Source organism: Achromobacter sp. HZ01, from assembly GCF_003267925.1.
In the GTDB taxonomy this organism is placed as follows: domain Bacteria; phylum Pseudomonadota; class Gammaproteobacteria; order Burkholderiales; family Burkholderiaceae_B; genus Achromobacter; species Achromobacter pulmonis_A.
On sequence record NZ_LWKV01000003.1, the window covers coordinates 279,216 to 334,415 of the forward strand.

Sequence of the window (55,200 nt, forward strand, 5' to 3'; positions counted from 1 at the left end):
GATTTCCTCGACGCGGGCCGACGGGTCCAGCTCTTCGATGCTGGAGCGCGTGGTGCCGCGCGATTCGGCCTTGCTGACCAGGAACTGGTTGTTGGCGCAGGCCGCGACTTGCGGCAGGTGGGTCACGCATAGCACCTGGTGGCGTTCGCCGAGTTCGCGCAGCAGCTTGCCCACGACTTCGGCGACCGCGCCGCCCACGCCGCTGTCGACTTCGTCGAAGATCAGCGTGGGCACGCGCGCGGCGCGGCTGGCGATGACCGACAGCGCCAGCGAGATGCGCGACAGTTCGCCGCCTGAGGCCACCTTGGCCAGGGCGCGCGGGGTGGTGCCGGCATGGCCGGCCACCAGGAATTCGACCTGCTCGTTGCCGTGGGCGGAGGGCGCGGCGGGCGCCAGCGTGGGCTCGAACCGGCCGCCCTGCATGGCCAGCGTCTGCATGGCCTGGGTGACCAGCTTGCCGAGATCGCGGGCGGTCTTGCGGCGGGCCGTGGTGAGCTTGGCGGCGGCGGCGTCGTACTGGGCCTGGGCGGCCTGCGCTTGCGCCCGCAGCGCCTCGACGTCGCCGGCGGCCTGCAGGGCCGCGAGCTGGGCGTGCAGGCTTTCGCGCAGTTCGCACAGGGCGTCGGGCTCGGTGCGGAACTTGCGGGCGGTCTCGAACACCAGGCCCAGGCGGCTTTCCACGGCGCTAAGGCGTTGCGGATCGAGATCGACGCGGCTGACGTAGTTGTTCAGGTCGGAGACGGCCTCGCTGATCGCGATGCGCGCGGATTCGAGTTCGTCGTACACCCCTTGCAGCCCCGGGTCGTGGCGCAGCATCTGCTGGATGCGCTGGTTGGCCTGGGTGACCCGGTGGTGCGCCGAATCGCCTTCGCCGTCCAGGGCTTCGAGAATCTGGCTGGCGCCGTCGAGCAGCGATTGCGCGTGCGACAGGCGCGTGTGCTCGGTCTGCAGCGCGTCCCATTCGTCCGGGCCGAGGGCCAGCTGGTCGAGTTCGTCCACCTGCCATTGCAGGCGGTCGCGTTCGGTCGCCAGGCTGGCGGCGTCTTTTTCGGCGGATTCCAGCTGGCGCGCCAGCGCGCGCCATTGCTTCCAGGCCTGCGACACGGCCTGGCGCAGCTCGCCATGGCCGCCGTGGGCGTCGAGCAGGTCGCGCTGCGCGTCGGCGCGCATCAGGCTCTGGTGCGCGTGCTGGCCGTGGATGTCGACCAGGCTGTCGCCCAGTTCGCGCAACTGCGCGACGGTGGCGGGCGTGCCGTTGATGTAGGCGCGGCTGCGCCCCTGGGCGTCGATCACGCGGCGCAAGGCGAGTTCGTCGTCGGCGTCGATCTCGCGTTCTTCGAGCCAGGCGTGCAGCGTCTTGGGCGTGTCGAAGACGGCGGTGATGTCGGCGCGCGCCGCGCCTTCGCGCAGCATGCTGGCGTCGCCGCGCTCGCCCAGCGCCAGCGCCAGCGCGTCCACCAGGATGGACTTGCCTGCGCCGGTCTCGCCGGAGAAGACGGTGAAGCCGGGGCCGAAATGGATCTCGGTCTGTTCGACGATGACGAAGTCGCGGATATGCAGGGTGCGCAGCATGTCGGGGCGCTTACTACTCTACGTTGTCGGTGGCCTGGGGCATCAGGTTCCAGTGCAGCTTGCGGCGCAGCGTGGAGAAGAAGCTGTAGCCTTCCGGATGCACGAAGCGGATGACGTAAGGGGCGCGCTGCACGACGATGCGGTCGCCCGGCTGCAGGTCGGACCAGGTCTGCATGTCGAAATGCACGCTGGCGCCGACCTCCACGCGGCCCATGGCCGTGAGCGTCATGTTGAGCACGCCCGTGTCGGGAATCACGATGGGGCGGTTCGACAGCGTCTGCGGGGCCACGGGCACCAGCACCATGGCGTTCATGCCGGGGTGCAGGATGGGGCCGTTGGCCGACAGCGCGTAGGCGGTCGAGCCGGTAGGGGTGGCGATGATGAGGCCGTCGGCGCGCTGCGTGTACATGAAGGCGCCGTCGAGTTCGACCCGGACCTCGATCATGCCGCCGCGCCCGGCGCGGTTCAGGACCACGTCGTTCAGGGCGGTGGCGGAATACATCTGCTGGTCGCCGCGCCACACGCTGCCTTGCAGCAGCGTGCGTTCCTCGATCTGGAAGCTGCCTTCGAGCACGCGCGCCAGCGCGCCGTGCGCGTCCTGCAGCGCGATGTCGGTGATGAAGCCCAGGCGGCCGTGGTTGATGCCGATCAGCGGCACGCCGTAGGGCGCCAGGTGGCGGCCCGCGCCCAGCACGGTGCCGTCGCCGCCCATGACGACGGCCAGCGAGGCGGTCTGGCCGATTTCCTCGAGCGTGGCCACGGGGTATTCGGTCAGGCCGGTATTGCGCGCCGTGTCGGCGTCGATGAGCACATGCCGGCCGGCCTGCGCCAGCGCGTGGGCGAGGGCTCTCAGCGGTGTGTCCAGGCCGGTGTCCTGGTATCTGCCGATCAGGGCGACGGTAGGAAAGTGCATGGCTGCTTGCGTATCCAGAAAGGGCGGGCGCGGGCCGAAATCCGCCCGGAATGTGCTATTAAGCCGATTATATGGGGCCGCATATTGGCTTGCGGGACAAAAATCGCCTCAATCGGAAAAGTTTCCCTAAAATACCTGTTATGGATGACCGTGCACGCGCCCTACTGAAGGCGTTGATCGAACGCTATATCGCCGATGGGCAGCCAGTCGGCTCGCGGACGCTATCGAAAGTATTCGATCTGTCTCCGGCCACGATCCGCAACGTCATGGCGGACCTCGAAGAACTGGGCCTGATCCACAGCCCGCATACCTCCGCCGGCCGCGTGCCCACGCCGCGGGGCTATCGCATGTTCGTCGATTCGCTGCTGGCGGTGCAGTCCTACCAGCTCGAGCCCCACAACATGGGCGAGATGCTGGCGGCGGCCGAACCCACCCGCGCCGTCAACGCCGCGGCGGCGCTGCTGTCGAACCTCACCCAGTTCGCCGGGGTGGTGCTCACGCCCAAGCGCGCGCAGGTGTTCCGCCAGATCGAATTCATTCGCCTGTCCGACAAGCGCGTGCTGCTCATCATCGTCACGCCCGACGGCGACGTCCAGAACCGCATCCTGTTCGTCCAGCGCGATTACTCCGAGACGGAATTGCTGGAAGCCGGCAATTTCTTCAACATGCATTTCGCCGGCAAGTCCTTCAACGTGGTGCGCCAGACCCTGTCGACCGAGCTGGCCCAGCTGCGCGAAGACATTTCGCGCCTGATGCAGGCCGCCGTCGAGGCCAGCGCCGAGGCGGCCGAGGACGGCGACGCCATGGTGATCTCCGGCGAGCGCAAGCTGCTCGACGTGACCGACATCGCCTCCGACATGGACCGGCTGCGCAAGATGTTCTCGCTGTTCGAGAAAAAAACCGACCTGCTGCAGCTGCTGGACGTCTCCAGCCGCGCGCAGGGCGTGCAGATCTACATCGGCGGCGATTCGCAGCTGGTGCCCATGGAGGAAGTGTCCGTCATCACCGCGCCCTACGGGGTCGACGGCAAGGTGGTGGGCACGCTGGGCGTGATCGGCCCGACCCGCATGGCGTACGAGCGCGTCATTCCCATCGTGGACATCACGGCGCGCCTGTTGTCCAACGCCCTCAGCCACAACCAGTAGGCCCATTCAAAACGACATCCTCCTTGCGGAGGAAGGGGAGTGTTTGTGTTTCTTCGCCTGTTCAAATACTTGTGGCCTGAACGGTATCTGCCCGAGCCCGAGCAGGACGACCCCTTCGACGAAGATCCGCCGCCGCGCGGGGCCGGGCGGGTCGGCGTGCTGCTGGTAAACCTGGGCACGCCCGATACGCCGGGCAGGAAGGACATCCGCAAGTACCTGGGCGAATTCCTGTCCGATCCGCGCGTGATCGAGATTCCCCGCTACCTCTGGAAGCCGATACTGCACGGGCTGGTGCTGACCATGCGGCCCAAGAAGCTGGAGCCGCGCTACGCCGGCGTCTGGCTGCAGGAAGGTTCGCCGCTGATGGTGTACAGCCGGCGCCAGGCCGACGGCGTGCGCGCCGCCCTGCGGGCCGCGGGCGTCGACGCCGTGGTCGAGCTGGGCATGCGCTACGGCAATCCTTCCATCCCGGACGCCATCGCGCGCCTGCGTGCCCAGGGCTGCGAGCGCATCCTGACCGTTCCGCTCTATCCGCAATACGCGGCCAGCACCACGGCCACGGCGGTGGACGCGGTCACCCGGCATGCCGGCCGGCTGCGCGACCAGCCGGAGCTGCGCTTCATCAAGCGCTTCCACGAAGAGCCGGCCTACCTGGACGCGCTGGCCGGCCATATCGAACGCTATTGGCAGGAGCACGGCAAGCCCCAGAAGCTGGTCATGAGCTTTCACGGCCTGCCGCGCTATTCGATCGAGCTGGGCGACCCTTACTACCGCGACTGCATGGAAACCGCGCGCCTGCTGTGCCAGCGATTGTCGCTGCCGCGCGCCCAGATCGAGGTGACTTTCCAGAGCCGTTTCGGCTCGGCCCGCTGGCTCGAACCCTATACGGAACCGACCCTCAAGGCGCTGGCCGCCTCGGGTACGACGGAGGTCGATGTGGTGTGTCCGGGTTTTGTGGCAGACTGTCTGGAAACCCTGGAAGAGATCAGCCTGGAATGCCGCGACGCCTTCATGGCGGCGGGCGGCAAGCGCTTCCGCTACATTTCCGCGCTCAACGACGATCCGGCCTGGATCGCGGGGCTGGCCGGCCTGGTGGAACGGCACTTGCAGGGATGGCCCACGCAGTCCACCGACTTGAAGGAGAAGGCGCATGCACCATGATCCCAAGACTGGCAAGACGGTAAAAAAGGGGACGGTTAGCACTCCGGTAGACGAGGATCAGGTCGAGCACGAACTCGACGAGGCGCTTGCGGAGACCTTTCCGGCCAGCGATCCCATTGCGGTCAACCCCGAGCCCGACGATGAAGAGGAGCGCATGGACCGCGCGCTCAAGGAGAGTTTCCCGGCCAGCGATCCCGCCGCGCCGGCGCAGCCTCCCAAGAAATAGCGGGGAGGCGTCGGGGAATATTTCGCTTTCCCGGGCTTGAAATAGGGGTATTGGCCCCCATTCATGTCTGCGAAAGCCATTCTTTTTGGAGGATTCCCCATGACGGCACCCCACGAGCCTGCGGACCAGGCGCCCGAGATCGGCCAGAACGCCGACGCGGCTCCCGCCGGACAGGACGCCGCGCAGGCCGAGCTGAACGAGTTGCGCGCCCAGCTGGACGCCGCCCAGGCTACCGTCAATGAACAGCGCGACCAGGTGCTGCGCGCGCACGCCGAAGTCGAGAACATGCGCCGCCGCGCCCAGGAAGACGTGTCCAAGGCGCGCAAGTTCGGCATCGAGTCGTTCGCCGAAAGCCTGGTCCCGGTGAAAGACAGCCTGGAAGCCGCCCTGGCCCAGCCCGACCAGACGGTCGAGGCGCTGCGCGAAGGCGTGGAAGTCACCCTCAAGCAGCTGTCGGCCGCCTTCGAGCGCAACCTGCTCAAGGAAATCGCGCCGGCGCAGGGCGACAAGTTCGACCCGCACCTGCACCAGGCCATTTCATCCATTCCCAACGAGCAGCCCGCCAATACCGTGGTGCAGCTGCTGCAGAAAGGCTATTCCATCGCCGACCGGACGCTGCGCCCGGCGCTGGTGGTGGTGTCGGCCGGCCAGGGCTGAGGCATCCCATGAACGATCCCCGCTTCGACCCCGCCCAGGTATTCCAGGTGTTCGGCATGCGTCATGTCGACTCCGATGGATTCGACCGGGCGGTGATCGAGGCGCCGGGAACGGATTTGCGCTGCGTGTTCCTGTGGGGCCAGGATTGCTACAACTGCAACCTGTTCAAGCAGGCCGCGCTGCTGCACCGGGAGACCCTGCTGGGGCTGGGCCTGACGTGGTTCGAGGCCGACGTCTACGCCGACGAACCCCTGGGCCGGCGCTTTTCCATGCATGGCGTCCCCACTTTTGTGCTGTATCGCGCCGGCAAGCGGCTGGGGCGTATCACCGGCTGGCCCGGGCTGCCCCAGTTCACCGAGGCGATCCGGCGCCAGCAGGAAACGGCCGCGGAAAATTCTGGCCCGGCGTCTTGAAAAACCTTACGGGCAGCCCCAGTTATGTGGGGACAAGACGTTTCCCCCTATTTACACAGATTCAATCAAGGTAACCCACCATGAGCAAGATTATCGGCATTGACCTGGGCACGACCAACAGCTGCGTGGCTGTCATGGACGGCGGGCAGGTCAAAATCATCGAAAACGCGGAAGGCGCGCGCACCACCCCCTCCATCGTCGCCTACATGGACGACGGCGAAACGCTGGTCGGCGCCCCGGCCAAGCGCCAGGCGGTGACCAACCCCAAGAACACCCTGTACGCGGTGAAGCGCCTGATCGGCCGCAAGTTCGAAGAAAAGGCGGTGCAGAAGGACATCAACCTGATGCCCTACGCCATCGTCAAGGCCGACAACGGCGACGCCTGGGTGGAAGTGCGCGGCAAGAAGATGGCGCCTCCCCAAGTGTCGGCCGACGTGCTGCGCAAGATGAAGAAGACCGCCGAGGACTACCTGGGCGAAGAAGTGACCGAGGCCGTCATCACCGTGCCCGCGTACTTCAATGACAGCCAGCGCCAGGCCACCAAGGACGCCGGCCGCATCGCCGGCCTGGACGTCAAGCGCATCATCAACGAACCCACCGCTGCCGCGCTGGCGTTCGGCCTGGACAAGACCGAAAAGGGCGACCGCAAGATCGCCGTCTATGACCTGGGCGGCGGCACGTTCGACGTGTCCATCATCGAAATCGCCGACGTCGATGGCGAGAAGCAGTTCGAAGTGCTGTCGACCAACGGCGACACCTTCCTGGGCGGCGAAGACTTCGACCAGCGCATCATCGACTACATCATCGGCGAGTTCAAGAAGGAACAGGGCGTCGACCTGTCCAAGGACGTGCTGGCCCTGCAGCGCCTGAAGGAAGCCGCCGAAAAGGCCAAGATCGAGCTGTCCTCGGCCCAGCAGACCGAAATCAACCTGCCGTACATCACGGCCGACGCCTCGGGTCCGAAGCACCTGAACCTGAAGATCACGCGCGCCAAGCTGGAAGCGCTGGTCGAAGAACTGATCGAACGCACGATCGAGCCCTGCCGCGTGGCCATCAAGGACGCCGGCGTGAAGGTTTCCGACATCGACGACGTGATCCTGGTCGGCGGCATGACCCGCATGCCCAAGGTCCAGGAAAAGGTGAAGGAATTCTTCGGCAAGGATCCGCGCAAGGACGTGAACCCCGATGAAGCCGTCGCCGCCGGCGCCGCGATCCAGGGTTCCGTGCTGTCGGGCGACCGCAAGGACGTGCTGCTGCTGGACGTCACCCCCCTGTCCCTGGGCATCGAAACCCTGGGCGGCGTGATGACCAAGATGATCCAGAAGAACACGACGATCCCGACCCGGTTCTCGCAGACCTTCTCGACCGCCGACGACAACCAGCCGGCCGTGACGATCAAGGTGTTCCAGGGCGAGCGTGAAATCGCCGCGGGCAACAAGGCCCTGGGCGAGTTCAACCTCGAAGGAATCCCGCCGTCGCCTCGCGGCATGCCGCAGATCGAAGTCACGTTCGACATCGACGCCAACGGCATCCTGCACGTGTCGGCCAAGGACAAGGGCACCGGCAAGGAAAACAAGATCACCATCAAGGCCAACTCGGGTCTGTCGGAAGACGAGATCCAGCGCATGGTCAAGGATGCCGAGGCCAACGCCGAGGAAGATCACCGCGTCGCCGAACTGGCCCAGGCGCGCAACCAGGCCGACGCGCTGGTGCACGCCACCCGCAAGTCGCTGACCGAGTATGGCGATAAGCTCGAAGCCTCCGAAAAGGAAGGCATCGAAGCCGCCATCAAGGAACTGGAAGACACGCTGAAGGACGGCGACAAGGCCGCCATCGACGCCAAGGTGGAAGCCCTGTCCACGGCCTCGCAGAAGCTGGGCGAGAAGATGTACGCCGACATGCAGGCGCAGCAGGCTGCCGGCCAGCAACAGGCCGCTGACAACGCGAAGCCGGTGGACGACAACGTGGTCGACGCCGACTTCAAGGAAGTCAAGCGCGACCAATAATGGCCAGGCGCTGACCTGCCTCTGCCGCCCGGTAGCCGGAGAAATCCGGCTACCGGGCGCACTCATTCTGTAGCACTGAAAAGAAGGCTCGATTCGAGCCCACGGATCATGGCAAAACGTGACTATTACGACGTTCTGGGCGTGGCGAAGAACGCCTCGGACGACGAACTCAAGAAGGCCTATCGAAAGCTGGCCATGAAATACCATCCGGACCGCAATCCGGACAGCAAAGAAGCCGAAGAGAAGTTCAAGGAAGCCAAGGAAGCCTACGAGGTCCTGGGCGATGAACAAAAACGCGCCGCCTACGACCGCTACGGCCACGCGGGGGTGGACCCCAACGCCGCCGGCATGGGCGGGGGCATGGGCGGCGGTTTCGCCGACGCCTTCGGCGATATTTTCGGCGAGATCTTCGGCGGCGGCGGCGGCCGTCGCGGCGGCGGTCCGCAGGTCTATCGCGGCGCCGACCTCAAGTACGCGCTGGAGATCACGCTGGAGCAGGCCGCGGCCGGCTTCGACACCGAGATCCGCGTGCCCAGCTGGGAAAACTGCGACACCTGCCACGGCTCGGGCGCCAAGCCCGGCACCTCGCCCAAGACCTGCCGCACCTGCGGCGGCTCGGGCGCCGTGCGCATGCAGCAGGGCTTTTTCAGCGTCCAGCAGACCTGCCCGACCTGCCACGGCAACGGCAAGGAGATCACCGATCCCTGCCAGGCCTGCGACGGCGTCGGCCGCATCCGCCGCAACAAGACCCTGCAGGTCAAGATTCCGGCCGGCATCGACGACGGCATGCGCATCCGCTCCAGCGGCAATGGCGAACCCGGCATCAACGGCGGGCCTCCGGGCGACCTGTATGTGGAAATCCACATCAAGCAGCACAAGATCTTCCAGCGCGACGGCGACGACCTGCACTGCGAACTGACCATCCCGTTCACCACCGCGGCCCTGGGCGGAGAGCTCCAGGTCCCGACGCTGGGCGGCAAGGCCGAGATCTCCATCCCCGAAGGCACCCAGTCCGGCAAGACCTTCCGCCTGCGCGGCAAGGGCATCCGCGGCGTGCGCGGCAGCTACCCGGGCGACCTGTACTGCCATGTCGTGGTGGAAACGCCGGTGCGCCTGAGCGACGACCAGAAGAACATCCTGCGCCAGTTCGAGGCCTCGCTCAACGACGGCGGCGACCGCCATTCGCCGCAGAGCAAGTCCTGGACGGACCGCGTCAAGGAATTCTTCAGCTGAGGCCGCGCCCGAGGCGCCAGGAACGCAAAAAGCCGCGACAGCCGTCGCGGCTTTTTCTTTGCGCGCAAGAAAAAACCGCGGCTTGCGCCGCGGTTCGTACTGCTACTGCTACTGCTACTGCTACTTCAACTTCGACTTCGACTTCAACTTCTATTGCTGCTACTTCTACTGCTACTTCAAGCGCCGCTGTCGCCGAAAAATACCGGCCTCAAGCCATGATGCCGCCTGAGGCCGGTCGGGCCACAGCAAGCAGCTCACCGGGCGATCGGCGGGTATTCCAGCTCGCCGAACGTGTATTGGCCGTTGGCCTTGGCCTGGGCCAGCTCGGCCTGGACCTCGGCGCGCGTGAGGCCGGCGGCAGCGGGCTTCGCGGCGGGCGGGTATTCCAGTTCACCGAACGTGTACTGGCCGTTGAACTTGGCTTCCTGCAGCTCGGCCCGGACCTGATCCGAACTCAGGCTGGCGGCCTGCGGCCGGGCGGGCGGATAATCCAGTTCACCGAAGGTGTATTGGCCGTTGGCCTTGGCTTCCTGCAGTTCGGTCGCCACTTGGGCGCGGGTCTTGGCCTGCTCGATGCCGGCTGCCTGGGCGCCGACGCCGGCCAGGGCCAGGGAAAGCAGGAGAGTGGTGGCTAGGGTTTTCATGGTTGACCTCCAATTCGTTTTGGGTGGGGACCGAATCCGGCGGCCTTCCGTCGTGGTTCGTTGTCTGTTCCCGATGACTGAATTCTGCGCGTTATCCCACCTGGGATAAACCCTGATTAGCTGAAAACATCTTTTCAAATTCATGGCTAATCGGATTTTATTTATCGATTGCCCCCATGGGTGGCATGGTGGCCATGAATTCAGACGGCTCCAGCGCGGGCCGGCAATAAAAAACCCGCCGGCGGGCGGCGGGTTGGAAGCCGGGAGGCGGGGACGGATCAGGGGGCGGCGTTCTTCTTGAAGTCGCCGGCCACCGCCGTGCTGAAGCCGTCGGCGCGCAGGTACTTGCGCAGGGCGGCGTTGACCGCCTCGGGCGTGAGCGCGGAGATCTTCTGGTCCATTTCGGCCGACCAGGCGAACGTGCGGCCGCGCTGCAGGTAGTCCAGCCAGGTGCTGGCCAGGATGTCGTCCTGGGCGCGGGCCAGGTTGCGGTAGTTCAGCAGCGCGTGCTTGCCGTCGGCGATTTCCTTGTCGGTGAAGCCGTCTTTCAGGACCCGGGCCAGTTCTTCGCCGATCGCCTTTTCCAGGCGTTCGCGGTTCTGCGGCGCGTAGATGGCGTACATGGTCCAGCTGGCGGTGGGTTCGAACGACGAGACCGACAGCGAGCTGCGCACGTTGTAGGACAGGCCTTCGGTCTCGCGCACCCGGTTCCACAGGCGCGAGGTTTCCGAGGCGCCGAACAGGTAGTTGGCCAGGTACAGCGCGGCGTAGTCCGGGTCCGTGTCCTGCAGCTTCAGCGGCATGCGCGAGATGTAGAAGGCGTTGGCCTTGTCGGGCGTGGCGATCTCGAACTGCTTGGCGGCGATGTCGCGGTACGGATTGGGCACGCGGGTGTAGGCGGGCGCCTTCTTCCAGCCGGCCAGGCCGGTCTTGAGCGCCTTCTCGACGGCCGCGGGCTCGAAGTCGCCGACGGCCGCGTATTCGATGTCGCCGGCGCCGTAGAAGCGCGAATGGAACTTGACCAGGGCGTCGCGGGACAGGCCCTGCGCGCTGGCCAGCGCTTCATCGAAGGTCGGCACGTAGCGTACGTCGTCGACGGGCCAGGGGTTGTCCTGGCGCGCCAGGGCGCGTCCGGCCAGGGCCGAGGGCTCGGTCATGGCGTTGCGGATCGAGGTTTCGAGCTGGCGCTGGTATTCCTCGAGCTGCTCTTGGGGGAAATTGGCGTTGCGCACGATGTCCAGCGCGAGTTCGGTGAGCGCGGGCAGGTTCTCGCCCTTGGTCGACATGGCGACCTTGAGCGTGGTGCCGCTGCCGCTGAAGCCCAGCTCGGCCTGCAGCGCGTCCAGGCGGTCCTGGATGTCCTGGCGCGACAGCCTGGGCGTGCCGCGCATCAGCAGATCGGCCGTGGCGTCGGCGTTCACGCGCTGACCGCGCAGATCCTTTTCGTTGCCGAACTGGATCAGCATCTGCGCCTGCACCCGGCTGCCGCGCGTGGCCTTGGGCAGCAGCGCCAGCTGCACCGGGCCGTTGGGCAGATCGAGCTTGCGGCGCTGGGTCAGCTTGTCGATGTTCTCGGGCGAGGGATCGAAGGCCGAGGCGGCCTTGAAGTCCGGGTCGCCCTTGTAGTCCTTGAACACGGCCGTCAGGTCCACGCGCTGCGCCTGCGGGGCGCGCACGGGTTTTTCCGTGGGGATGTAGCGGCCTTCGATGCGGTTGCTCTGGACCAGGTAGGCGGTGGCGGCCTGCTGCACTTCGGTCAGCGTGGCCTTGCGGGCGCGGTCGCGCTGCAGGAAAAAGAGGCGCCAGTCGCCGGCGGCGATGGCTTCGGACAGCGCCACCCCGACCTGTTCGGGATCGCTGTACGTCTGCTCCCAGGCGGTCAGCCACTTGCTGCGGGCGCGGTCCAGCTCCTGCTGGGTGAAAGGCTTCTTGGCCAGCGATTCCAGCGTGCCGGTCAGCGCCTTCATCGCGGCGTCCATGTCCTTGCCCGGGGTCAGTTGGGCGGCGAACATCGCCAGGCCCGGGTCCAGGTTCTCCATGGTGAAGCCGAACACGCCCGAGGCCAGCTTGGTCGGGACCAGGGCGTGGTACAGGCGGCCCGAAGGCGTGTCGGCCAGGATGGTGGCGGCCAGGTCCAGCGGCACGTAGTCGGGGCTGCCGGCGGCGGGGATGTGGTACATGGCGGCCACCAGCGGCGTGCCGCCGGCGCGGCGCAGCGTCACCGCGCGTTCGCCGTCCTGCGCGGGCTCGACGGTGTATTCGGGCGGCAGCTTGCGATCGGGCTTGGGCAGCTTGCCCAGCGTGGCCTCGATGTCGGCCAGCGTGGTCTGCGGATCGAACTTGCCGGCCACGATCAGCACCGCGTTATCGGGCTGGTAGTACTCGTGGTAGAACGCGCGCAGCTGGCCGATGTCGACGTTTTCGACGTCGGAGCGCGCGCCGATAGTGGTCTTGCCGTAGCTGTGCCACTGGAACGCCGCCGACTGCATCTTCTGCATCAGGATGCGGAAAGGGCTGTTCTCGCCGCTTTCCATCTCGTTGCGGACCACGGTCATTTCCGAATCCAGGTCTTCCTTGGCGATCAGGGAATTGACCATGGCGTCGGCCTGCCAGCCCAGGTACCACTTGAGCGTGTCGGGGTTGGCGGCGAAGCTGGCGAAGTAATTGGTGCGGTCGCTGGAGGTCGAGCCGTTGGCCTGCAGGCCGCGGCGCGAGAACTCGCCCATCGCGTTGCGCGTGGTCGAGGTGCCTTTGAACAGCATGTGCTCCAGCAGGTGGGCCATGCCCGTCTGCCCATAGTTCTCGTTGCGCGAGCCCACCAGATAAGTCATGTTGACGGTGGTGGAGGGCTTGGATTCATCGGGTACCAGCAGCACCCGCAGGCCGTTGGCCAGGCGGTACTCGGTGATGCCTTCGATCGAGGCGGCCTCCGAGACGCCGGCCGGCAGGCTGGCGGCCCCGGCCTGAAAGGCCAGGAAGGAGGTGAACAGCAGCGCGCCCAGCGGACGCGGCAGCTTCGACAGGGAAAGGCGCATGGCAGATAATTCCTTAGGCATGGCAGAATCCGTTGGAGTGTATACGCTGGCATTGGTTCAGGCGCGCCCGGCCAGGGGCGCCCGGCCAGGGGCGCCGCTGGCCCCCAAGACTCAAGGAAACCCCGCATGTCCCTGTCCATCGACGTCGAAACGCCGCGCCTGCTGCTGCGGCAGTGGCTTGCGGCCGACCGCGAACCTTTCGCGGCGCTGAACGCGGACCCCGAGGTCACCCGATACCTGCTGCCGCTGGCCAGGCCCGAGAGCGACGCGCTGGCCGACCGCCTGGCCGCCGGCATCGACGAGCACGGCTGGGGTTTCTGGGCGGTCGAGGCGCCGGGCGTCGCGCCCTTCATCGGCTTCGTGGGCATCAAGCCGCTGGCTCCCGCGCTGCCGTTCGCGCCCGGCGTGGAGATCGGCTGGCGCCTGGCGCGGCCATACTGGGGCAGGGGCTACGCCTGCGAGGCGGCGCAGGCCGCGCTGAAGGTGGGGTTCGAGCAGGTGGGGCTGGACGAGATCGTGGCGTTCACGGCCACCGGCAACCTGCGCTCGCGCGCCGTGATGGAGCGCCTTGCGATGCGCGCGGACGCGGCGCCCTTCGATCATCCCGCCGTGCCGCCGGGCCATCCGCTGCGCGAGCACGTGCTCTACCGCATCGCCCGCCGGGACTGGCGCGCGCGGGAAAATGGTGACACGGACCCCGGCGACGCCCCGGTGGCGGCCGCCTGATTTGAGGCGTCCGGGCTTGCGGGTGTAAGATTTTCAGCACGTAGTAGCTGTCCGCCGACGGGATGCGCGATAGCCGCCTACAGGCTTCCCGTCCAACGCCAGGCGCCGCCCCTTGCGCGCGGCGCCGGCGCTTGTCGTTCGCGCCTTCGCTGCCGGCATTCTGCCGGCGCATCTTTCGGAGGAACGACCCATGCTGACCGAGATCGTCACGCGTGCGCTGTCCCAATTGACCGGAACCCCGCTGAGCGGCGACGGAATCAAAGGGCAGTTTCAGTACGCCTATGCCAGCGATGACGGCCAATTCGTGGCCATACTGACCCACGACATGACCACCTACGTGGTGGACTTGAACACGCAACGATATTTTGCCGAGTGCGGCGGTTCGCCCAGGGGGTTTGCCGGGCACGTACTCGAGATGGAAGGCACCGCGGCGCGCAGCCACCCCTGGCCCGCGGCCAACGACCTGTTCGACCTGGACATGGACGCCGACGAGCTGTCGTGGCGCAAGTGCCCGGGCCTGCGGCGCACGCCGCCGGCCGACCGATCAGTGGAGAGCCGCGCCGCCTGAGAGTGGCCAGAAGCGGCAACAAAGTTCATTGAACCGGCGCTTGCGCCGGTTTTTTTGTCGCCGGCGTGCGCAGTATGGGGGCATCTCCTATCGGTGCGGCCGGCTCGCTAAAATCAGCGCCATGACTACGCCCGCCCCAACCCGCGCGCCCGAAGGCGCCATCCTGGTCGATTGCACGCACGAGCGCCATGCCGACCAGATCCTCGCCATTTTCAACGAGGCCATCGCCACCTCCACTGCGCTGTACGACTACAAGCCGCGGCCGCGCGAGGCGATGGCGGGCTGGTTCCAGGCCAAGCGGCAGGGCGGCTTTCCGGTGGTGGGCTACGAAAACGCCGAAGGCGAGTTGATGGCGTTCGCCAGCTATGGCACGTTCCGCGCCTGGCCGGCCTACAAGTATTCGGTCGAGCATTCCGTGTACGTCGACAACCGCTTTCGCGGCCGCGGCCTGGGCATTGCGCTGATGCGCGAACTCATCGAACGCGCGCGCGCCCAGCAGGTGCACGTGCTGGTCGGCGGCATCGACGCGGCCAACCAGGGCAGCATCGCGCTGCACGAGAAGCTCGGCTTCACGCACGCAGGCACCATCCGCGAGGCCGGCTTCAAGTTCGGCCGCTGGCTGGACCTGGCGTTTTATCAGCTGGTGCTGGAGACGCCGGAACAGCCGGTGGATGGGTGAGGGCGCGGCCTACTTCGACAGCACGCGCATGGCCTGTTCCAGGCCGGCGACGGTGACCGGGTACATGCGGTCCTGCATGATGTCGCGCAGCAGCGCGATGGACTGGCGGTACTGCCAGGACGCGGTGGACTCGGGATTGAGCCAGACCGATTTGGGCCAGGCTTCCAGCAGGCGGCGCAGCCATTCGGCGCCGGGTTCCTTGTTGTAGTGCTCGACCGAGCCGCCCGGCTGCAGGATTTCGTACGGGCTCATGGTGGCGTCGCCGACGATGATCAGGCGCCAGTCGGGGTTGTACTTGCGCAGCACGTCCCAGGTGTCGAAGCGTTCGCTCTGGCGCCGGCGGTTGCTTTGCCACAGGCTTTCGTACGGACAGTTGTGGAAGTAATAGACCTCGAGGTGGCGGAACTCGCTGCGGGCCGCCGAGAACAGTTCCTCGACGCGCGCGATGTGGTCGTCCATGCTGCCGCCCACGTCCAGCAGCATCAGCACCTTGACCGTGTTGTGGCGCTCCGGGACCATGCGCAGGTCCAGGTGGCCGGCGTTGCGCGCGGTGCTGGCGATGGTGTCGTCCAGGTCCAGCTCCATGTCGGCGCCCTGGCGCGCGAAGCGCCGCAGGCGGCGCAGCGCGACCTTGAAGTTGCGCGTGCCCAGCTCGACCTGGTCGTCGTAGTCCTTGAACTGGCGCATGTCCCAGACCTTGACCGCGGTGCGGTTGCCGGCCGACGCGCCGCCCACGCGGATGCCTTCCGGGTGGTAGCCGCCGTTGCCGAAGGGCGAGGTGCCGCCGGTGCCGATCCACTTGCTGCCGCCGGCATGGCGTTCCTTCTGCTCTTCCATGCGCTCCTTGAAAAGCTCCATCAGCTTGTCCCAGCCGTGCTTTTCGATGGCGGCCTTTTCTTCCGGCGTCAGGCTTTTCTCGAACTGCTTGATGAGCCAGTCCAGCGGGATTTCCTTGCCCGCCGGCAGGGCGGCCGCGATGCCGCGGTAGTAGGCGCCGAAAGCCTGGTCGTAGCGGTCGTAGAGCGCTTCGTCCTTGACCAGCGCGGCGCGCGCCAGGAAGTAGAAATCGTCCAGCGTCGGCGCCATGAGGTTGTGGCGCAGGGCGTCCACCAGGGTCAGGTATTCCTTGACCGAGACGGGCAGCTTGTGCGCCCTGAGGTGGTAGAAGAAGTCGATCAGCATGTGCGAACCGCCACGGATGGTGCGCCGGATCAGCGGCGCTGGCCGCCGCGCGTCATGGCCGCCAGGCGCTCCAGCAGATGCACGTCCTGCTCGTTCTTGAGCAGGGCGCCGGCCATCAGCGGCACCGCCGTGGCGGTGTGCGCGTCGATCTCGGCGGCGCTGGCGCCTTCGGCCAGCAGCAGGCGCAGCCAGTCCAGCAGTTCGGAGGTGGAGGGCTTTTTCTTCAGGCCCGGCGCCTCGCGCAGCGCGAAGAAGGTGTCCAGCGCCGCGCGCAGCACGTCCTGCTTGAGGTCGGGATAGTGCACGGCGACGATGTCGCGCATCGTCTCGCGGTCGGGGAAGCGGATGTAGTGGAAGAAGCAGCGCCGCAGGAACGCGTCGGGCAGGTCCTTCTCGTTGTTGGAGGTGATGATGACCAGCGGGCGGTGCCGCGCCGAGATGGTCTCGCGCGTTTCGTAGACATGGAATTCCATGCGGTCCAGCTCGCGCAGCAGGTCGTTGGGGAATTCGATGTCGGCCTTGTCGATCTCGTCGATGAGCAGCACCGCCGGCTCCGGCGACTGGAAGGCCTGCCACAGCGTGCCCTGTACGATGTAGTTGCGGATGTCGCGGACTTTCTCGTCGCCCAGCTGCGAGTCGCGCAGGCGCGAGACGGCGTCGTATTCGTACAGGCCCTGGTGCGCCTTGGTGGTGGACTTGATGTGCCATTGCAGCAGCGGCCGGCCCAGCGCGCGGGCGACCTCTTCGGCAAGCATGGTCTTGCCGGTGCCGGGTTCACCCTTGATGAGGAGCGGGCGCTGCAGGATCAGCGCGGCGTTGACGGCGAGTTTCAGGTCATCGGTGGCGACATAACTGTCGGTCCCGTCGAAGCGGTCAGGCGTGGCGGAAGTGGCGGGCTGAGCTGCGGACATGGTTCGATGGCATCCGGGTTTTGATGATGGTCAATACCATATTAAGGTATTAATCCTGAGCAAGTATCGTACAATCAGGCGGTTTTGCTTTGGGTTCGACCCGCAACATGTTTGCCGAGGGCCTTTCTTGCATGCAGGCCCTAGTCCTTAGCCATACGAAGAAGAGCCACTCCAATGAAGTTGCGAACCTCTCTGAAGTACAAGCTATCCCTGTTGGCCGCAGCGGCATCCTGTGCGATCGCCGGCCAGGCCGTCGCGGCGGAAGCCGCCGCCGTGGTCGGTAATGTACAGAACGCCCGCGACAAGGTCTCGATGTGCATCGGTTGCCACGGAATCGAAGGCTACAAGGCGACGTTTCCCGAGCTCTACCACGTTCCGATGATTGCCGGCCAGAACGCCAAATACATCGAAACCGCCCTCAACGAGTATAAGAAAGGCGCGCGCAGCCATCCCACGATGGACGCCATCGCCGGCAGCTTGTCGGACCAGGACATCGCCGACCTGGCCGCGTATTACTCGAATCTCAAATAAGGGGCACACATGAATCGCACCATGCTTGCCCTCGCGGGCGCGACCCTGGCCGTGGCGGGCGCCGCGGCCCAGGCCCAGGACCTGGCGGCCGGCAAGGCCGTGTTCGACAAATTCAATTGCGCGTCCTGCCACGGCGCCGACGCCAAGACGGCCGTGGACCCGGCGTACCCGACCCTGGCCGGGCAGCACGCGGACTACCTGGCCCATGCCCTGAAGGCCTACAAGCGCGGCGCCTCCGGCAGCGCGGCCACGGCCAACGTGCGCAAGAACCCGATCATGGGCGCCTTCGCCACGCAGCTGTCCGACCAGGACATCACCAACGTCGCGGCCTGGCTGTCCACGCTGCCCAGCGACCTGGGCGTGCGCAAATAACGGCCCGAAGCAAAGGTCCGAAAAAAAGGCGGCACCCAGAAAAAACCCCGGCACGATGACCGGGGTTTTTTTCAGCGTCCCGCGCGCTGGCGGATCAGGTCGATGTAGGTGTCGCTGTCCAGCGGCGTGCCCAGCCGCTGGGCTTCCCAGACCACCTGGCCCAGGCATTCCATGATCTCGTGCGCCGCCTGGTGCGCGTCGCTGCGCGCCACCAGCTGCTGGTAGGCGTTGCGGATGCCCGGCGGATGGTCGATGGACAGCTGCTCGGCGATGGCCAGGTGCATGGACAGGTGCAGAAACGGGTTGGTGCGCCCCTTCTCCACGGAGTATTCCGCGGTCATGGCGTCGGGGCTTTCCAGGTCGCCGTGGTATTCCGGATGTTCGATGATCCAGTCCAGCGCGATGGCCTCGAGCGGGGTCAGCACCTCGGCCGCGCGGTGCTTGCGCCAGGTTTCGATGAAGAATTCGCGGACTTGGTCGCGGGAGGGATTGAACATCTGGAAGGGACGGAAAGCGGGCTGAGGATGCATTATTTTACCGCCCGGCGCGGCCCGCCGGGCCGGCCGGCCCCGTTGCGATATAGAATGGGTTGCTATCCGCCATCCGGTGTGCGGTTCCCCAGGACGGGTTTCCCCGGGAGCCGGACGCTTCCCGATGCCGGCGCGTGCAGAAAAATCACCCGGAGCAAATGGAGCATTCATGTCCTACCAACATATCAAGGTTCCCGCCGGCGGCCAGAAGATCACGGTCAACGCCGATTTCTCGCTGAATGTGCCCGAGCAGCCCATCGTTCCCTACATCGAGGGCGATGGCACGGGCGCCGATATCACCCCCGTGATGATCAAGGTCGTCGACGCGGCGGTGCAGAAGGCCTATGGCGGCAAGCGCAAGATCCACTGGATGGAAGTCTATGCCGGCGAAAAGGCCACCAAGGTCTACGGCCCGGACGTGTGGCTGCCCGATGAAACCCTGGATGTCGTCAAAGACTATGTGGTGTCCATCAAGGGCCCGCTGACCACCCCGGTCGGCGGCGGCATCCGCTCGCTCAACGTGGCGCTGCGCCAACAGCTGGACCTGTATGTCTGCCTGCGCCCGGTGCGCTATTTCAAGGGCGTGCCCTCGCCGGTGCGCGAGCCCGAAAAGACCGACATGGTGATCTTCCGCGAGAACTCCGAAGACATCTACGCCGGCATCGAATACATGGCCGAAGGCGAGCAGGCCAAGGAACTGATCCAGTTCCTGCAGACCAAGCTCGGCGTGAAGAAGATCCGTTTCCCGAACACCTCGTCCATCGGCATCAAGCCGGTCTCGCGCGAAGGCACCGAGCGCCTGGTGCGCAAGGCCCTGCAGTACGCCATCGACAACGACCGCAGCTCGGTCACGCTGGTGCACAAGGGCAATATCATGAAATTCACCGAGGGCGGGTTCCGCGACTGGGGCTATGCCCTGGCGCAGAAGGAATTCGGCGCGCAGCTCATCGACGGCGGCCCGTGGTGCAAGTTCAAGAACCCCAAGACGGGCCGCGAAATCACCGTCAAGGATTCGATCGCCGACGCCTTCCTGCAGCAGATCCTGCTGCGTCCGGCCGAATACGACGTGATCGCCACGCTCAACCTCAACGGCGACTACATCTCCGACGCGCTGGCCGCGCAGGTGGGCGGCATCGGCATCGCCCCGGGCGCCAACCTGTCCGATTCGGTGGCCATGTTCGAAGCCACCCACGGCACCGCGCCGAAGTACGCGGGCAAGGACTACGTGAACCCCGGTTCCGAAATCCTGTCGGCCGAAATGATGCTGCGCCACATGGGCTGGACCGAAGCCGCCGACCTGATCATCTCCAGCATGGAGAAATCCATCCTGTCCAAGAAGGTCACGTATGACTTCGCCCGCCTGCTCGAAGGCGCGACCCAGGTGTCGTGCTCGGGCTTCGGTCAGGTCATGATCGAAAACATGTAACCCTCGATAGGCCACTTGCGAGCAAGTCCTGGACGAAATCCGCCCGCCGTCATGGCGGGCGGTTTTGTCTGCATGCTCGGCAGGGCGCAGATGTTCCGCTACGTTTTTCCAGGTTGATTGTTGTGCCCCGACTGTACGTTTCCTTGGCCACCTGGCTGGTGTTGCTGATTCCCGCGCTGGCGTTGACCAGTCCCGTGGGCGGGCCGGCCATTATTTATCTCACCGGCCTGATCGCGCTGGCGGCGCTCGCCGCCAATGCGATCAAGCGCTATGAACCGATGGATTTCCAGGCCCTGTGGCCGATCGCCCTGGCGCTGCTGCTGCCGCTGGCCTGTATGTTCATCACCTCCGCTGTGCGGGGCGTGTGGAGCGGCTCCGAACTCGAGAAACTGCTGCGCTTCGCGCTGGCGGTGCCGGTCCTGTGGCTGTTGCTGAGAGCGCCCCAGCAATGGCTCAGGCAGATCCAGTGGAGCCTGCTCATCGGCGCGCTCGCCGGCTCGGTCATGCTGATCGTCACCATGACCTGGTGGGAGCGCGCCACCGTGGCGGAGATCGGCGGGCGCTACAACGCCGTGGCCTTCGCCAACCTGACGCTGCTGTTCGGCATGATGTCGCTGCTGTCCATAGGCTGGGGCGCGATCACGCGCTGGCCGCGCGCCGAAGCCGCCGTCAAGGTGCTGGTGGCCGTGCTGAGCGTGTGGGGCACCTGGGTGTCCGAGACGCGCAGCAGCTGGATGCTGCTGCCCATCCTGGCCGTGGTGTTCCTGCTGGGCCTGCGCGGCTGGCGGCGGCGCCACAAGGTGTACTGCGCGCTGGGGCTGGCCGTGGCGCTGGCGGTCTCCGCGGTCGGCATCTGGAACTTCAGCAGCCGCATGCACGAGATCCAGAGCGACCTGCATGGTTTCACCACGTCGAGCAACCGCGACACCTCGTTCGGCATCCGCCTGCAGTTGTGGGAAGCCTCGCTGCTGATGTTCGAGAAAAGCCCGGTGGTGGGGCTGGGGCCGAACCAGTTCCGCAGCGAACTGCTGGCGCTGGAGAAGCAGGGCGTGGTGACGCGCGAGGTCGTCGACGGCTTCGGCGAGCCGCATAACGACATGCTCGCGGCCCTGGCGGGCTACGGGCTGCTGGGCCTGGCGAGCATCCTCACCCTCTACCTGCTGCCGGCGGCGGTGTTCCTGCGCAGAATGGCCAGCGACGACCGCGTGATACGCGTCGGCGCCCAGATGGGCCTGTTGTTCTGCCTGGGCTATTGCGCCTACAGCCTGACCGAAATGATGTTCCGCAACATGCGCAGCGTGCCTACCTATGCGCTGATCATGGTGGCGCTGATCGCGCTGACCACGCCGCGTCCGGCCGCGCCGCGCCAGCCCTGAGCCGGGCCCCGGTTCAGGCCGTCTGCAGCCGGCCGGGGCTTGCGTGCAGCGCGCCCATCGCCCGTTGCAGGCGTGCGCCCAGTTCGCGGCTGGCGCTGGTCATGGGCAGGCGCAATTCGTCGGCGATCAGCCCCTGCATGGCGAGCGCGCGCTTGATCGGCGCCGGATTCGGTTCGGCGTACAGCAGCCGGGTCAGGCCGCGCAGCGGCTCGAACAGTTCGCGCGCGGCCTCGGCATCGCCGTCGCGGGCCAGCTGTGCGATTGCGACGTAGCGCTCGGGATACAGATGCGCGGCGGCCGGGATGGCGCCGCGGCCGCCGGCCAGGAAGTGGTCCAGCAGCGCGGGTTCCGTGCCGCACAGCGCCGGCAACGCGCCGCGCGCATTCAGCGCCGCCAGCACCGATGGGTTGCATTCCTTGACCGCGCTGAAGCCGGGCAGGGACGCCAGCGCCTCCATGGTCTCCACCGTCATCGCGACGCCGGCGCGCTTGGGGATGTTGTACAGGATGATGGGCTGCCGCGTGGCCCAGGCGATCTGCCGGTAATGCCACAGGATGCCGGCCTGGGACGGACCCAGGTAGTAGGGCGGCGGCACCAGATAGCCGGCGGGCCGGTACTTGTCCAGGCGGCGGATCGCGGCGGCCACCCCGCGCGTGTCCACGCCGCCCGCGCCGAACACCAGCGGCAGCGCGTGCGGGTCGCTGGAGATCGCCTCGATCATCTCGATCTTCTCCGGCAGGCTCAACAGGCTGCCTTCGCCCGTGGAGCCGAACAGCACCAGGCCCGCCATGCCGGCGTTACGGTAGTAGCGCGCCAGCGCCTGCGCGGCGTCCAGGTCCACGCGGCCGGCGCGCATCGGCGTGACCATGGGCAGCCAGATGCCCTCGAAGGCGGTCTTGGTCGGCATGTCCATGGCTCAACGCGCCGTGTACGCGGGGGCGGCGAGCACCGGGCCGAATTCCGCGCGCGGCAATCCGGACATGACCGCATGCATCAGCGCGTCCAGCTGGCCGCGGCCGCATTGCAGCTGCAGCGCGCAGCGCGCGCCGGCGCCATCGACCGACAGCACATGGACGCCGATGCGCTCGCCCAGCGCGCGGTGCAGGGCCAGGCGCAGATTGAGGGCGTCGAGCGTGTCTATCGTGACGGTCAGCGCGACCCGGTCGTTGCGCGGGGCGGGCAAGGGGCGGCGGCGCGGTTGCAGTCTGGGGATCATGGCGGGGGCGGGATGGACGCGCCGCTGGCGGCGCTTCGGTATCCGGTTGGTTGATGACGGTTTCACTATAGGCAGCGCGCCATAAAAGCTGCCGATAAATGCGAACGGGACGCGTAAAAAACGCGTCAATGCCCGCGGCGGATCAGAACGCCTTGGTCACGGACAGCAGGCCCGCGGCGCGGCCCATGTCGCGCCCGCGCGTGTTGGTGTAGACGGCGCGGTCGGCGTCGGTGTCCAGATAGGCCAGCGACACCGACAGGCCCTGGCCGAAGTCTTTCGTCAGCCCCAGCTTCCAGTCGGTGTACGAGCCGTCGTCCACGTTGCGCACCAGTTGGCGGCCGACGTGGGCATTGAGCGTCACGCCCCAGATGCCGGTATCGATATTGCCGGACAGGTCGAAGTACTGGCTGTACTTGCTGTCGGCGAATCCGAACAGGTTGGTCATGGCGATGGAGTACTTGAACGTGAGCGGACCATAGCCGATGCCGGCGTACAGCTCGGTGGTGTCGGGGCTGGTGTAGTGCGACGGGTAATCGCCGGGGTAGTAGTACTGCAGGACGCCCAGGTCGACGGGCACGTCCTGCGCCAGATTGGCTTTGTAGCCTCCGTAGAAATCCATTTCCACGGGCGCGGAGACGCGGCTGTCGGCGTCGTTGAGCCAGCTGATGCTGGAGTTCCAGTTGCCGAGGTAGAAGCCGCTGGCGTGGACCACATCGAATCCGCCCTGGATGGCGGGCTTGTTGTTGGACTGCATCAGACCGCGATAACGGTACTGGCTGGCCAGCGTGACGTTCGCGGTCAGCGTAAAAGCGGGCGCGGCGGGCGGCGCTTCGGCGGCGCACGCATGGCCGGCGTGCGCGGCGGCAAGGGTCAGCAGCGCGGCCGCGGCGAGTGAGTGGCGGGGCATCGGAATCTCCTGTTGTTGGATGGGACCGCAACAATAGGATCAACCGCATAAAGGCCGAGACAACACTTGCCGGCCGCGCGTAAACGCGGCGTCAACGCCAGGCGCGCGTTTCAGCCCGCGAAGCGGTAGCCCACGCCGATCTCGGTCAGCAGATAGACGGGCTGGGCGGGATCGGCCTCCAGCTTCTGGCGCAGGTGGCCCATGTAGATCCGCAGGTAGTGGTTGCTTTCGACGTGCGAAGGCCCCCATACCTCGCGCAGCAGTTCGCGGTGCGTCATGACCTTGCCGCGATGCGCCAGCAGCGCCGCCAGCAGCCGGTACTCCATCGCGGTCAGGTGCACGTGGCGTCCGCCGCGCTCGACCACGCGGCGGGCGAAATCCACGCGCACGTCGCCGAACGCGATCTCCGCCGCATTGCCCGCGCCGCCGCGGGCGTGGCGCCGCAGCAGCACGCGCAGGCGCGCCAGCAGTTCGCTGACGCCGAACGGTTTGGTCAGGTAGTCGTCCGCGCCGGCGTCCAGCGCGGCGACCTTGTCGGCCTCGGCGCTGCGCGCCGACAGCACCAGCACCGGCACCTCGGTCCAGCCGCGCAGTTCGCGGATCAGGGTCATGCCGTCCTCGTCCGGCAGGCCCAGGTCCAGCACCACCGCGTCGGGCTGGCGGGTGCCGGCCTCGATCAGGCCGCGCCTGACGGTGTCGGCCTCATGCACGACGCAGCCCTCGGTTTCCAGGGCCTGGCGCACGAAGCGCCGGATATGGGCGTCATCCTCGATGAGCAGGAGGGTCGGCTGGTAATCGAACATGCGGGGCGGCGCTCAGGCGGTTTCGGGTTGGATCGGGGGCGGCGTGCCCAGCGGGAGCGTGAAGACGAACTGCGCGCCGGCCTGCTGGCCCGGCGCGTGCTCGACCCAGATTCTGCCACGGTGGGCGGCGACGATGGCCTCGCAGACGGCCAGGCCCAGGCCCACGCCGGGCGTGGCGGACTCGCGTTCGCCGCGCGTGAATTTCTCGAAGATGCGGCGTTCGGCGCCCGGCGGCACGCCGGGGCCGTTGTCGCAGACGGCCACGCGCAGCTCGCCGTCGCGGGCCGCCGCCGACAGGCGCAGCGTGCTGCCGGGCGGCGTGTACTTGGCCGCGTTCTCCAGCAGGTTGCACAACACCCGCTCGATCAGCACGCCGTCGCATTCCACCAGCGGCAGCTGCGACAGGCTGTCGACGACGACCCGGTGCGCGGCCAGCGGCTCGCGCATGGCGGCCAGCGCCGCGCCCACCAGTTCCTCGATGGACTGCCATTCCAGCCGCAGCGGCGTGTCGCGGTTCTGCAGCCGCGCCATGTCCAGCAGGTTGGCGACCAGCGCGTGCATGCGCTGGGCCTGGTCGCGCATGGCGCGGATGGTGTCGTGCACGTCGGGCGGCAGCGCCGCCTGCTGGCGCATCAGCGTGTCGGTCATGCCGACCAGGCTGGTCAGCGGGGTGCGCAGGTCGTGCGACACCGCGGCCAGCAGCGAGTTGCGCAGCTTCTCGGATTCCATGCTGACCAGCGCCTGCTGCGCGACCTCCACGTAATGCAGGCGTTCGAGAGCGATGGCGATCAGGGTGGCGTAGGCTTCGATCTGGCGGCGCGAATCGGGGTCGGAAAACAGGCTGCGCCGCGCCGCCGCCAGCGCCAGCACGCCGCGGATGCGCATGGGCGCTTTCAGCGGCAGGTACAGCAGCGCGCCGTGCGCCAGCGTGGCGGTGCCCGCGCCGGCCGGCTGGCCGTGGTCGTAGACCCATAGGGCCACGGCGGATTCCGGCGGCGGCATGTCGGGCTCGGGCGGCGAGGCCAGTTGCAGGCGCTCGTCCATGCCCAGGATGTACAGCGCGCAGCGCGAGCCGAAGGTGGCGTGCACGAACGCGCCGGCCAGCGCGACGATCTGTTCGGGCAGCAGCGCCGACGAGAGTTCGCGCGCGAATTCGTAAAGGCTGCGGGCGTCGGCTTCGCGCTTGACCGAGGCCTGCGCCTGCAGGCGCAGCCCGGCCGTCAGCTGCCCGATCAGCAGGCCCACCGACAGCAGCACGCCGAAGGTCAGCAGGTACTGCACGTCCGACACGGCGAAGGACGCCAGCGGCTGCACGAAAAAGAAATCGAACAGCCCCACGCTGACCACCGAGGCCAGCGCCGCCGGCCCGCGGCCGTGGCGCAGCGCCACGGCCACCACCGCCAGCAGGAACAGCATGACGATGTTGGTCTGGTGCAGGGTGGGAAAGGCCAGCGCAGACAGCGCGGTGGCGCCGGCGCAATAGCACAGCGCCCAGGCGTAGCCGGCCAACGGGCGCGCGCCGCGCTCGTCGCCACGCCCCTTCGGCGCCAGCGCGTCGCGCACGGAGGCGGCGCTGGCGGGCAGGGGCGGGGCGCCCAGGCGGATCACATCGATCTCGGGGCAGCCGGCCGCCAGCATGTCGGCGAAGCTGTGGCGGCGCCAGAGCCAGCCCGGCGCGAGGGCGCTGGTCAGCGCGGCCGACAGCGACAGGCGCAGGCGCTGCAGGCCGGCGGCGCGGGTGCGGCCGATGACGGCCTTGGTGATGTTGTGGCGGCGCACGTAGCGCACCACCGCGTCGACCATGTCGTCGCCGGCCAGCGTTTCGCTGCGCGCGCCCAGCGAATCCGCCAGGGCCAGGCTGCGCTGCATGCGTTCGCGTTCGGCCTGCGGCGGCGGGGCCGCGCGCGGCGTGTCGATGGTGACCACGTGCAGGTCGCAGTCCAGCTGCCGGCTCAGCTGGTGGGCGCTGCGGATCACGTACTCGGCGTCGATGTCCGGGCCGATGCAGGCGACCACGGCCTCGCGCGTGCGCCATACGGATTCGATGGCGCGGTCGCGCCGGTAGGCCTGGACGTCGTCGTCCACGTGGTCGGCCGTGCGGCGCAGCGCCAGCTCGCGCAGCGCGATCAGGTTGCCCTTGCGGAAGAAGTTGCGGGTGGCGTGGCGCGCCTGCTCGGGCACGTAGACCTTGCCTTCTTTCAGGCGGCGCAGCAGCTCGTCGGCCGACAGGTCGACCAGGATCACTTCGTCGGCCGAATCGAAGACCGCGTCCGGCACGGTCTCCCAGACCCGCACCCCGGTGATGCTGCCGACCGCCATGTTCTGGCTGTCCAGGTGCTGCACGTTCAGCGTGGTCCAGACGTCGATGCCGGCCGTCAGCAGTTCTTCGATGTCCTGCCAGCGCTTGGCGTGGCGCGAGCCGGGCGCGTTCGAATGCGCCAGCTCGTCCACCAGCACCAGGTCCGGGCGCCGCGCCAGCGCGCCGTCCAGGTCGAATTCCTTCAGCAGGTGGCCGCGGTACGGCGCCTCCTTGAGCGGGAGGACGGGCAGGCCTTCGAGCAGCGCCGCGGTTTCGCGCCGGCCGTGGGTTTCGACCACGCCGGCCAGCACGTGCGCGCCCTGCGCGGCCTGGGCGCGGGCCGCCACCAGCATGGCGTAGGTCTTGCCCACGCCGGCCGAAGACCCGAAGTAGATGCGCAGCCGGCCGCGCGCCGCCTGGCGCGCGGCATCGTCCAGCGTCTTCAAGAGCGCGTCGGGGTCCGGACGCGCTCCGGCGGTATCAGCCATGAAAATAGTGTGGGGTGACGGCTGGCAATACTATACGCCGCGCCATCAGCGCGCCGGCGCCAGCCGGTCCAGCGCCAGGTTCAGCGTCAGCACATTGACCGCGGGCTCGCCCAGCACGCCCAGCCAGGGCTTTTCGGTATGCGCCTGGATCAGCGCGTCGACCTGCGCGCGCGGCAGATGGCGCGCGCGCGCCACGCGCGCGGCCTGGTAGGCCGCCGCGGCCGGGCTGATGTGCGGGTCCAGTCCGCTGCCGGACGCGGTGACCAGGTCCACCGGCACGGGCACGGGGTTGTCGGGATCGGCCGCCTTCAAGGCGGCGATGCGCGCCTGGATGGCCTCGGCCAGCGCCGGATTGCGCGGCCCCAGGTTCGAGCCGCCGGAGTTGGCGCCGTTGTATGGCGCGGGCCCGGTGGCCGACGGCCGGCCCCAGAAGTAGCCGGGCGCGCTGAACGATTGGCCGATCAGTTCGGAGCCGACGAAGCGGCCGTCCTGCTCGATGAGCGAGCCGGCCGCTTCGCGCGGAAACACGGCGGCGGCGATGCCGGTGGTCAGGAACGGATAGGCCAGGCCGGTCACCAGCGACAGCGCGGCGAAGACGACCAGCGCCGGGCGCAGGATGCCGGCTTGGCGCGGCAGGGTAGCGGAGGATTTCATGATTGGTTCCTTGGAATAAGCCCGGGCCTAGGCCCAGCCCAGCGCGGCCAGCACCATGTCGATCAGCTTGATGCCGGCGAACGGCACCAGCAGGCCGCCCAGGCCGTAGATCAGCAGGTTGCGGCGCAGCAGCGTCGCCGCGCCCAGCGGGCGGTAGCGCACGCCCTTGAGCGCCAGCGGAATCAGCGCCACGATGATCAGCGCATTGAAGATCACGGCCGACAGGATGGCCGAGGCCGGCGTGGCCAGGCCCATCACGTTCAGCACCTGCAGCTGCGGATACACGGCGGCGAAGGCGGCGGGAATGATGGCGAAGTACTTGGCCACGTCGTTGGCCACGCTGAAGGTGGTGAGCGCGCCGCGGGTCATCAGCATCTGCTTGCCGATCTCCACGATCTCGATCAGCTTGGTGGGGTTGGAGTCCAGGTCCACCATGTTGCCGGCCTCCTTGGCCGCCTGGGTGCCCGAATTCATCGCCACCGCCACGTCGGCCTGCGCCAGCGCGGGCGCGTCGTTGGTGCCGTCGCCCGTCATCGCCACCAGCCGGCCTTCGGCCTGGTAGGTGCGGATCAGCTTGAGCTTGGCCTCGGGCGTGGCCTCGGCCAGGAAGTCGTCGACGCCGGCCTCGGCGGCGATGGAAGCCGCCGTGAGCTTGTTGTCGCCGGTGATCATGACGGTCTTGATCCCCATGCGGCGCAGCGCCGCGAAGCGCGACTGGATGCCGGGCTTGACGATGTCCTTCAGTTCGACCACGCCGAGCGCGCGGCCGCCGTCGCTGACCATCAGCGGCGTGCTGCCGCGGCGCGCGACGTCCTCGGCCAGCTGGCGCGCCTGCGCCGGCACCGCCGAGTCCTGCGCCGCCAGCCAGGACTGGACCGCGTCGACCGCGCCCTTGCGGATGCTGCGGCCGCCGGCGTCCACGCCGCTCATGCGCGACTGGGCGCTGAAGGGCACGAACTGCGCGTTCGGCATGGGCGCGGCCGGCGCGCGCAGGAGCTTGTCGGCCAGGGCCACGATGCTGCGGCCCTCGGGCGTTTCGTCGGCCAGCGAGGCCAGGCGCGCGGCGTCGGCCAGTTCGCGTTCGGACACGCCGGGCGCGGGCAGGAAGGCCGAGGCCTGGCGGTTGCCGAAGGTGATGGTGCCGGTCTTGTCCAGCAGCAGCACGTCCACGTCTCCGGCGGCCTCGACCGCGCGGCCCGAAGTGGCGATGACGTTGGCGCCCATCATGCGGCTCATGCCGGCCACGCCGATGGCCGACAGCAGCCCGCCGATGGTGGTGGGGATCAGGCAGACCAGCAGCGCCACCAGCACGGTCACGGTGACCGCGGCGCCCGCGCCGGCGGCGTCGACCGCGTAGATCGAGAACGGCAGCAGGGTCGCCACCACCAGCAGGAACACCACCGTCAGGCCGACCAGCAGGATGGTGAGCGCCAGTTCGTTGGGCGTCTTCTGGCGCTTGGCGCCTTCGACCATGCCTATCATGCGGTCCAGGAAGCTCTCGCCCGGGTCGGCCTCGATGCGCACGAAGATCCAGTCAGACAGCACCCGCGTGCCGCCGGTGACCGAGGAGAAGTCGCCGCCGGACTCGCGGATCACCGGCGCGGATTCGCCGGTGATGGCGCTTTCGTCCACCGAGGCGACGCCGGCCAGCACCTGGCCGTCGCCGGGTATGGTCTCGCCGGCTTCGACCAGCACCACGTCGCCGCGGCGCAGCAGGCCGGATGGCTGGCTGACCGCCAGGCCGCGCCATTCGGCCGGCTGCGCGTGGCGCGCGTCGGCCTCGCGCCAGCCCTTGAGCAGGCGGGCGTTCACGGTGGTGCGCAGGCCGCGCAAGGCGGCGGCCTGCTGCTTGCCGCGGCCTTCGGCCAGGGCCTCGGCGAAATTGGCGAACAGCACGGTGAACCACAGCCACGCGGCGATCGCCAGGATGAAGCCGGCGGGCGCGTCGGCCATGCCGCGCAGGGCCATGACCCACAGCACGGTCGTCAGGATGCTGCCCGCGTAGACCACGAACATCACGGGGTTCTTCAACTGCGCCGTCGGCGACAGCTTGCGCAGGCTTTCCAGCAGGGCGGGGGCGACCAGCGCGCCCGACCACAGTCCGAAGCCGCGTTCCTGCGGGGCGGCGGCAGGGACGTGGGCGGCGCCGCCCGCGGCGCCGAAGGCGGAGGTTTCAATCTTGGCCATTTTCATATTCCAGTTATGCGGCGCTACCGCATCAAGTGTTCGGCGACCGGCCCCAAGGCCAGCGCGGGCACGTAGGTCAGCGCGCCCACCATCAGCACCGCGCCGATCAGCAGGGTCACGAACAGCGGACCGGTCGTGGGCATGCTGGCCGGACCGGCGGGCAGGCGGCGCTTGGCGGCCAGCGAGCCGGCCAGCGCCAGCACCGCGACGATGATGGCGAAGCGGCCGAACCACATGGCCGCGCCGAGCAGGACGTTGTAGAAGGGCGTGTTGGCCGACAGGCCGGCGAAGGCGCTGCCGTTGTTGTTCGCCGCCGAGCTGAGGGCATAGAGGATTTCCGAAAAACCGTGGATGCCCGGGTTCAGCACGCCGGCCTGGCCGGCGGCGACGGACACGGCCAGCGCCGTGCCGCCCAGCACCAGCAGCGGCGTGGCCAAGATGACGATGGACACCATCTTCATGTCGTGGGCCTCGATCTTCTTGCCCAGGTATTCGGGACTGCGGCCTATCATCAGCCCGGCGATGAACACGGCCAGGATGGCGCAGGCCAGCATGCCGTACAGGCCCGAACCCACGCCGCCGAAGACCACCTCGCCCAGCTGCATCAGCAGCATCGGCGTGAGCCCGCCCATCGCGGTGAACGAATCGTGCATGCCGTTGACCGCGCCGCAGGAGGCCGCCGTGGTGACGGTGGCAAACAGCGAGGTCGCGGCGATGCCGAAGCGGGTTTCCTTGCCTTCCATGTTGCCGCCGGACACCGAGGCGCCGGCCTGCGCGGCCATGGGATTGGGCTGCTGCTCGAAGTAGCCGGCCGACAGCGCGAACGCGCCGAACAGCAGCGTCATGGCCGCCAGGATCGCGATGCCCTGGCGCCGGCTGCCCACCATCTCGCCGAACGAGAAGCACAGCGCCGCCGGGATCGCCAGAATGGCCAGCATCTCCAGGAAGTTCGCCAGCGCCGTGGGGTTTTCGTACGGATGCGAGGAGTTGGCGTTGAAGAAGCCGCCGCCGTTGGTGCCCAGCAGCTTGATCGATTCCTGCGAGGCCACCGGGCCCATGGCCAGCGTCTGGGTCTGGCCGGCCAGGGTCTGGACTTCCTGGTAGGCGCTGAAGTTCTGGATCACGCCCTGGCTGACCAGCGCCAGCGCCAGCACCAGCGACAGCGGCAGCAGCACGTACAGCGTGCAACGCACCATGTCGGCCCAGAAATTGCCCACCGTAGTGGAGCAATGGCGCGCCAGGCCGCGCACCAAAGCGAACAGCACGGCGATGCCGGTCGCGGCCGAGACGAAGTTCTGCACCGTCAGCGCCAGCATCTGGGTCAGGTAGCTCATGGTGGACTCGCCGCCGTAGCCCTGCCAGTTGGTGTTGGTGACGAAGCTGATGGCGGTGTTCAGCGCCGAGTCCGGCGCCACCGCGCCCAGGCCGGCGGGGTTCAGGGGCAGCACGCCCTGCAGGCGCTGCAGGGCGTAGACCGCCGCGATTCCCACGATGTTGAAGGCCAGCACGGCCAGGGCGTAGCGCTGCCAGCCCATTTCGGCCTGGGGGTCTATGCCGGCCAGCCGGTAAATGCCGCGTTCCAGCGGGCGGCCCCAGGCCGTCAGCCGGGACTGCGGGTTTTCCATGGCCGCGCGGATATACCGCCCCAGAAACGGCGCGACGGCCAGCAGGACCGCCAGGTAGGCGGCGAGCAATCCGATGAATTCGGCGGACATCAGAATTTCTCCGGTTTGAACAGCGCCACCAGCAGGTAGACGAACAACAGGGCGGCGGTCACGCCGCTCAGCCAATAAAGCGCGTTCATGCCCGTGCTCCCGAAGACAGGGCCAGGCAGAAGCGCAGCAGGGCGTAGGTCAGCCCCGCCAGCACGGCGAAAATGGCGATATAGAAGGCATCCACGTTTTTCTCCCGAAAGCGGACGGCCCGCGCGCCGGCAGGCGCGGCCAGGGCCGATCAGGACACCGGCAGGTTACGCAGCGGGGGGTAAAAACGGGGTATAGGTTTGGCGGGGCGGGATAAATGAAACGTAAAAACGAAAAATCCCAATATTTAGGATGTTTCGATCGAAATGCACTTATATGGTGCAGCGAATATGTAAATGAATGCTCCTTCTTAGGGCATTCCCCTAGTGTGACAATCCCGCTACTGGTGCAGAATCTCATCCCATGCAGGTGAGGAGACAAAGCCCTGCATGGGCAAATACCGGCGGCACCGGTACATAAAAAAAGTAAGCAGTACCCAGAAAAAAAGCAAAACGCACAACGGCTGGCACCTGGTAGTGCCAGCCGTTGTCGCATAAAAAGCCGGCATTGCTTCCGCAGGGGGCTTTTCAAGCGCCGCGTTTTCGCGACATTCAGGCGGAGCCCCGCTCACCCTAGTTATGCCGGAATCGCGTCATTCACACCCTGATCCCGCACCGACTCCCTATTGGCGCCGCAACCTGCGGCTGATTCTGCTGCTGCTCGCCATCTGGGCGGCGCTGACTTTCGTTCCCTCGTATTTCGCCCGCAGCCTGAGCTTCGGCTTTCTGGACTGGCCCTTCGCGTTCTGGATGGCCGCCTACGGCGCGCCGCTGGCCTATCTGGTCATCATCGCCGTCTACGCCCGGACCATGAATCGCGCCGATGAACGCGCCGACGAGGCCGGGGAGGAGCGCTGATGCCGTTTTTCAGCGGCGACACGCCCCAGCAGTTCCGCCTGCGCCTGCGGCGCATCTACGTGCTGTACACCGCCGGCTTCGCGCTGATGATCCTGCTGATGGCGCTGGCCGAGATCCTGGGCATGCCGCGCAACTGGATCGGCTACGTGTTCCTGCTGGTGACGGTCAGCCTGTACGCTGGCATCGGCATCGTCTGCCGCACCTCCGACCAGGTGGAGTACTACGTGGCCGGGCGCCGCGTGCCCGCCATCTACAACGGCATGGCCACCGCGGCCGACTGGATGTCGGTGGCTTCCTTCATCGGCGTGGCCGGCACGCTGTACCTGACCGGCTACGGCGGGCTGGCCTACATCATGGGGTGGACCGGCGGCTACGTGCTGGTGGCGATGCTGCTGGCTCCCTATCTGCGGCGCTTCGGCCAGTACACGATTCCCGACTTCATGGGCGCGCGCTACGGCGGCAACATGCCGCGCATGGCCGGCGTGGCCTGCGCGATCCTGTGCTCCTTCACCTATCTGGTGGCGCAGATCTACGGCGTGGGCATCATCACCACGCGCATGACCGGCATATCGTTCGAGCTGGGCATTTTCGTGGCGCTGGGCGGGATGCTGGTGTGCTCCTTCCTGGGCGGCATGCGCGCGGTGACCTGGACGCAGGTGGGCCAGTACATCATCCTGGTCATCGCCTACCTGGTGCCGGTGATATGGCTGTCGGTCAAGCACACCCACATGCCGGTGCCGCAGCTGTCGGCCGGCGCGGTGCTGCAGCAGGTCACCGAGAAAGAGGTGTACCTGCAGAACGACCCCTCGGAGATCGAAGTGCGGCGCCTGTGGCAGCAGCATGCCGACGACATGGCGCGGCGCGTGGCGGCCCTGCCGGAATCCTGGACCCTGGAAAAGGACAAGCTGCGCAGCCGGCTGGCCCAGCTGAACGCGAGCGAGGCGCCGATGGTCGAGATCCGTTCGGCCGAGCGCGAACTGGCCAGCTACCCGGCCAGCGTGGAAGAGGCGCGCACGGTGTGGTCGCAGGCGTGCGCCACGTTCGAGGCGCGCGCCGCGCCGCCCACCCCGCATGCCGAGCCTTTTCCGGCCAAGGACGCCGAAGAGCGGCGCAATATGCGCGTGAATTTCCTGGCGCTGGTGCTGTGCCTGATGCTGGGCACCGCCGGCATGCCGCATATCCTGATGCGCTCGTACACCACGCCCTCCATCATCGAGGCGCGCCGTTCGGTGTGCTGGTCGCTGCTGTTCATCCTGCTGCTGTATTTCATGGCGCCGGCGCTGGCGCTGCTGGTGAAGTACGAGGTCTATACCCAGGTGGTGGGCTCCAGCTTCCTCAGCCTGCCCAACTGGGTGCACGCCTGGAGCGCGGTCGACAGCAACCTGCTGGACGTCACCGACCTCAACCGCGACGGTATCGTGCAGCTGAGCGAGATCAGCATGGGGGCGGACGTGGTGGTGCTGGCCATGCCGGAGATCGGCGGGCTGCCCTATGTGATCTCGGGCCTGGTGGCGGCGGGCGGGCTGGCCGCCGCGCTGTCCACGGCCGACGGGCTGCTGCTGACCCTGTCCAACTCGCTGTCGCACGACATGTGGTATCGGATGGTGTCGCCGCGCATGTCGGCCGCGCGCCGGGTGATGGTGTCCAAGATCCTGCTGCTGCTGGTGGCATTCGGCGCGGCCTGGGTGGCGGCGCGCAAGCCGGCGGACATTCTCTTCATGGTGTCGGCGGCGTTCTCGTTCGCCGCCTCCTCGTTCTTCCCGGCCCTGGTGATGGGCGTGTTCTGGCGGCGCGCCAACAAATGGGGAGCGACGTTCGGCATGGCGGCGGGCCTGGCCGCGACTTTCGCCTATATGACGCACACGCATCCGTGGCTGCGCGAATGGGTGCTGGGCGTGTCGCGCACGCAGCCGGTGGACCTGTGGTGGGGCATCCAGCCGATCGCCGCCGGCGTCTTCGGCGCGCCGGTGGCGTTCCTGACGATCATCGTGGTGTCCCTGCTGACGCCGGCGCCGGACAGGGCCACGCTGGCGCTGGTGGACTACCTGCGCAGCCCGGGCGCGGCCCGGCCGCAGAGCGAGAATCCCTAGCAGGCGCCGGGGTCGGGATTGCGCGGGTCGGCGCAGGCCGCCCACGCCCGTTGCGGCATGGCGGGCAGCAGCGCGTAGATCTGGCCCGGCGCCCACAGCCAGTGCACCAGGCCGGGCGACTGCCGGATTGCATCCCAGATGCGCCGGCCCTGGGCGGATGACAGCGTGAAGCGGCCGTCGCCGCCGCTGGTGCCGCTGGCGAGCACGGCGGCGGGATCGCTGGCGGCCGCGTACAGGCTGGCGTCGTCCGCGTCGCGCGTCTGCACGATGGACCAGGCGTAGCCATACGAATCCAGTGCGGGCGGCGTCCAGTCGGGGCCCGGCACGATGAGCGCGGGATTGGCGGTTTCCATGGCCCGGTACGGCAGGGCGCCGTCCTGCCGCAGATAGCGCCGGGCGGGCCGGCCCTGCTCGTCGTATACCACCACTTCCTGCGGCTGGTCGCGGCCTTCCGGATAAAGCAGGGTGCGCAGCAGACGGCCCGCCGCGTCGTGCACATAGCGGGCCTGGGGCCGCGGAGCACCGTTGCACGAGCCCTTGCCCAGTTCGGCCAGCCAGCCGTGCTCGTCGTAGCGCAGGCAGTGGCGTTCGGACTGGCTGCGGCTGCCGTCCCAGGCGCGCCAGCGCTGTTCGTAGCCGCTCAGGCGGCTGGTTTCGTCGTAGTAATAGCGGATTTCCTGGTCGGGCGCAGGCAGGCTGGCGGCGGGCGAGGCGAGCGCTTCTTCCACGGTGCGCGGGCTGTACAGGGCGATGCCGCACAGATGCCTGGCGCCGTCGGCGCCGCGTTCGTAGCGCAGCAGCGTGGTCGCGATGCGCGCGCCGGGTTCGGCGGCATAGACCGACCAGTCCACCCGTTCGGCCCAGATGTAGGGGACGGCGCGCGCGCCGGTTTCCACGCCCGCCGGGGGCTGCCAGGTCTCGATCCGCGAGCCGTCCAGGCCGAGCAGTGTATTGGTTTCGTCGAGCCGGACGTCGGCCGTCAGCGTCTCTTTATGGCCGGACGCGGCCAGCGGCGTGCACAGGGCATGGGCCAGCCCCGGGGCCAGCAGCAGCCCCGTCAAGGCGGCCAGGGCGGTTCGGTCAGAGCGCGGCATTGTGCAGATGGACGATGAGGCCCCAGAGTTCGCTGCTGACGCCGCCCAGGCGCAGCGTCCCGTCGCGCGATTCCATCAGCAGGAAGGGATAGGCCTTGCGTTCCAGCGTGCCGGCCGGCGGCAGCCGGTAAGGGGTGAAATTCTCGGGCGATTTCAGGTAAGTGTTGGCCATGTCGCCCGCGTCCACGTGCATGTACCAGACCGTCAGCTCGGGGCCTTTCAGGGCGGGGTCGATTTCGGGATAGACGCCGCCCTGGCCGGCGGGGATGGCGTTTTGCAGCACGCCCATGAAGACCCGGCGCGGGCCGTAGCGGGCAACGTACGTGCCGTCGTCGCCGCGCTGCGTGAAAGTGCCCCGGATGAACGCCGCCGCGCGCGACCCCGGCACCACGGTGCGTGCGAACAGCGCGTCCAACTGCGCGTCGCTGAGCGGCCGGCGGGCGGCCGACAGCCGCTCGATATCCTGCGTGAAAGCCTGGAACCAGGCCCGGTAGCGCTTCAATTCAGCCGCCCGGTTGAACTCCTGCGCCAGAGCCGCGCGCGAAAGCAGGCCGCCCAGCCAGCCCAGGCAGAATCCGGCCGCCAGCAGCCGGCGCCGGGCCGTGTGCGCGGGGGCGTTCAATGCGCGACGGATTTGGAGAACACGTTCATCACCACCACGCCGGCGATGATGAGCCCGATGCCGATCAGGGCCGGCGCGTCCAGGTGCTGCTTGAACAGCACCGCGCCGGCGATGGAGATCAGCACGATGCCCACGCCGGACCAGATGGCGTAGGCGATGCCCACCGGGATCACGCGCAGCGTGAGCGACAGGAAATAGAACGAGATCAGGTAGCCGACCACGGTGACGATGGAGGGCGTCAGCCGGGTCAGTCCGTCGGACGCCTTGAGCGCGCTGGTCGCGAAGATTTCCGCGATGATGGCCACGGCCAGGTACAGCCACTTCATTTGCGGGCTCCTTCGGATTGGCGCAGCAGCACCAGCAGCGCGCCGGCGCCGCCTTCGCGTTCGGGCGCTTCGGAAAACGCCATGACTTCGGCCTTCTGCACCAGCCAGGTGCGCGCCTTGTCCTTGAGCACCGGCTCCAGCCCCTGCGAGCCGTAGCCCTTGCCGTGCACCACGCGCACGCAGCGGATGCCGTGTTCCAGGCATTCGTCTAGGAACGAGAGCAGGGCGTGGCGGGCCTGTTCCACGCGCAGGCCGTGCAGGTCCAGTTCGGCGCCCGCGCGCCATTGGCCGCGGCGCAGGTTGCGCGCGGTGTCGGGGGCGGCGTCGCCGCGCACGAAGGCGGTGCCGCCTTCGGACAGCAGGTGGGTGATTTCGCCGCCGTCGGAGACCCCGGCGTCGGCGCGCGCGGGCGTCTCGCCCAGCGCGTTGGCGCGGCGCAATGCCGGGGCGGGCTGCGCCGGCGGCTTGTGCGCCACGCGCGCGGATTGCGACGGCTTGAGCGGCGTGACCGACTTGAGCGTGCGCCGGAACGCGGCCAGGTCGTCCTCGGGCGCGGCTTCGGCCTTGGCCGGCGCCGCGCGCGGCGGGGCCAGGGCGGCGCGCTCGCGTTCTTCCTGGAGGTCTTTCTTCAGGCGCTTGAGGTCGGCCAGGCCGACCTTACTGCCCCGCATTCTCCAGCCACCGCTGTGCGTCCAGGGCCGCCATGCAGCCGGTGCCGGCGCTGGTGATGGCCTGGCGGTAGACGTGGTCCTGCACGTCGCCGGCGGCGAACACGCCCGGCACCGAGGTCATCGTGGCCATGCCGGACAGGCCGCTCTTGGTGACGATGTAGCCGTCCTTCATTTCGAGCTGGCCCTGGAAGATCTCGGTATTGGGCTGGTGGCCGATGGCGATGAACGCGCCGGTGGCCGCCATGTCCTCGGTGGCGCCGGTCTCGACGTGGCGCACGCGCACGCCGGTGACGCCGCCGTCGTCGCCCAGCACTTCTTCCAGCGTATGGAACAGCTTCAGTTCCATATTGCCGTTCTCGACCTTGCTCATGAGCTTGTCGACCAGGATGGGCTCGGCGCGGAACTTGTCGCGGCGGTGGATCAGGGTGACCTTGCGGCAGATGTTGGACAGGTACAGCGCCTCTTCGACGGCGGTGTTGCCGCCGCCCACCACGACCACGTCCTGGTTGCGGTAGAAAAAGCCGTCGCAGGTGGCGCAGCCCGACACGCCGCGGCCCATGAAGGCCTGCTCGGAAGGCAGGCCCAGGTACTTGGCCGACGCGCCGGTGGCGATGATGAGGGCGTCGCAGGTGTAGACCTTGCCGGTGTCGCCCGTCAGGGTGAAGGGACGCTTGGAGAGATCGACCTTGGCGATGTGGTCGAACAGCATCTCGGTGTTGAAGCGCTCGGCGTGCTTCTGGAAGCGCTGCATCAGGTCCGGACCCTGCACGCCGTCGGCGTCCGCCGGCCAGTTGTCCACATCCGTGGTGGTCATGAGCTGGCCGCCTTGGGCCAGGCCTGTAACAAGTACCGGGTTCAGGTTGGCGCGTGCCGCATAGACGGCCGCCGTGTAACCGGCGGGGCCGGAACCGAGTATCAAAACTTTAGCGTGCGTGGCAGTGGACATGGGCGGGATCTTTAGCAGGTATCTTTAGGTTGACGCCCAATTATAATGAGCCGCATGCCGCGTATCTCGACTGCTTCTCCGCGCGCTTCGCGCAATACCCGTAACGGGCCTTCGCCCCTGCAGACGCGTCTGTCCGCGTTGCTGCGCGAAGCCCGATGGATTCTGTTCGCCGCCCTGGCGGCCTGGCTCACCCTGGTGCTCGCCACCTGGAGTCCGTCCGATCCTGGCTGGTCGCATTCCGTCCCCGCCGGCGCCATCCACAACCGTGGCGGCACGCTGGGCGCCTATCTGGCCGACATCCTGCTTTATCTGTTCGGTTTTTCCGCCTGGTGGTGGGTGGTGTTGCTGCTGCACCGCGTGCGCGCGGGCTACCGCCGCCTGGCCAGCCATCTCAAGGTAACGAACGGTAAGCAGCCGGAAGTGCTGCCCCGCGTCCACTGGGAAGAGGGCATCGGATTCTTCCTGCTGCTGGTCGGCTCGCTGGGCATGGAGGCCCTGCGCCTGGCCAGCCACGGCACGCGCCTGCCGGGGGCGTCCGAAAACGCCAGCGGCGCCGGCGGCGTCATCGGCCAGACCCTGGCCGACCTGATCGGCCGCAGCATCGGCTTCACCGGCAGCACGCTGGCCTTCCTGGTCATGCTGGCGATCGGCCTGAGCCTGTTCTTCTCGTTCTCGTGGCTGTCGGTCGCCGAGCGCGTGGGTTCCTGGCTGGAAGGCCTGCTGCGCCGCGTGCGCGATTCCTACACCGCGCGCCAGGACCGCAAGGTCGGCGAGGTCGCCAAGGCCGTGCGCACCGAGCAGGTGGTGGCCAAGCAGGAAAAACTGGTCCACGAGCAGCCGGTGCGCATCGAGCCCGCCATCACCGTGGTGCCCAAGTCCGAACGGGTCGAAAAGGAAAAGCAGCAGTCGCTGTTCTTCGCCCCGTCGGGCGGCGCCGAGGGCGACCTGCCGGCCATCAGCCTGCTGGACCCGCCGCTGGCCAACCAGGAAACCGTGTCGGCCGAAACCATCGAATTCACCTCGCGCCTGATCGAAAAGAAGCTGGCCGACTTCGGCGTGTCCGTCACGGTGGTGGCGGCGCAGGCCGGCCCGGTCATCACGCGCTACGAAATCGAACCGGCCACCGGCGTCAAGGGCAGCCAGATCGTCAACCTGGCCAAGGACCTGGCGCGCGCGCTGAGCCTGGTCAGCATCCGCGTGGTGGAAACCATCCCCGGCAAGAACCTGATGGGCCTGGAACTGCCGAACCCGCGCCGCCAGATGGTGCGCCTGTCCGAGATCCTGGGGTCGCAGACCTACCACGCCAGCCATTCCGTCGTGACGATGGCGCTGGGCAAGGACATCGCCGGCAACCCGGTGGTGGCCGACCTGGCCAAGATGCCGCACCTGCTGGTGGCGGGCACCACCGGTTCGGGCAAGTCGGTGGGGATCAACGCCATGATCCTGTCGCTGCTGTACAAGGCCGACGCCTCCCACACCCGGCTGATCCTGATCGACCCGAAGATGCTCGAAATGAGCGTCTACGAAGGCATCCCGCACCTGCTGGCGCCGGTGGTCACCGACATGCGCCAGGCGTCGAACGCGCTGAACTGGTGCGTGGGCGAGATGGAAAAGCGCTACCGCCTGATGAGCAAGATGGGCGTGCGCAACCTGGCCGGCTACAACACCAAGATCCGCGAAGCCATCAAGCGCGAGGAACCGATCCCGAATCCGTTCTCGCTGACCCCGGACGCGCCCGAGCCGCTGTCGCCGCTGCCCACCATCGTGGTGGTCATCGACGAGCTGGCCGACCTGATGATGGTCGTGGGCAAGAAAATCGAAGAGCTGATCGCGCGCCTGGCGCAAAAGGCGCGCGCGGCCGGTATCCACCTGATCCTGGCCACCCAGCGCCCCAGCGTGGACGTCATCACCGGCCTGATCAAGGCCAACATTCCCACGCGCATCGCCTTCCAGGTCTCGTCCAAGATCGACTCGCGCACCATTCTCGACCAGATGGGCGCCGAAACCCTGCTGGGCCAGGGCGACATGCTTTACATGCCGCCGGGCACCGGCCTGCCGGTGCGGGTGCACGGCGCCTTCGTGAACGACGATGAAGTCCACCGCGTGGTCGAAAGCCTGAAGTCGCAGGGCGAGCCCAACTACATCGAAGGCCTGCTCGAAGGCGGCCTGGACGGCGACGGCGAAGGCGCCAGCAGCGTCACCGGCATCGGCGGCGACGCCGAATCCGATCCGATGTACGACCAGGCCTGCGAAGTGGTGCTCAAGCACCGCCGCGCCTCGATCTCGCTGGTGCAGCGCCACCTGCGGATTGGTTACAACCGTGCGGCGCGGTTACTGGAGCAGATGGAGCAATCGGGTATGGTGTCGGCGATGCAATCCAACGGCAATCGCGAGATCCTGGTTCCCGCGGCGGCCGCCCGTGAGGAAGCCTGATGAAGACGTTACGCCGACTGGCCGCCGTGGCGGCCCTGACCCTGGCGCCCGCCGTGGCGCTGGCCGCCAGCGCGCAGGAACAGCTGCGCGCCTTCGTGGCCACGGTCTCGTCCGCCACCGGTTCGTTCTCGCAATACACCGTGAACAACCAGGGCCGCACGCAGCCGGCCCAGACCGGCGTGTTCTCGTTCCAGCGCCCCGGCAAGTTCAAGTGGGCCGTGCAAAAGCCCTATGAGCAGCTGGTGGTGTCCGACGGCCGCAAGGTATCGCAGTTCGATCCCGACCTGGCGCAGGTGACCGAGCGCAAGGTCGACGCCGCCATCGGCACCTCGCCGGCGGCCATCCTGTTCGGCTCGGGCTCGCTCGAACAGTCTTTCGACGTCTCGGCGCTGCCGTCCAGGGACGGCGTCGACTGGCTGCGCGCCAAGCCGCGCACCGCGGACGCGGGGTTCTCGCGCGTGGACATCGGCATGAAGAACAACCTGCCGGTGCGTGTCGAACTGCTGGATTCCTTCGGCCAGACCACGCGCGTGGACCTGTCCAACATTTCCGCCAATCCCCAGCTTTCCGCCAAGGAATTCGAATTCGTCGCCCCGAAGGGCGTCGATGTCGTGAAGATGTGAGCGGCGCGGGGCACGCGGCGCCCCACGACCCACGACCTTTCGTCAGCCGGCGCGCTTGTACGCCACGCAATCCACCTCGACCTTGGCGTCGACCACCAGCGACGACTGCACGCAGGCGCGGGCCGGCGGATGGTCGCCGAAGTACTCCCTGAACACCTTGTTGAACGAGGCGAAGTCGCGCGCGTCGTCCAGCCACACGCCGCAGCGCACCACGTGCTCGCGCCCGTAGCCCGCTTCGTGCAGGATGCCCAGCACCTGTTCGATGGCCTTGCGGCTCTGGGCGACGATGCCGCCTTCGATGACTTCGCCGTGCTCCATCGGGACCTGGCCGGACACGTACAGCCAGCCGTCGGCCTCGACCGCGCGGGCGAACGGCATGTGCGAGCCGCCCTGGCCGGTGCCGCCGGCGACTCCGTAGCGCTTGATGCCGTTGTCGTCGGCGGTGGAAGCGTTGCTCATGGCTTTCTCCTTGGAATGATGATGCGCGGTTAAACGAAATTCCTGCGCAGGTCGCCGTTGCGCGGCAGCCAGCGGCCGGCGCGCTCGCCGGTGGGCTGGCCGTGGCGGTACGACAGCGCGCCGTTGACCCACACCGCCTCGATGCCGGCGGCGGTCTGCACCGGAGCGTCGAAGGTGGCGCGGTCGATGACCGTGGCCGGATCGAACAGCACCAGATCGGCATGATAGCCCTCGCGCAGCAGGCCGCGTTCGGCCAGGCCGAAGCGCGCCGCCGACAGGCCGGTCATCTTGTGCACCGCCTCGGCCAGCGGAAACAGGCCCACGTCGCGGCTGTAGTGGCCCAGCACGCGCGGAAACGCGCCCCACAGCCGCGGGTGCGGCATGGGATCGTTGGGCAGGCCGTCCGAGCCCACCATGGTGAGCCGGTGCGACAGCACGCGGCGCACGTCGTCCTCGTGCATGTTGTGGTAGACGGCGCCGGCCGGCTGCAGCCGCGCGGCCGCCTCCAGCAGGCTCACGCCCCAGTCGGCGGCGATGGCGGCCAGCTTGCGGCGGGCCTGCTCGGGATGCGGCACGGACCAGGTGATGTCGATGTCGAACTCGTCGGTGACCTGCTTCAGATCCAGCGTGGACGAGCTGGCCGAATAGGGATAGCAGTCGCAGCCCACGTGCTGCAGCCGTCCGGCGTTCTCCAGCGAGGACAGCACTTCGCGCGTGCGGCCCCAGTTGCCGGCGCCGGCGCATTTCAGGTGCGACACCACCACCGGCACGCGCGCATGGCGCGCGATGTCGTAGGCCTCCTGCATGGCTTCCAGGATGGCGGCGAATTCCGAGCGCAGGTGGGTGGTGTAGAGCGCGCCGAATTCGTCCAGCGCCTCGGCCAGCAGCTTGACTTCGTCGGTGTCGGCCTCGAAGGCGGAAGCGTAGGCCAGGCCGGTGCTCAGGCCGATGGCGCCGTGGGCCAGCGCGTCGCGCAATTGCGCGCGCATCGCCAGGATTTCGGCATGCGTGGCGGGCCGGTCGAGCCGGTCCATGTGGTTGCTGCGCAGGGCGGTATGGCCCACCAGCGCCGCCACGTTGACGGCAGGGCCGGCGGCCTCGATGGCGCGGGTGTAGTCGGCGAAGCTGGGGTAGCTGAAGTCTTCGCGCCCGCCCAGCAGGTTCATCGGGTCCGGCGGTTCGCCGCGCAGGGTCACGGGCGAGGCGCTGATGCCGCAGTTGCCCACCACCACGGTGGTCACGCCCTGCGACAGCTTGGGCAGCATGCCGGGCGTGCGGATGACGTTGGTGTCGTCGTGCGTGTGCACGTCGATGAAGCCGGGCGCCAGCGCCAGGCCGGCGCCGTCGATGCGCTGGCGCGCCTGCGCGCCGGGCAAGTCGCCGATGGCGGCGATGCGTCCGCCGTCCAGGGCCACGCTGGCCCGGTAGGCGGCGCCGCCGGTGCCGTCCAGGACCTGCACATTGCCGATGAGGGTGTCGTACATCTCGTGTTTCCGTTCAATCGCCCAGCGGCAGGCGGTTGGGGCCGCCCCGGTGTTCGTCCAGCACCAGCTTGATGCGGCGCAGGCGTTCGCGGTTTTCTTCCTGGTTCAGCATGGCCAGCTCGGTCGAGAGCAGGTCGATGGCCAGCATCATGGCGTAGCGCGAGGCCGAGGGCTTGTAGATGAAATCGGTTTCGTCGGTGCGGATCGGCAGCACCACGTCGGCCAGCGCGGCCAGCTCGGAGGTGGCGTCCGTGATGGCCACCAGGCGCGCGCGGTATTGCTTGACGATGCGGGCCGCGCCCACGATTTCCGGCGTCAGGCCGGAAGCCGACAGCACCAGCACCGCGTCGCGCTCGTCCAGCGTGGCCGCCACCATGCGCAGCAGCACGGCGTCGCTGTAGACCGCGATGGAATAGCCCAGCCGCACCAGGCGCGACTGCACTTCCTGCGCCAGCATGGCCGAGGCGCCGCCCATGCCGAATACGTAGATCATGCGCGCGCCGTCCAGCCTGGCGGCGGCGGCCTCGAACAGCGGCTCGGTGAAGACCGGCAGATGGGCGCGCAGCGTGCTTTCGATGTCGCCGTAGATGCGCGCGTAGAACGTGCTTTCCTCGGCCGGCGCGCTCGGGTCCAGGAAGCGGCTGCCGACCGTGCTGGCCTGGGCCAGCTTCATCTTCAGGTCGCGCGTATCGTCGCAGCCGACGGTGCGGGCGAAGCGCGAGATGGTGGCGATGCTGACGCCGGCCTTGGCCGCCAACTGGTCGACGGTGGCGCTGGCGCTCCAGATGATGTCGTCCAGGATGGCGTCGGCCACCTTGCGCTCGGTCACGCTCAGTGCGTCGCGCCGGCTGCGTATCTGGAAGACGATGTCGCGGATGATGTTCATGGAGATTCCTGGTTTACCGGGCCAGCTCGGGATCGTCGAGGCGCGAACAGGCCGCGTAATGGCCGGGGCCCACGTTGACCGCCTGGACGGCGGTCGTCGCGCAGGCCTCGATCGCGTGCGGGCAGCGCGTGCGGAACACGCAGCCGGAGGGCGGATCGACCGGGCTGGGAATGTCGCCCTTGAGCAGGATACGCGAACGCGGGGCGCGCGGATCGGGCACGGGCGCGGCCGACAGCAGCGCGCGGGTGTAGGGATGGCGGGGGCTGGCGTAGACCTCGCGGGTCGGGCCGCGCTCCATCACGCGGCCCAGGTACATCACCACGACCTCGTCGCACAGGTAGTCCACCACCGCCAGGTCATGGGCCACGAACAGCATGGTCAGGCCCAGGTCGCGCTGCAGATCCTGCAGCAGGTTCAGCACCTGCGCCTGCACCGACACGTCCAGGGCCGAGACCGGCTCGTCGGCCACGATGAAGTCCGGCTCCACCGCCAGCGCGCGGGCGATGCCGATGCGCTGGCGCTGGCCGCCGGAGAACTCGTGCGGATAGCGGCGGGCGTGGTCGGCGTTCAGCCCCACGCGCTCCAGCAGTTCGCCGATGCGGGCGGCGCGGCGGTGCTGCGCCAGCTTGTGGGTGTCCAGCGCCTCGCCCAGGATCTCGGCCACGGTCATGCGCGGATTGAGGCTGGCGTACGGGTCCTGGAACACGATCTGCATGCGGCGGCGCCACGGCAGCATCTGTTTTTCGGAAAGCGTGGTGATGTCCTCGCCGTCGAACAGGATGCGGCCGGCGGTGGGGGCGAACAGGCGCAGCAGCGCGCGGCCCGTGGTGGTCTTGCCCGAGCCGGATTCGCCGACCAGGCCGACGATGGTGTTGCGCGGCACGTCGAAGCTGACGCCGTCGACCGCGCGCACCACGGGCGCGTGGCGCGCCTGCGACGTGGGGAAATGGACCTTCAGGTCCTGGATCTGCACCAGCGGCGCTTCGGTGCGTACGGGAGCCGGTCGGTTCGTCATATCGGGTTCACCTTGATGCAGCGCGCGCGGTGGTCGTTCTGCACCGGCACGAGTTCGGGCACGGCCGCCAGACAGTCGTCGGCGGCCAGCGGGCAGCGCGGCGCGAACGTGCAGCCCGGCGGCAGCGACAGCACGCTGGGCACGTTGCCGGGAATGGCGCGCAGGCGCTCGCCCGAGGCCAGCAGCGCGGCGGTGGGAATGCAGGACAGCAGACCGCGGGTGTAGGGGTGGCTGGGCTTTTCGAACAGGTCGTAGACGTCCGCGTCCTCGACCACGCGGCCCGCGTACATCACGGCCACGCGATGCGCGATCTCGGCCACCACGCCCAGGTTGTGCGTGATGAACAGGATGCTCATGTTCATCTCGGCCTGCAGCCGGCGCAGAAGGTCCAGGATCTGCGCCTGCACGGTCACGTCCAGCGCGGTGGTGGGCTCGTCGGCGATCAGCACCGCCGGATTGCAGGCCAGGGCCAGCGCGATCATCACGCGCTGGCGCATGCCGCCCGACATCTGGTGCGGATACTCCTTGACGCGCCGGTCGGCGGCCGGGATTTCGACGCGCTCCAGCATTTCGCGGGCGCGCTTGAGCGCCGCGGCGTACGAGCCGCCTTCATGCTGCAGCACGGCTTCGGCGATCTGGTCGCCCACAGTGTACAGCGGATTCAGGCTGGTCATGGGCTCCTGGAAGATCATCGCGATCTCCGCGCCGCGGATGCGGCGCAGCGTCGCCGCCGAAGCGCGGGCCAGATCGTGCTGCGCGCCCTGGCGGTCGCGAAACAGGATGCGCCCGCCTTCGATGCGGCCGGCCGGCTTGGGCAACAGGCCCATGATGGAAAGACTGGTCACGGACTTGCCGGAGCCCGACTCGCCGACGATGGCCAGCGTCTCGCCGCGGGCCAGGTCGAAGGTCACGCCGTCGACCGACTTGGCGACGCCGTCGCGGCTGTGGAACCAGGTCTGCAGGCCTTCCACGGAAAGCACGATGTCTCGGGTGCTTGCGGTCATGATTACAGCTCCTTGCGCAGGCGCGGATCGAGGACGTCGCGCAGCCCGTCGCCCACCAGTTGCAGCGACAGCACGGACAGCACGATGGCGATGCCGGGGAAGATCATGATCCAGTCGGCCGAGCCCATGTACTGCTGGCCGGCGTTGATCATGGTGCCCCAGGTCGGAATGTCGGGCGATACGCCCACGCCGAGAAACGACAGCCCGGCTTCGGCCAGGATGGCGTAGGCGAAAATGAAAGTGCCCTGCACCAGCAGCGGCGAGACCAGGTTACGCAGCACGTGCACCGTGACGATGCGCCAGGTCGGCACGCCCAGCGCGCGCGCCGCTTCCACGAAAGGCAGCTCGCGGATCACCAGCGTCGAGGCGCGCACGATGCGGGCCAGGCGCGGCGTATAGACGATGCCCAGCGCGATCACCACGTTGATCAGCGAGGGGCCGAGCGCGGCCACCAGCGAGATCGCCAGCAGGATGTCGGGAAAGGCCATCATGGCGTCGATCAGCCGCGAGACGAACTTGTCGGCCGAACGGAAGAAACCGGCGGCCAGGCCCAGCGCGATGCCCAGGATGCTGGAGACGATCACCACGGAAAAGCCCACCATCAGCGACAGCCGGCCGCCGTAGATGACGCGGCTGAACACGTCGCGGCCGAAATCGTCGGTGCCGAACCAGTGCGCCGCGCCCGGCGCCTTCAGCCGGTTCATGATGGACAGCTTGAACGGATCGTAGGGGCTGACCCACGGCGCCAGCAGCGCCGCGGCCACCAGCACGGCGATGACGACCAGGCTCACCAGCACCGTCTTGCGCGCCACGAGCAGGCGCAGCACCTGCCAGCGGTCGGCGCCGGAATTCGGGGAAGTTGCGATAGCCATATCAGATCAGTAACGCACTCGAGGATCGACCAGCAGGTACAGCAGGTCGATGAAAAGATTGATCAGGACGTAGATGGCCGCGATGATCAGCAGCGCGCCCTGGATGACGGGGTAGTCGCGGCGCAGCACCGCCGACACCACCAGGCTGCCCACGCCGGGCAGGCCGAACACGGTCTCGGTCACGACCGCGCCGCTGATCAGCAAGGCGGTGGTCAGGCCCAGCACCGTCAGGATCGGGATCAGCGCGTTGCGCACGGCGTGCTTGAGGATCACCTTGCGCTCGGGCAGGCCCTTGGCGCGCGCGGTGCGCACGTAGTCGTCGCGCAGCACGTCCAGCATGCTGGCGCGGATGAAGCGGGTGATCAGCGCCGAGTTCACCAGGCCCAGCACCACCGCCGGCAGGATCAGGTGCGACATGCGCGTGGCGAGCGAGGCGTCCGGGCCGCCGTAGCCGGCCACCGGCAGCCAGCCCAGCTTCACCGAGAACAACTGCATCAGCAGCAGCCCCAGCCAGAAGCTGGGCACGCTGGAGGTGAACATCGAGAACGACAGCACCGACTGGTCCAGCGTGGTGCCGCGCTTGACCGCCGACAGTATCCCCACCGGCAGCGCGATGGCGCTGGCGATCAGCAGCGACAGCAGCGTCAGCAGCAGCGTGGGTTCGGCGCGGTCGGCCAGCGCCGCCAGCACCGGCTTGTTCATGAAGATGGACTGGCCCAGGTCGCCCTGGGCCAGCTTGCCCAGCCACGACAGGTACTGCACCGCCATGGGCTGGTCCAGCCCCAGCTGCGCGCGCAGCGCGGCGATGTCCTGCTGGCTGGCCTGCGGGCCCAGCATCACCGCGGCGGGATCGCCCGGCGTGATGCGGATGATCACGAACACGATGGTCGCGACGATGAACATCACGGCCACCAGCCCGACCAGCCGGTTCAAGAGATAGCGCAACACGATGAAAGCCCCGAAAAAATTGGAACGCCGAAGGACGTGGAGGGCGGCGCGAACCGCCATGCCCCCCGCGCCCTCAAACCATTACTTCGCCGCCTTCCACGCATTCCAGAAGTACGGCCACGGCACGGCCCGGGTCCCTTGCAGCGACGGCGAGCGCGCGGCCTGCGCATTGAAGTCGCCGACCTTGATGAAAGGCACCTCGTCATACACCGCCTGCTGCACGTCGGCCCAGCGCTTGACGCGTTCTTCCTGCGTGCGGGCCTGGTTGAAGGCATCCAGCACCTGGTTGCGGCGCGGCGTGTCCCACCAGCCCGGCGCGTCCTTGGACGGGAAGTCGATCAGCGCGGGCTCGGGCAGGAACGGGCTGTGGGTAATGAAGATGTCCCACAGCGCCGGGTCCTGGCGGCGCTGGGTCAGCGTGGCCCAGTCCACCACCTGCATGTCCACCGTGAAGCCGGCGGCCTTCAGGTATTCGGCGGCCACCAGCGCCATCTTGTAGTGGAACTCGTACTGCTGGCTGGTCAGGATGCGGATCTTGCGGTCCTGCACCTGCGCGCCGTCCACCAGCTTCTTGGCCGCGGCGGCGTCGCCCTTGTTGTAGACCTTGCCGCCCAGCGAGGTGGCCCACGGGAAGCCTTCGGGATACAGGTCGCCGTTGAGCTTGTAGAAATCCTTGTTGCCGAACGCGGCGTACAGCATGTCCTCTTCGTTCAGCGCGAGCTGCACCGCCTGGCGCACGGCCAGATTGGACATGATGCCCTGCTTGGTGTTGAGCACCAGCCGGGGCCAGCCGAAAGGCTTGAGCATGACCGGATCGGAACGGCCGTTCTTGAGCTTGGGCAGCGACTCCACCGGCAGGGCGTCGACATAGTCGAACTGGCCGGCCACCGCGCTTTCGACGCGGGTATTGGCGTTGCTGACCGGCACGAAGCGGATTTCGTCCAGGTATTGCTTGCGCGCGCCGCCGTAGCCGTCGGGCTCGCCATCGCGCTGCTTGTAGCCTTCGAAGCGGACCAGCTGGATGTACTGGTCGGGCACGCGCGCCTTCAGCTGATAGGGGCCGGTGCCGACGAACTCGGTCAGGGCGGGCGCGATCTTGCCCTTGGGCATGATGATGGCGGCGCTGTTGTTCATCGCCAGCAGCGCGGTCAGCGGCGCATAGGGCTGCTTGAGCGTGATGCGGACGGTGTTGGCGTCCGGCGCCTCGATGGCGCTGATGATCTTGGCGGCCATCTTGCCGCGCGTGGCGGTTTCGGTCCAGCGCTTGAGCGAGGCCGTCACGTCGGCCGAATCCATCCTGGAGCCGTCATGGAAAGTGATGCCCTGGCGCAGGGGAATGGTGTAGACCAGCCCGTCGGGCGACACCTCGGGCATCTTGTCGGCCAGCAGCGGCGTCAGGTTCCATTTGGCGTCGAAGGTGTACAGCGTTTCGAAGAAATGCTGCGTCAGGATGCCCACCAGGTCGGCCGTGCTGGTCATCGGGTCCAGCGTCGGCGGCTCGCCGACGGTGGCCACCGAAATCGTGCCTCCCTTGACCGGCGCGGCACTCAGGGCGGGGGACGACAATGCGGTCAAACCAATTGCGCCGGCCAGCAGCAGGCTATTGAGCCTGCCGCCTCGCGGGGAGGTGCGGAAGTTCATGATGCTCTCTCCAGAGGGTAGAAAACAGAATGTCGCGTGCGGATCGGGATTGCCCCGCGAGGGGCGCGGGAGGTCAGAAGAAAGTCGCGGCCACGTCGATGACGCCGTAGTGTTCGTCGACCAGCAGCACCTGGCGCCACTTGTCGAAAGTCAGGCAGGGGTGGGAGATGTCGAAGGCGATCATGTCGCCGACCTGGATGTCGTCGTCCGCGCCGATCTGCATGAAAGCGTGCTGGTCCATCATGGCGGTCAGCTTCCAGTGCGCGGGCGCGGCGTCCGGGGCCTGCGCGCCGGGGCGGTAGCGCAGGGCGGGCGTGGGCAGGCCGGCGTCGAAGGCGGCGTCGCGCTTGCCCAGCGCGACGATGGCGCGGCCCGGTTCGGGCAGCGATTGCACATAGGCCCAGACCTGCAGCGCCGGCTGCAGGCCGGGTTCCATGCCGCGGGCCACCGGATTGTTGGCGTTGATGCGCTCGGCCGCCGAGCGGTAGATGCCCACGTCGTGCGACAGGTAGCAGCCGGGGCGCAGCACGATTTCCAGCGGCGCGCCGATATCGACCTGCGAGAATTCCTCGGCCACCACGTCGAACCAGGCCGAGCCCGCGCCCGAGATCAGGGCGGGACCGTTCCTGCGCAGCCGGCCGGCGGCCGCCAGTTCGCCGAGCGCGCCGGTGGCGCGGCGCAGGAAGGCGCGGATGGCGCTTTCTTCCTGCAGCACGCCTTCGTAGACCTCGATGCCGGCCAGCGCCAGGCCGGGCCAGCGCGCGATCTCGTCGGCCACGGCCTGCAGCTGCGCCTCGTCGCGCACGCCGGTGCGCCCGCCGGCCGGGCCCAGCTCGATCAGCACCGGCAGCACCAGGCCCTGCTCGCCGAAATAGGCGCCCAGCTGGGCGGCGTTGGCGGGCGAGTCCACGATGCAGAAGTAGGTGAAGGACGGATCGCGCAGGAGCCGCGCGATGATGGCCATGTTGGCGCGGCCCACCAGCTGGTTGGCCATCAGCACGCGGCGGATGCCGTGGCGGTAGGCGGCCAGCGTCTGCGGCGCCGTGGCCAGCGTGATGCCCCAGGCGCCGCCGTCGATCTGGCGCTGGAACAGGGCCGGACTCATGGTGGTCTTGCCGTGCGGCGCCAGCTTGACCTTGTAGGCCTCCATGAAGCGCTGCATCCATTGCAGGTTGTGCCGCACCCGCGATTCGTACAGCACGGCCACCGGCAGGCTGACGTCCTCGCGCAGCAGATTCCATTGCAGCCCGGCCACGCCGGCGGCGTCACAGGATTCGGGGAAGGCGCCCAGGCCTTTGCCGTTCGGGTCCAGCGGGGCGGGGGAGGAGGAGGGCGTCATGGCGGCTTCCTGGAAAATATTTACCGTCAAATCGGATTTTTTTCATTATCCTGAAAGAAATTTACAAGCGGCAGCTAGGAGTTTCCCGTAGTGCGCGGCGGCGCGACAATGGAACGAACGCTCGGTCTCAGGAAAAGGAAACGTCATGCTGAAAGTCGCTTTGGGCCAGTTCGCCGTCAGCCGCGTCTGGGAAGAAAACGCGCAGGTCTGCATCGACCTGATGGAACGCGCCCGCGCCGGCGGGGCCGGGCTGCTGGTGCTGCCCGAGGGCGTGCTGGCGCGCGACATCACCGATCCGCAGATCGTCCTGAAGGCCGCGCAGCCGCTGGACGGCCCCTTCATCGGCAAGCTGCTGGAGGCCAGCCGCGGATCGCCGCTGGCGACCATGATGTGCGTGCACGTCCCGACCGGAGAAGGGCGGGTCTGGAATACGCTGGTCACCCTGCAGGACGGCCGCATCCTGTCGCAGTACCGCAAGCTGCATCTGTACGACGCCTTCACCATGAAGGAATCCACCAACGTCACCGCCGGCGATGAGATCCCGCCCCTGCTCGACATAGGCGGGCTGCGCGTCGGCCTGATGACCTGCTACGACGTGCGCTTTCCCGAATTGGCGCGCCGCCTGGCGCTGGACGGCGCCGACCTGCTGGTCCTGCCGGCCGCCTGGGTGCGCGGCCCCTTGAAGGAAAAGCACTGGGAAGTGCTGGTCACGGCGCGCGCGCTGGAGAACACCTGCTACGTGGCCGCCACCGGCGAATGCGGCGAGCGCAACATCGGCTGCAGCATGGTGGTGGACCCGCTGGGCGTGGTGACGGCGCGCGCGGGCGAGGCGCCGGCGCTGGTGTACGCCGACATCGATCCCGAGCGCCTGGCGCACGCGCGCAAGGTGCTGCCGGCGCTGGCCAACCGCCGCTTCGCGCCGCCGCAGTTGGCCTAGGGCGCGGCATGGTGTAATGCTGGATTGATTATTCGCTTTCTCCCCCCATCTGCTGCCAATGAGCAATGATCTCTTTGCGGCCGATCCCGCGCATCGGCCCTATGTGCCCCTGGCCGAACGGCTGCGCCCGCGCACCCTGTCCGACGTGGTGGGGCAGTCGCACCTGCTGGGTCCGGACAAGCCGCTGCGCGTGGCTTTCGAATCCGGCCGCCCGCACTCCATGATCTTCTGGGGGCCGCCCGGCGTGGGCAAGACCACGCTGGCGCGCCTCATGGCCGACGGTTTCGACGCGCAGTTCATCGCCATCTCGGCGGTGCTGGGCGGCGTCAAGGACATCCGCGACGCGGTCACGGTCGCGCAGGTGGCGCAGGGTCAGGGCCGCCGCACCATCCTGTTCGTCGACGAGGTGCACCGCTTCAACAAGTCGCAGCAGGACGCCTTCCTGCCCTATGTGGAAAGCGGGCTGTTCACCTTCATCGGCGCCACCACGGAAAATCCCTCGTTCGAGGTCAACTCGGCGCTGCTGTCGCGCGCCCGCGTCTACGTGCTGCAATCGCTGACGGCCGAAGAACTGCAACTGCTGGTCGACCGCGCCGAGCAGGCGCTGAACGACGGCCGCGAGCCCGGCGAGACCATCCGCATCGAGCCCGACGCGCGCGAACAGCTGGCGGCCTGGGCCGATGGCGACGCGCGCCGCCTGATCAGCGCGGTGGAAGTGGTGGCGGAATCCGCCCAGTCGGCCGGCCGCGACAGCGTGGACGCGGCCTGGCTGGAGATTTCGCTGTCGCAGAACCTGCGCCGCTTCGACAAGGGCGGCGACGCGTTCTACGACCAGATCAGCGCCCTGCACAAATCGGTGCGCGGCTCCAATCCGGACGCCGCGCTGTACTGGTTCTGCCGCATGATCGACGGCGGCGCCGATCCGAAATACCTGGCCCGCCGCCTGGTGCGCATGGCGGTCGAAGACATCGGCCTGGCCGATCCGCGCGCCACCGACCTGGCCGTCAACGGCGCCGACATCTACGAGCGGCTGGGCTCGCCGGAAGGCGAACTGGCGCTGGCGCAGGCGGTGGTCTACATGGCCTGCGCGGCCAAGTCCAACGCCGTCTACAACGCCTACAACCAGGCGCGCAAGTTCGCCGCCGAGCACGGCAGCGCGCCGGTGCCCATCCACCTGCGCAACGCGCCCACCAAGCTGATGAAGCAGCTGGGCCACGGCAAGGCCTACCGCTACGCGCACGACGAGCCCCACGGCTACGCCGCCGCCGAGCAATATTTCCCGGATGGACTGAATCCCTCCTTCTATCGGCCGACCGATCGCGGCCTGGAGGCTAAAATCCAGCAAAAGCTGGCATTCCTGCGTGAGCTGGACGCGCAGGAACGTGCCAGGAAACGCTAACGGGCCGCGCCCGTTGTCTCTCGCAACCTCACCGACCAAACCATGCTAGACCCGATACTGCTGCGCAAAGACCTGCAAACCGTCGTAGACCGCCTCAAGACCCGCGGCGTGTCCTTCGACACGGAACGGTTCAACGACCTGGAATCCCGCCGCAAGGCCGTCCAGACCGAAACCGAATCCCTGCAAGCCCGCCGCAACGCGCTGGCCAAGCAGATCGGCCAGCTCAAGGCCAAGGGCGAGGACGCCAGCGCCGTCATGGCCGAGTCGCAGGCCGTGCCGGTGCGCCTGAAGCAGCTGGAAGAAGAACTGGCCGCGCTGCAGCAGCCGCTCAACGATCTGCTGATGTCGGTGCCCAACCTGCCGCACGCCAGCGTGCCGCAAGGCGAGTCGGCCGACGACAACGTCGAGGTGCGGCGCTGGCTGCCCGGCCCGGCCGGCGCCGATGGCAATCCGCCGGCCCTGCCGTTCGAGGCGCGCGACCACGTCGCCGTGGGCGAGCCGCTGGGGCTGGATTTCGATACGGCCGCCAAGCTGTCGGGCGCCCGTTTTTCGTTCATGCGCGGCCCCATCGCGCGCCTGCACCGCGCGCTGGCGCAGTTCATGCTGGACCTGCAAACGGGCACGCACGGCTACACCGAGTGCTACACGCCGTACATCGTCAACGCCTCGACGCTTTACGGCACGGGCCAGCTGCCCAAGTTCAAGGACGACATGTTCGCCGTGTCCAAGGGCGGCGGCGACGACGATCCGAAACAGGATGAACAGGGCAAGCCCTATGTGCGCGAAGACCAGTACCTGATCTCCACTTCCGAAATCACGCTGACCAGCGTGGCGCGGGATACCATCCAGGCCGCGGCCGACCTGCCGCTCAAGCTCACCGCCCACACGCCGTGCTTCCGTTCCGAAGCCGGCAGCGGCGGGCGCGATACGCGCGGCATGATCCGCCAGCACCAGTTCGACAAGGTCGAAATGGTGCAGATAACGCATCCGGACCAATCGTACGAGGCGCTCGAAGAGATGGTCGGCCACGCCGAGCGCGTGCTGCAGCTGCTGGGCCTGCCGTACCGCGTGATGCTGCTGTGCACCGGCGACATGGGCTTCGGCGCGGCCAAGACCTACGACCTGGAAGTGTGGCTGCCGGCCCAGAACACCTGGCGCGAGATTTCTTCGGTCTCCAATTGCGAGACCTTCCAGGCCCGCCGCATGCAGGCGCGTTTCCGCAACGCCCAGGGCAAGCCGGAATACGTGCACACGCTCAACGGTTCCGGCCTGGCGGTGGGCCGCACGCTGGTGGCGGTGCTGGAAAACTGCCAGCAGGCCGACGGCAGCGTGCTGGTGCCCGAGGCCCTGCAGCCTTATATGGGCGGCCTGACGGTCTTGAAACCTTAGGTCCATCCACCGTTTGGAGGATAAAAAGGCGGAGTCTGCGGGCTCCGTTTTTTTTTTATTATGTGGACATATTCCTGTCGCCGCCGGACATTAACCTGGCGGCGCTGGTGGCTGATTTTGATGTGAACAGTTGTGTATTGCAATAAAAGGGCCGGATAGTTGAGGCACAATACGCAATGTGTTCGACACGCTTCATTCACTTAAATAAAAAGGAGTTGTCCATGACTTCAAGAATGATTGGAGATTTTCGTGTGAGATGCTCCGTGGCCCGTGAAGACGAACAGGGCTACCGCGTGCAGATATGGACTCGCCGCATCGGCGGCACTGCGCCGGAAAAATGCTGGACCGTCCCGGGGCAGGCGCCTTTCGCCAACCTGCAAGAGGCCGAGCAGCAGAGCCAGCAGTTGTTCCAGGGCATCAATGGCGTGCGTTTCAACGGTGAACCGGAGTTTGCTCATGCGTCCGCATAATGGCTGGTGGCGGGCGTCGAGTACGCCGCGCCG

General features: G+C 67.7%; 53 protein-coding genes (2 of these 53 running past the window's edge). 23 read left to right on the plus strand and 30 right to left on the minus strand.

The window, feature by feature from the left end:
- Together recN and A6B37_RS17360 are read right to left on the minus strand one after the other, a co-directional pair.
- A protein-coding gene (gene recN / locus A6B37_RS17355; RefSeq protein WP_111826466.1) for a DNA repair protein RecN crosses the window boundary here: on the minus strand, positions 1-1,572 show its 5' portion. Its footprint begins 90 nt before the window's first position; the window shows 1,572 of its 1,662 coding nt (coding positions 1-1,572); its start codon is at positions 1,570-1,572; the stop codon falls past the left edge of the window.
- A 13-nt stretch (positions 1,573-1,585) separates the two neighbouring features.
- Positions 1,586-2,485 (minus strand): NAD kinase, encoded by a 900-nt coding sequence (locus A6B37_RS17360; protein ID WP_102774197.1) that lies wholly within the window; start codon positions 2,483-2,485, stop codon positions 1,586-1,588.
- 140 nt (positions 2,486-2,625) lie between these two features.
- Between A6B37_RS17360 and hrcA the strand changes: the two genes are divergently transcribed.
- The 7 genes from hrcA to dnaJ all read left to right on the plus strand — a co-directional run bounded on the left by hrcA (position 2,626) and on the right by dnaJ (position 9,326).
- Positions 2,626-3,630, plus strand: a complete 1,005-nt coding sequence (hrcA, locus tag A6B37_RS17365; RefSeq protein WP_102774198.1) for a heat-inducible transcriptional repressor HrcA — start codon at positions 2,626-2,628, stop codon at positions 3,628-3,630.
- A 45-nt stretch (positions 3,631-3,675) separates the two neighbouring features.
- Positions 3,676-4,791 carry a ferrochelatase gene (gene hemH / locus A6B37_RS17370; protein WP_111826686.1) on the plus strand — a complete coding sequence of 372 codons (1,116 nt, stop codon included), beginning with the start codon at positions 3,676-3,678 and terminating at the stop codon, positions 4,789-4,791.
- Positions 4,781-5,017 (plus strand): hypothetical protein, encoded by a 237-nt coding sequence (locus A6B37_RS17375; protein WP_111826467.1) that lies wholly within the window; start codon positions 4,781-4,783, stop codon positions 5,015-5,017. Before hemH ends, A6B37_RS17375 begins: the two co-directional genes overlap by 11 nt.
- A 99-nt stretch (positions 5,018-5,116) precedes the next feature.
- Entirely contained in the window at positions 5,117-5,674 is a 558-nt protein-coding gene (gene grpE, locus A6B37_RS17380; protein WP_102774200.1) for a nucleotide exchange factor GrpE, read from the plus strand.
- A gap of 8 nt (positions 5,675-5,682) precedes the next feature.
- The gene (locus A6B37_RS17385; RefSeq protein ID WP_111826468.1) at positions 5,683-6,087 is read left to right on the plus strand and encodes a thioredoxin family protein; all 405 of its coding nucleotides are present in this window, start codon (positions 5,683-5,685) and stop codon (positions 6,085-6,087) included.
- Between the two features lie 80 nt (positions 6,088-6,167).
- The gene (gene dnaK / locus A6B37_RS17390) at positions 6,168-8,093 is read left to right on the plus strand and encodes a molecular chaperone DnaK (protein ID WP_102774202.1); all 1,926 of its coding nucleotides are present in this window, start codon (positions 6,168-6,170) and stop codon (positions 8,091-8,093) included.
- 108 nt (positions 8,094-8,201) lie between these two features.
- Positions 8,202-9,326 carry a molecular chaperone DnaJ gene (gene dnaJ / locus A6B37_RS17395; RefSeq protein ID WP_043543720.1) on the plus strand — a complete coding sequence of 375 codons (1,125 nt, stop codon included), beginning with the start codon at positions 8,202-8,204 and terminating at the stop codon, positions 9,324-9,326.
- 254 nt (positions 9,327-9,580) lie between these two features.
- Here the strand turns inward: dnaJ and A6B37_RS17400 are convergent, their stop codons facing one another.
- Positions 9,581-9,970, minus strand: coding sequence for a DUF4148 domain-containing protein (locus A6B37_RS17400; RefSeq protein ID WP_111826469.1), 390 nt, complete (start codon positions 9,968-9,970; stop codon positions 9,581-9,583).
- Positions 9,971-10,248: 278 nt separating this feature from the next.
- Positions 10,249-13,005 carry a pitrilysin family protein gene (locus A6B37_RS17405; RefSeq protein WP_102774204.1) on the minus strand — a complete coding sequence of 919 codons (2,757 nt, stop codon included), beginning with the start codon at positions 13,003-13,005 and terminating at the stop codon, positions 10,249-10,251.
- Between the two features lie 126 nt (positions 13,006-13,131).
- Here A6B37_RS17405 and A6B37_RS17410 point away from each other — a divergent pair, with 126 nt between their 5' ends.
- The 3 genes from A6B37_RS17410 to A6B37_RS17420 all read left to right on the plus strand — a co-directional run bounded on the left by A6B37_RS17410 (position 13,132) and on the right by A6B37_RS17420 (position 14,978).
- Entirely contained in the window at positions 13,132-13,731 is a 600-nt protein-coding gene (locus A6B37_RS17410) for a GNAT family N-acetyltransferase (protein ID WP_111826470.1), read from the plus strand.
- Between the two features lie 190 nt (positions 13,732-13,921).
- On the plus strand, positions 13,922-14,299 hold the full coding sequence (locus A6B37_RS17415) for a hypothetical protein (RefSeq protein WP_111826471.1): 378 nt from the start codon (positions 13,922-13,924) through the stop codon (positions 14,297-14,299).
- 121 nt (positions 14,300-14,420) lie between these two features.
- On the plus strand, positions 14,421-14,978 hold the full coding sequence (locus A6B37_RS17420; protein WP_102774207.1) for a GNAT family N-acetyltransferase: 558 nt from the start codon (positions 14,421-14,423) through the stop codon (positions 14,976-14,978).
- A gap of 9 nt (positions 14,979-14,987) precedes the next feature.
- Here the strand turns inward: A6B37_RS17420 and A6B37_RS17425 are convergent, their stop codons facing one another.
- Positions 14,988-16,160, minus strand: coding sequence for a VWA domain-containing protein (locus A6B37_RS17425; protein WP_111826472.1), 1,173 nt, complete (start codon positions 16,158-16,160; stop codon positions 14,988-14,990).
- 29 nt (positions 16,161-16,189) lie between these two features.
- Positions 16,190-17,071, minus strand: a complete 882-nt coding sequence (locus tag A6B37_RS17430) for a MoxR family ATPase (protein ID WP_111826473.1) — start codon at positions 17,069-17,071, stop codon at positions 16,190-16,192.
- Positions 17,072-17,245: 174 nt separating this feature from the next.
- Between A6B37_RS17430 and A6B37_RS17435 the strand changes: the two genes are divergently transcribed.
- Complete coding sequence (locus A6B37_RS17435) at positions 17,246-17,602, plus strand: cytochrome c (RefSeq protein WP_102774210.1); 357 nt, start codon at positions 17,246-17,248, stop codon at positions 17,600-17,602.
- Between the two features lie 9 nt (positions 17,603-17,611).
- Positions 17,612-17,974 (plus strand): c-type cytochrome, encoded by a 363-nt coding sequence (locus A6B37_RS17440; RefSeq protein ID WP_102774211.1) that lies wholly within the window; start codon positions 17,612-17,614, stop codon positions 17,972-17,974.
- Between the two features lie 71 nt (positions 17,975-18,045).
- On the opposite strand, the gene A6B37_RS17445 is transcribed toward A6B37_RS17440, so the two are convergent.
- A complete protein-coding gene (locus tag A6B37_RS17445; RefSeq protein ID WP_102774212.1) occupies positions 18,046-18,471 on the minus strand; it encodes a DUF1841 family protein in 426 nt (141 codons plus the stop codon).
- 202 nt (positions 18,472-18,673) lie between these two features.
- On the opposite strand from A6B37_RS17445, the gene icd reads away from it, so the two are divergent.
- Together icd and A6B37_RS17455 are read left to right on the plus strand one after the other, a co-directional pair.
- Complete coding sequence (icd, locus tag A6B37_RS17450; RefSeq protein WP_102774213.1) at positions 18,674-19,930, plus strand: NADP-dependent isocitrate dehydrogenase; 1,257 nt, start codon at positions 18,674-18,676, stop codon at positions 19,928-19,930.
- 122 nt (positions 19,931-20,052) lie between these two features.
- The gene (locus A6B37_RS17455) at positions 20,053-21,306 is read left to right on the plus strand and encodes an O-antigen ligase family protein (protein ID WP_111826474.1); all 1,254 of its coding nucleotides are present in this window, start codon (positions 20,053-20,055) and stop codon (positions 21,304-21,306) included.
- Between the two features lie 13 nt (positions 21,307-21,319).
- Here A6B37_RS17455 and A6B37_RS17460 read toward each other — a convergent pair whose 3' ends face one another.
- From A6B37_RS17460 to kdpF, 9 genes are all read right to left on the minus strand, one after another.
- Positions 21,320-22,219 (minus strand): 4-hydroxy-tetrahydrodipicolinate synthase, encoded by a 900-nt coding sequence (locus tag A6B37_RS17460; RefSeq protein WP_111826475.1) that lies wholly within the window; start codon positions 22,217-22,219, stop codon positions 21,320-21,322.
- A gap of 3 nt (positions 22,220-22,222) precedes the next feature.
- Complete coding sequence (locus A6B37_RS17465; RefSeq protein WP_111826476.1) at positions 22,223-22,522, minus strand: hypothetical protein; 300 nt, start codon at positions 22,520-22,522, stop codon at positions 22,223-22,225.
- A gap of 142 nt (positions 22,523-22,664) precedes the next feature.
- Positions 22,665-23,429, minus strand: coding sequence for a TorF family putative porin (locus A6B37_RS17470; protein ID WP_111826477.1), 765 nt, complete (start codon positions 23,427-23,429; stop codon positions 22,665-22,667).
- A gap of 110 nt (positions 23,430-23,539) precedes the next feature.
- Positions 23,540-24,232, minus strand: coding sequence for a two-component system response regulator KdpE (gene kdpE / locus A6B37_RS17475; protein ID WP_102774218.1), 693 nt, complete (start codon positions 24,230-24,232; stop codon positions 23,540-23,542).
- Positions 24,233-24,244: 12 nt separating this feature from the next.
- Entirely contained in the window at positions 24,245-27,019 is a 2,775-nt protein-coding gene (locus A6B37_RS17480) for a sensor histidine kinase KdpD (RefSeq protein ID WP_111826478.1), read from the minus strand.
- Positions 27,020-27,064: 45 nt separating this feature from the next.
- Entirely contained in the window at positions 27,065-27,673 is a 609-nt protein-coding gene (kdpC, locus tag A6B37_RS17485; RefSeq protein ID WP_111826479.1) for a potassium-transporting ATPase subunit KdpC, read from the minus strand.
- 27 nt (positions 27,674-27,700) lie between these two features.
- Entirely contained in the window at positions 27,701-29,860 is a 2,160-nt protein-coding gene (gene kdpB / locus A6B37_RS17490) for a potassium-transporting ATPase subunit KdpB (protein ID WP_111826480.1), read from the minus strand.
- A 23-nt stretch (positions 29,861-29,883) separates the two neighbouring features.
- Positions 29,884-31,575, minus strand: coding sequence for a potassium-transporting ATPase subunit KdpA (gene kdpA, locus A6B37_RS17495; protein ID WP_111826481.1), 1,692 nt, complete (start codon positions 31,573-31,575; stop codon positions 29,884-29,886).
- Positions 31,575-31,664, minus strand: a complete 90-nt coding sequence (gene kdpF, locus A6B37_RS17500) for a K(+)-transporting ATPase subunit F (RefSeq protein ID WP_102774222.1) — start codon at positions 31,662-31,664, stop codon at positions 31,575-31,577. Before kdpF ends, kdpA begins: the two co-directional genes overlap by 1 nt.
- Positions 31,665-32,240: 576 nt before the next feature.
- Between kdpF and A6B37_RS17505 the strand changes: the two genes are divergently transcribed.
- Both A6B37_RS17505 and A6B37_RS17510 read left to right on the plus strand, forming a co-directional pair.
- Entirely contained in the window at positions 32,241-32,519 is a 279-nt protein-coding gene (locus A6B37_RS17505; protein WP_102774223.1) for a sodium/substrate symporter small subunit, read from the plus strand.
- Complete coding sequence (locus A6B37_RS17510; protein WP_111826482.1) at positions 32,519-34,609, plus strand: sodium:solute symporter family protein; 2,091 nt, start codon at positions 32,519-32,521, stop codon at positions 34,607-34,609. The genes A6B37_RS17505 and A6B37_RS17510 overlap by 1 nt, the downstream gene beginning before the upstream one ends.
- On the opposite strand, the gene A6B37_RS17515 is transcribed toward A6B37_RS17510, so the two are convergent.
- Genes A6B37_RS17515 through trxB form a run of 5 tightly spaced genes read right to left on the minus strand, consistent with a single transcriptional unit; the run spans position 34,606 to position 38,268 of the window.
- Complete coding sequence (locus A6B37_RS17515; RefSeq protein ID WP_111826483.1) at positions 34,606-35,703, minus strand: hypothetical protein; 1,098 nt, start codon at positions 35,701-35,703, stop codon at positions 34,606-34,608. The genes A6B37_RS17510 and A6B37_RS17515 overlap by 4 nt on opposite strands.
- Positions 35,690-36,325, minus strand: coding sequence for a hypothetical protein (locus A6B37_RS17520; protein ID WP_246842505.1), 636 nt, complete (start codon positions 36,323-36,325; stop codon positions 35,690-35,692). Before A6B37_RS17520 ends, A6B37_RS17515 begins: the two co-directional genes overlap by 14 nt.
- Positions 36,322-36,651, minus strand: a complete 330-nt coding sequence (locus tag A6B37_RS17525; RefSeq protein ID WP_102774226.1) for a multidrug efflux SMR transporter — start codon at positions 36,649-36,651, stop codon at positions 36,322-36,324. Before A6B37_RS17525 ends, A6B37_RS17520 begins: the two co-directional genes overlap by 4 nt.
- The gene (locus A6B37_RS17530) at positions 36,648-37,322 is read right to left on the minus strand and encodes a Smr/MutS family protein (protein ID WP_111826484.1); all 675 of its coding nucleotides are present in this window, start codon (positions 37,320-37,322) and stop codon (positions 36,648-36,650) included. The genes A6B37_RS17525 and A6B37_RS17530 overlap by 4 nt, the downstream gene beginning before the upstream one ends.
- A complete protein-coding gene (gene trxB / locus A6B37_RS17535) occupies positions 37,309-38,268 on the minus strand; it encodes a thioredoxin-disulfide reductase (RefSeq protein WP_102774228.1) in 960 nt (319 codons plus the stop codon). Before trxB ends, A6B37_RS17530 begins: the two co-directional genes overlap by 14 nt.
- 54 nt (positions 38,269-38,322) lie before the next feature.
- Here trxB and A6B37_RS17540 point away from each other — a divergent pair, with 54 nt between their 5' ends.
- Both A6B37_RS17540 and lolA read left to right on the plus strand, forming a co-directional pair.
- Complete coding sequence (locus A6B37_RS17540; RefSeq protein WP_102774229.1) at positions 38,323-40,701, plus strand: DNA translocase FtsK; 2,379 nt, start codon at positions 38,323-38,325, stop codon at positions 40,699-40,701.
- Positions 40,701-41,324, plus strand: coding sequence for an outer membrane lipoprotein chaperone LolA (gene lolA, locus A6B37_RS17545; protein ID WP_111826485.1), 624 nt, complete (start codon positions 40,701-40,703; stop codon positions 41,322-41,324). Before A6B37_RS17540 ends, lolA begins: the two co-directional genes overlap by 1 nt.
- Before the next feature lie 42 nt (positions 41,325-41,366).
- Here lolA and A6B37_RS17550 read toward each other — a convergent pair whose 3' ends face one another.
- The 9 genes from A6B37_RS17550 to A6B37_RS17590 all read right to left on the minus strand — a co-directional run bounded on the left by A6B37_RS17550 (position 41,367) and on the right by A6B37_RS17590 (position 50,972).
- Positions 41,367-41,783: a RidA family protein gene (locus A6B37_RS17550; protein WP_102774231.1), complete on the minus strand. Its 417-nt coding sequence runs from the start codon at positions 41,781-41,783 to the stop codon at positions 41,367-41,369.
- 29 nt (positions 41,784-41,812) lie between these two features.
- Complete coding sequence (locus A6B37_RS17555) at positions 41,813-43,267, minus strand: D-aminoacylase (RefSeq protein ID WP_102774232.1); 1,455 nt, start codon at positions 43,265-43,267, stop codon at positions 41,813-41,815.
- A 13-nt stretch (positions 43,268-43,280) separates the two neighbouring features.
- The gene (locus A6B37_RS17560) at positions 43,281-44,153 is read right to left on the minus strand and encodes a MurR/RpiR family transcriptional regulator (protein WP_111826486.1); all 873 of its coding nucleotides are present in this window, start codon (positions 44,151-44,153) and stop codon (positions 43,281-43,283) included.
- Positions 44,154-44,166: 13 nt separating this feature from the next.
- Entirely contained in the window at positions 44,167-45,168 is a 1,002-nt protein-coding gene (locus tag A6B37_RS17565; RefSeq protein WP_111826487.1) for an ABC transporter ATP-binding protein, read from the minus strand.
- A complete protein-coding gene (locus tag A6B37_RS17570; protein ID WP_102774235.1) occupies positions 45,165-46,172 on the minus strand; it encodes an ABC transporter ATP-binding protein in 1,008 nt (335 codons plus the stop codon). Before A6B37_RS17570 ends, A6B37_RS17565 begins: the two co-directional genes overlap by 4 nt.
- Positions 46,173-46,174: 2 nt before the next feature.
- Entirely contained in the window at positions 46,175-47,044 is an 870-nt protein-coding gene (locus tag A6B37_RS17575; RefSeq protein ID WP_111826488.1) for an ABC transporter permease, read from the minus strand.
- 6 nt (positions 47,045-47,050) lie between these two features.
- Positions 47,051-47,992 (minus strand): ABC transporter permease, encoded by a 942-nt coding sequence (locus A6B37_RS17580; RefSeq protein ID WP_111826688.1) that lies wholly within the window; start codon positions 47,990-47,992, stop codon positions 47,051-47,053.
- Positions 47,993-48,073: 81 nt separating this feature from the next.
- Positions 48,074-49,633: an ABC transporter substrate-binding protein gene (locus A6B37_RS17585; RefSeq protein WP_102774237.1), complete on the minus strand. Its 1,560-nt coding sequence runs from the start codon at positions 49,631-49,633 to the stop codon at positions 48,074-48,076.
- Positions 49,634-49,706: 73 nt separating this feature from the next.
- The gene (locus tag A6B37_RS17590) at positions 49,707-50,972 is read right to left on the minus strand and encodes an amino acid deaminase (protein ID WP_111826689.1); all 1,266 of its coding nucleotides are present in this window, start codon (positions 50,970-50,972) and stop codon (positions 49,707-49,709) included.
- A 145-nt stretch (positions 50,973-51,117) separates the two neighbouring features.
- On the opposite strand from A6B37_RS17590, the gene A6B37_RS17595 reads away from it, so the two are divergent.
- The 5 genes from A6B37_RS17595 to A6B37_RS26100 all read left to right on the plus strand — a co-directional run.
- Positions 51,118-51,909 carry a deaminated glutathione amidase gene (locus A6B37_RS17595; RefSeq protein ID WP_102774238.1) on the plus strand — a complete coding sequence of 264 codons (792 nt, stop codon included), beginning with the start codon at positions 51,118-51,120 and terminating at the stop codon, positions 51,907-51,909.
- Between the two features lie 58 nt (positions 51,910-51,967).
- Positions 51,968-53,308 (plus strand): replication-associated recombination protein A, encoded by a 1,341-nt coding sequence (locus A6B37_RS17600; RefSeq protein ID WP_102774239.1) that lies wholly within the window; start codon positions 51,968-51,970, stop codon positions 53,306-53,308.
- A 42-nt stretch (positions 53,309-53,350) separates the two neighbouring features.
- Positions 53,351-54,697: a serine--tRNA ligase gene (gene serS / locus A6B37_RS17605; RefSeq protein WP_102774240.1), complete on the plus strand. Its 1,347-nt coding sequence runs from the start codon at positions 53,351-53,353 to the stop codon at positions 54,695-54,697.
- Positions 54,698-54,918: 221 nt separating this feature from the next.
- Positions 54,919-55,167: a hypothetical protein gene (locus tag A6B37_RS17610; RefSeq protein WP_102774241.1), complete on the plus strand. Its 249-nt coding sequence runs from the start codon at positions 54,919-54,921 to the stop codon at positions 55,165-55,167.
- A protein-coding gene (locus A6B37_RS26100; protein WP_168202239.1) for a hypothetical protein crosses the window boundary here: on the plus strand, positions 55,154-55,200 show its 5' end (the start). 112 nt of this gene lie beyond the right edge of the window; 47 of the gene's 159 nt are visible here — the first part of the coding sequence; the start codon lies at positions 55,154-55,156; the stop codon falls past the right edge of the window. The genes A6B37_RS17610 and A6B37_RS26100 overlap by 14 nt, the downstream gene beginning before the upstream one ends.

What these genes read in the sequence shown, in the direction of transcription:
- serS (WP_102774240.1), top strand. Translation starts at nt 53,351, where the DNA reads ATGCTAGACCCGATACTGCTGCGCAAAGACCTGCAAACCGTCGTAGAC.
- kdpF (WP_102774222.1), bottom strand. Translation starts at nt 31,664, where the DNA reads ATGAACGCGCTTTATTGGCTGAGCGGCGTGACCGCCGCCCTGTTGTTC.
- A6B37_RS17465 (WP_111826476.1), bottom strand. Translation starts at nt 22,522, where the DNA reads ATGATCCCCAGACTGCAACCGCGCCGCCGCCCCTTGCCCGCCCCGCGC.
- A6B37_RS17425 (WP_111826472.1), bottom strand. Translation starts at nt 16,160, where the DNA reads ATGCTGATCGACTTCTTCTACCACCTCAGGGCGCACAAGCTGCCCGTC.
- A6B37_RS17595 (WP_102774238.1), top strand. Translation starts at nt 51,118, where the DNA reads ATGCTGAAAGTCGCTTTGGGCCAGTTCGCCGTCAGCCGCGTCTGGGAA.
- A6B37_RS17410 (WP_111826470.1), top strand. Translation starts at nt 13,132, where the DNA reads ATGTCCCTGTCCATCGACGTCGAAACGCCGCGCCTGCTGCTGCGGCAG.
- dnaJ (WP_043543720.1), top strand. Translation starts at nt 8,202, where the DNA reads ATGGCAAAACGTGACTATTACGACGTTCTGGGCGTGGCGAAGAACGCC.
- A6B37_RS17420 (WP_102774207.1), top strand. Translation starts at nt 14,421, where the DNA reads ATGACTACGCCCGCCCCAACCCGCGCGCCCGAAGGCGCCATCCTGGTC.
- A6B37_RS17505 (WP_102774223.1), top strand. Translation starts at nt 32,241, where the DNA reads ATGCCGGAATCGCGTCATTCACACCCTGATCCCGCACCGACTCCCTAT.
- kdpE (WP_102774218.1), bottom strand. Translation starts at nt 24,232, where the DNA reads ATGTTCGATTACCAGCCGACCCTCCTGCTCATCGAGGATGACGCCCAT.
- A6B37_RS17375 (WP_111826467.1), top strand. Translation starts at nt 4,781, where the DNA reads ATGCACCATGATCCCAAGACTGGCAAGACGGTAAAAAAGGGGACGGTT.
- A6B37_RS17430 (WP_111826473.1), bottom strand. Translation starts at nt 17,071, where the DNA reads ATGTCCGCAGCTCAGCCCGCCACTTCCGCCACGCCTGACCGCTTCGAC.
- A6B37_RS17405 (WP_102774204.1), bottom strand. Translation starts at nt 13,005, where the DNA reads ATGCGCCTTTCCCTGTCGAAGCTGCCGCGTCCGCTGGGCGCGCTGCTG.
- A6B37_RS17575 (WP_111826488.1), bottom strand. Translation starts at nt 47,044, where the DNA reads ATGGCTATCGCAACTTCCCCGAATTCCGGCGCCGACCGCTGGCAGGTG.
- A6B37_RS17600 (WP_102774239.1), top strand. Translation starts at nt 51,968, where the DNA reads ATGAGCAATGATCTCTTTGCGGCCGATCCCGCGCATCGGCCCTATGTG.
- A6B37_RS17530 (WP_111826484.1), bottom strand. Translation starts at nt 37,322, where the DNA reads ATGCGGGGCAGTAAGGTCGGCCTGGCCGACCTCAAGCGCCTGAAGAAA.
- A6B37_RS17415 (WP_111826471.1), top strand. Translation starts at nt 13,922, where the DNA reads ATGCTGACCGAGATCGTCACGCGTGCGCTGTCCCAATTGACCGGAACC.
- A6B37_RS17470 (WP_111826477.1), bottom strand. Translation starts at nt 23,429, where the DNA reads ATGCCCCGCCACTCACTCGCCGCGGCCGCGCTGCTGACCCTTGCCGCC.
- kdpC (WP_111826479.1), bottom strand. Translation starts at nt 27,673, where the DNA reads ATGAAATCCTCCGCTACCCTGCCGCGCCAAGCCGGCATCCTGCGCCCG.
- A6B37_RS17570 (WP_102774235.1), bottom strand. Translation starts at nt 46,172, where the DNA reads ATGACCGCAAGCACCCGAGACATCGTGCTTTCCGTGGAAGGCCTGCAG.
- icd (WP_102774213.1), top strand. Translation starts at nt 18,674, where the DNA reads ATGTCCTACCAACATATCAAGGTTCCCGCCGGCGGCCAGAAGATCACG.
- A6B37_RS17445 (WP_102774212.1), bottom strand. Translation starts at nt 18,471, where the DNA reads ATGTTCAATCCCTCCCGCGACCAAGTCCGCGAATTCTTCATCGAAACC.
- hrcA (WP_102774198.1), top strand. Translation starts at nt 2,626, where the DNA reads ATGGATGACCGTGCACGCGCCCTACTGAAGGCGTTGATCGAACGCTAT.
- A6B37_RS17510 (WP_111826482.1), top strand. Translation starts at nt 32,519, where the DNA reads ATGCCGTTTTTCAGCGGCGACACGCCCCAGCAGTTCCGCCTGCGCCTG.
- kdpA (WP_111826481.1), bottom strand. Translation starts at nt 31,575, where the DNA reads ATGTCCGCCGAATTCATCGGATTGCTCGCCGCCTACCTGGCGGTCCTG.
- A6B37_RS17590 (WP_111826689.1), bottom strand. Translation starts at nt 50,972, where the DNA reads ATGACGCCCTCCTCCTCCCCCGCCCCGCTGGACCCGAACGGCAAAGGC.
- lolA (WP_111826485.1), top strand. Translation starts at nt 40,701, where the DNA reads ATGAAGACGTTACGCCGACTGGCCGCCGTGGCGGCCCTGACCCTGGCG.
- A6B37_RS17515 (WP_111826483.1), bottom strand. Translation starts at nt 35,703, where the DNA reads ATGCCGCGCTCTGACCGAACCGCCCTGGCCGCCTTGACGGGGCTGCTG.
- A6B37_RS17400 (WP_111826469.1), bottom strand. Translation starts at nt 9,970, where the DNA reads ATGAAAACCCTAGCCACCACTCTCCTGCTTTCCCTGGCCCTGGCCGGC.
- grpE (WP_102774200.1), top strand. Translation starts at nt 5,117, where the DNA reads ATGACGGCACCCCACGAGCCTGCGGACCAGGCGCCCGAGATCGGCCAG.
- A6B37_RS17565 (WP_111826487.1), bottom strand. Translation starts at nt 45,168, where the DNA reads ATGACGAACCGACCGGCTCCCGTACGCACCGAAGCGCCGCTGGTGCAG.
- A6B37_RS17550 (WP_102774231.1), bottom strand. Translation starts at nt 41,783, where the DNA reads ATGAGCAACGCTTCCACCGCCGACGACAACGGCATCAAGCGCTACGGA.
- A6B37_RS17440 (WP_102774211.1), top strand. Translation starts at nt 17,612, where the DNA reads ATGAATCGCACCATGCTTGCCCTCGCGGGCGCGACCCTGGCCGTGGCG.
- dnaK (WP_102774202.1), top strand. Translation starts at nt 6,168, where the DNA reads ATGAGCAAGATTATCGGCATTGACCTGGGCACGACCAACAGCTGCGTG.
- A6B37_RS17525 (WP_102774226.1), bottom strand. Translation starts at nt 36,651, where the DNA reads ATGAAGTGGCTGTACCTGGCCGTGGCCATCATCGCGGAAATCTTCGCG.
- trxB (WP_102774228.1), bottom strand. Translation starts at nt 38,268, where the DNA reads ATGTCCACTGCCACGCACGCTAAAGTTTTGATACTCGGTTCCGGCCCC.
- A6B37_RS17480 (WP_111826478.1), bottom strand. Translation starts at nt 27,019, where the DNA reads ATGGCTGATACCGCCGGAGCGCGTCCGGACCCCGACGCGCTCTTGAAG.
- A6B37_RS17460 (WP_111826475.1), bottom strand. Translation starts at nt 22,219, where the DNA reads ATGGACATGCCGACCAAGACCGCCTTCGAGGGCATCTGGCTGCCCATG.
- A6B37_RS17385 (WP_111826468.1), top strand. Translation starts at nt 5,683, where the DNA reads ATGAACGATCCCCGCTTCGACCCCGCCCAGGTATTCCAGGTGTTCGGC.
- A6B37_RS17585 (WP_102774237.1), bottom strand. Translation starts at nt 49,633, where the DNA reads ATGAACTTCCGCACCTCCCCGCGAGGCGGCAGGCTCAATAGCCTGCTG.
- A6B37_RS17435 (WP_102774210.1), top strand. Translation starts at nt 17,246, where the DNA reads ATGAAGTTGCGAACCTCTCTGAAGTACAAGCTATCCCTGTTGGCCGCA.
- A6B37_RS17610 (WP_102774241.1), top strand. Translation starts at nt 54,919, where the DNA reads ATGACTTCAAGAATGATTGGAGATTTTCGTGTGAGATGCTCCGTGGCC.
- kdpB (WP_111826480.1), bottom strand. Translation starts at nt 29,860, where the DNA reads ATGGCCAAGATTGAAACCTCCGCCTTCGGCGCCGCGGGCGGCGCCGCC.
- A6B37_RS17360 (WP_102774197.1), bottom strand. Translation starts at nt 2,485, where the DNA reads ATGCACTTTCCTACCGTCGCCCTGATCGGCAGATACCAGGACACCGGC.
- A6B37_RS17560 (WP_111826486.1), bottom strand. Translation starts at nt 44,153, where the DNA reads ATGAACATCATCCGCGACATCGTCTTCCAGATACGCAGCCGGCGCGAC.
- A6B37_RS17540 (WP_102774229.1), top strand. Translation starts at nt 38,323, where the DNA reads ATGCCGCGTATCTCGACTGCTTCTCCGCGCGCTTCGCGCAATACCCGT.
- A6B37_RS17555 (WP_102774232.1), bottom strand. Translation starts at nt 43,267, where the DNA reads ATGTACGACACCCTCATCGGCAATGTGCAGGTCCTGGACGGCACCGGC.